The organism is Halomonas sp. SSL-5 (assembly GCF_030708455.1).
Taxonomy (GTDB): domain Bacteria; phylum Pseudomonadota; class Gammaproteobacteria; order Pseudomonadales; family Halomonadaceae; genus Halomonas.
Genome location: NZ_JAUYWF010000001.1, coordinates 226,940 through 282,518, shown reverse-complemented (window position 1 = coordinate 282,518; position 55,579 = coordinate 226,940). Strand labels below are relative to the sequence as shown.

Sequence of the window (55,579 nt, the reverse complement as noted above, 5' to 3'; positions counted from 1 at the left end):
CTCGCCACGCTCGGCGATGGGCGGCGCCAGGGCCAGCGACCATGCCACCAGGCCGCCACGGGCATCACCGGAGAGGGCGAAGCGGGCGGCCTGGGAGACGTTCTCGCCCAGCACCCGCAGCGGCGCGGTCGCCTCCCACAGCTCGGCGTGCTCCAGCGCCTGGCGCGCCGCCACCCCGTAGGGGGCGTGCTCGGGGTTGGCCAGGGCGATGCGCGGTCGGCCCTGCCCCGCCGCATGGGCGTCGATCGCCTCGCGCACCGCGGTCAGCGGTGCCTGCTCTCCCGGCAACTCCCCCTGCCCTCTCGGCTGCAGCCAGGCCAGGCGCCCCACCGCATAGACCACGCCCTCATTCTCGAGGTGGCCTTCCTCGTGCAGCGCCAGCACATAGGCCTGGTCGGCGGAGAGATAGAGCTCGAACGGGGCCCCCTGGGCGATCTGGCGACGAAAATTACCCGAGGAGCCGAAGTTGAGGCGCAGCGCCTGGCCGGTCTCGGCCGTGAAGCGCTCGGCGGCCTCGCTCAGGGCGAACTGCAGGTCCGAGGCGGCGGCCACGGTGGGTGGCTCGTCGGCGATGGCCAGCGGCGACACCATCAGGGCAAGCCCCAGCAGCAGCGTGCGACATCCCGAGCGGGAGAAAAAGAGCATGGCGTGGCTCCGCGAGGCGTGGATGGGCGCATTGTCCGACACCCCGCCGATGCCGACAAGCCGCGCCAGTCAGCTCGTGGCGACGCCGGCGAAGATGGCGCGCAGGTCGGTTTCCTCCTCGCGATGACCGAGGTCGAGCAGCGCCTCGAGGCTCGCCAGGTGACGGACGACGGCGCCTCGAGCGCCGTCGATATCGCCCTCGCCCAGGGCCGCCAGCAGCCGCGGGTGGTCCCCCTCCAGGTAGCAGGAGGACAGCGTCGGCCGCTTGTAGAGGGCGATGACGATGGAAGTGCGCATCACCAGATCGGTGAGCATGGCCCCCAGCACACGATTGGGCGAGAGTGCAGCCAGGCGATGATGAATGGTCAGGGAGTGGGCGATGCGAGCCGGTTCGTCGCCGCGGCCGTGTGCCTCGGCCTCGGCCCGCGCCTCGGCCTCCAGCGCCGTCAACACGCCAGGTTCAACTCCCTGGGCCGCCAGCAGCGCGGCCACCTCGCCCTCCACCAGGCGGCGGGCGGCGAATGTCTCTCGGGTCTCCTCCACACTGGGGGCACGTACCCGGGCGACCTGGTTGGGACGCTGGTCGATGACGTGATCGGCGGCCAGGCGAGTCAGAGCACGACGCACCACCGAGCGGCTGACGCCGAAGATCTCGCCCAGCGCCACTTCAGGCAGACGCGTGCCCGGCGGCAGGCGCTGGCTGAGCACCGCCTGGCGCACCTGCTCGACGATATGGCGGTCGCCGATCCGCTCGCCGGCGCGCACGGCGGCCTCGACCCCTTCCCTGAAGGACTGGCTCATGAATGTCTCGCTGGTGATGATCCTGGCGAAACCTTCGCACTTTTCGGGGCGGATGGCCACATGCAGCGAGCATCCTGTATACAGGATGCTCGCCATCGGAACGCCGCGATATGCCCGCCGTCACTGCCTGGGCAGATGACCGGCATTGACGTCGAGGATCTTCATCGTGTTGGTGCCGCCATGGGCGTTCATCTCGTCACCCCGGGTGAGGATCACGTGGTCGCCGGGCTCGGCGATACCCTTCTCCACCAGCAGGGCCAGGGCGCGGTCGTTGAGCTCCTCCGCGCTCATCTCGCTGGTATCGAAGGGCAGCGAGACCACCCCGCGATAGAGCGCCATGCGCCGCTGGGCGATGGCGCTGTGGGCCAGCCCGACGATGGGCAGCCCCGAACGGATGCGCGAGGCGATCAGCGGCGTGTAGCCGGTGGACGTCATGCAGGCGATGGCCGCCACACCGGAGAGATGGTTGGCGGCGTACATGGCGGAGAGCGCGATGGTCTCGTCGATCTGAGTGAATCCCTCGTGGATGCGATGTCCCGACTCCTGAGCGATCTTCTCGCGCTCGGCGCCCAGGCAGACCCGGTCCATGGCCTCGATGGTCTCCACGGGGAAGTCGCCGGCGGCGGTCTCGGCGGAGAGCATCACCGCGTCGGTGCCGTCGAGCACCGCGTTGGCGACGTCGAACACCTCGGCCCGGGTGGGCAGGGGCGAATCGATCATCGACTCCATCATCTGGGTGGCGGTGATCACCGCCCGGTTGAGCGTGCGGGCGCGCTTGATGATGCGCTTCTGGGTGCCGATCAGCTTCTCGTCGCCGATCTCGACTCCGAGGTCGCCGCGGGCCACCATCACCGCCTCGCAGGACTGGATGATGCCATCGAGGGTCGCCTCGCTGGCCACGGCCTCGGCACGCTCGAGCTTGGCCACCAGGCCGATCTCCTTGCCTGCCTCGCCCAGCAGCTCGCGGGCCTCGGCCATGTCGGCGGCGTTGCGCGGGAAGGAGACCGCCAGGTAGTCGACCCCGATCGCCACGGCGGTGGCCAGGTCCGCGCGGTCCTTGTCGGTGAGTGCCGGCGCCGAGAGGCCGCCGCCCTGCTTGTTGATGCCCTTGTTGTTAGAGAGCTTGCCGCCCACGATAACGGTGGTGTGGATCTCGCGCCCCTCGACGCCGCTGACGTCCAGCACCAGCCGGCCGTCGTCGAGCAGCAGGCGGTCACCGGGGGCGACGTCCTCGATCAGCTGCTTGTAATCGCAGCCCACACGCTCCCGGGTGCCCGCATCGCTTTCCAGCGCCATGTCGAGGATGAAGGCGTCTCCCTCCTCGAGCTCAACGGCACCCTCGGCGAAGCGGGCGATGCGGATCTTGGGGCCCTGCAGGTCGCCCAGGGCGGCGACACTCCTGCCCTGGCGGGCGGCGATCTCGCGCACCCGCTCGAGGCGGCGGCGATGGTCATCGGCCGCGCCGTGGGAGAAGTTGAGGCGCACCACGTCGACGCCGGCGGCGATCATCGCCTCGAGCACCCCCTCGCGGTCGCTGGCGGGGCCCAGGGTGGCGACGATCTTGGTGCGCCGGATGGGGTCGTGGATGGGGGCATGGGGGAGATGGCTCATGGTGTCCTCGGCAGGATCAGGATGGCACGGAAGTCGTTGACGTTGGTACGCGTGGGGCCGGTAACGATCAGCCGCTCCAGCGCCTGGAAGAAAGTGTAGGCATCATTGCGTGACAGAAAGGTGGCCGGGTCAAGCCCCTGCTTTCGGGCACGGGCCCAGTCGGCATCGGCGATCAGGGCCCCGGCGTTGTCCTCGGAGCCGTCGATGCCATCGGTGTCGATGGCCAGGGCGTGGATGCCCGGTGCGCCCTGAAGCGCCTCGAAGAGCCCCAGCAGGTACTCGACGTTGCGCCCGCCGCGGCCATCGCCGCGCACCGTGACGCTGGACTCGCCGCCGGAGAGCAGCAGCAGCGGCCGGCTGAGTCCCGCCTGGCTCGAGAGTGCCAGGTGCGCCTGGGCGCGCCCCAGCTCGCGAGCCTCGCCCTCGAGGTCATCGCCCAGCACACGCACCTCGATACCACTCGTCGCGGCGGCCACGCGGGCGGCCTCCAGGGCATCGGCGGCGCGAGCCAGCACCCGGGCACGGTCGCGGGCGAAGCCGGGATCATCGGGTGCAGGCGCCTGGCCGGCCCCCTCGAGGTGGCGCCGCACCGGGACGGGGATGGCGATGCCGTGACGCTCGAGGATGGCCAGGGCATCCGCCGGGGTGCTGGCGTCGGGCAGGGTCGGGCCGGAGGCGACCAGGGTCGGGTCGTCGCCGGGCACGTCGGAGATCACCCAGGTCAGCACCTGCGCCGGGTGAGCCGCGGCGGCCAGGCGCCCGCCCTTGATCGCCGAGAGGTGGCGGCGCACGGTGTTGATCTCACGGATCGGTGCCCCGCAGCGCAGCAGCTCACGGTTGAGCGCCTGCTTCTCGGCCAGGGTGATGCCGGGGGCCGGCAGGCTCATCAGCGCCGAGCCACCGCCGGAGATCAGCGCGATCACCAGGTCCTCCTCGCCCAGCGGCTCGACCGCCTCGAGCATGCGACGGGCGGCCTCCTCGCTCAGGCCGTCGGGCATGGGATGGGAGGCCTCGAGTACCTCGATCCGCCCGCAGGGCGCCTCGTGAACCTCGATACCGTGCCCGTAGCGGGTCACCACCAGCCCGTCGAGAGGGGCCTCGGGCTGGTGGGCCTGCCAGGCGCGCTCCAAGGTCGCGGCCATGGCGGCGGCGGCCTTGCCGGCACCCACCACCAGGGTGCGGCCGGCGGGCGGCGGGGGCAGTTCGCCGGGCAGCAGGCTGTCGGGGTGCACGGCGCGCACGGCGGTGTCGGCCAGGCCGCGCAGCCAGCTCAGGGCCTCCGGCGCCGACAGCGCGGCGATGGCCTCGGGGGAGGATGGGGACGGCGTGGCGACCATGGGGTTCTCCTCTGCGGCGGATGGCCCCACCGGGGCCATCCAGGAATTCTTGGGTCGTGAACGATCCGGGTTCGGGGATCATAAGCAGCGATCAGGGTTCGGGATCATAAGCAGCGATCCGGATTCGAGGATCATGCACGGTGCCCCGGGTTCGGGGTCCGTGAAAAAGGACCCGGCGACAGGTCGCGCCTGCCACCGGGAAAGGCCGCCGGGGCGGCCGGAAGGCGTGCGACGACCCGACGCCCGCCTTCCGGAGCCTACCGGATTCTGCCGCTCGTCGCCGAACGATGTCTGCCGGCAGGCCCTCGGGGAGCAGTCACCTCCCCTGTCCGCGCCGGCCCAGCACCGGGCCGGCGCCGGAACTCACGCCTGGCCCACCTCGTGGTTGGCCAGGGTCTCCAGGGCACGCAGGATGCCGGCATGGTCCCACTCGCCGCCGCCGTTGGCGGCACAGGCCTGGAACAGCTGCTGGGCGTTGGCGGTACCGGGCAGCGCCAGGTCGAGGCTGCGCGCGCCTTCCAGTGCCAGGTTGAGATCCTTCTGGTGCAGCTTGATCTTGAAGCCGGGATCGAAGGTGCGCTGGATCATGCGCTCGCCGTGCACGTCGAGGATCTTCGACTGGGCCAGCCCGCCGAGCAGCGATTCGCGCACCTTGGCCACGTCGGCGCCCGCCTTCGAGGCGAACAGCAGGCCCTCGGCCACCGCCTCGATGGTCAGGGCGACGACGATCTGGTTCGCCACCTTGCAGGTCTGGCCGGCGCCGTGGCCGCCGATATGGGTGATGGTCTTGCCCATCACCTCGAGGACCGGCCTGGCCCGGGTGAAACCCTCGTCGGTGGCGCCGACCATGATGGTCAGGGCGGCGTTGATGGCACCGCCTTCCCCGCCGGAGACCGGGGCGTCGACATACTCACCGCCGGCCTCATGGATGCGCCGGGCGAAGTCCTGGGTGGGGATCGGCGCGATGGAGCTCATGTCGATCACCAGGGTGCCGGGTTTCAGGCCCTCGATGACCCCATTCTCGCCGAACAGCACCTGCTCGACGTCCGGGGTGTCCGGCACCATGGTGATGATCACCTCGGCCTGCTCGGCGACCGCGCGGGGGCTTGCGAGCTCCTGCATGCCCTTGCTGGCCAGCGTCTCGTCGAGCTTGCCCCGCTTGACGGTGGTGAGCTCGTGGCCGGCGTCCAGCAGGTGGCCCGCCATGGGGCGACCCATGATGCCGAGGCCGATAAATCCGATCTTGCTCATGATCTCTCTCCTTTGTCTGTCTTGTCGTTGCAGTCCTGAGTAGAAGGCCTCTCCGCTCGAGGCTGACCCGTCGGCAGGCCTGCGAGGAGGCGCTGTAAACCCTTCCCTGGGCGCTACCGATGCCATCCCTGGCATAGGACCTCCTCTTCGGCCTGCCCCCGGCGCCTCTCGCTACTTACGGCGCGCTCAGCTCCGGGCGGCGTCCAGCCAGCCCAGGCCCTCCTGGGTGCGGCCGGCGGGCTTGTACTCGGCGCCGATCCAGCCCTGGTAGCCCAGGCGATCCAGGTGGGCGAACAGGAAGGGGTAGTTGATCTCCCCAGTGCCCGGTTCGTGACGCCCCGGGTTGTCGGCGATCTGCACATGGGCGATGCGACCGAGGTGCTTCTCGATGGTCGGCGCCAGGTCCCCCTCCATGATCTGCATGTGATAGATGTCGTACTGCAGCTTGAGGTTGTCGCTTGCCACCTCGTCGAAGATCTGGAGTACCTGCTCGGTGCGGTTGAGGAAGAAGCCCGGGATGTCGCGGGTATTGATCGGCTCGGCGATCAGCAGGATGCCGGCATCCGCGAGCTTGTCGGCGGCGTAGCGCAGGTTCCCGACCAGGGTCTGGCGTGCCTCGGCGTCGCTGACGCCCTCCGGCTTGATCCCGGCCAGGCAGTTGACCTGGGTATTGCCCAGCACGCGGGCGTAGGCGATGGCACGCTCGACCCCCTCGCGGAATTCGGCGACGCGCTCCGGGTGGCAGGCGATGCCGCGTTCGCCCGCGGCCCAGTCGCCCGCGGGCAGGTTGAACAGCACCTGAGTCAGGCCGTTGTCGTCGAGGCGCCGCTTGATCTCGGCGGCCTCGAAGTCGTACGGGAAGAGGTACTCCACGCCCTTGAAGCCGGCTTCTGCGGCGGCCTGGAAGCGGTCGAGGAAGTCCACCTCGGTGAACAGCATGCTGAGGTTGGCGGCAAACTTGGGCATCTTGGTCTCCTTGCTCAATTGGTCAGGGTGTGGGGCGCCGGGGACAAGCCGAAGAGGAGGTCCTATGCCAGGGATGGCATCGGTAGCGCCCATGGATGGGTTCACAGCGCCTCCTCGTAGGCTTGTCGACGGTTCAGCCCCACGCACTCCCGATGAAACTCAGGTCAGGGAAGCGATGGAGGTCGGCGCATCCTGGACGTTCTCGGCCAGGGCCTCGAACTCGTTGACGCCGTCCAGGTCGGTGCCCATGGCGATATTGGTCACCCGCTCGAGGATCACCTCCACCACCACCGGCACGCGATACTCGGCGGCCAGGCGGCGGGCCTCCTCCAGGGCCGGGGCGATGGCGTCGGGCTCGGTGACCCGCAGCGCCTTGCAGCCCAGCCCCTCTACCACCGAGACATGGTCCACGCCGTAGCCGTTGATCTCGGGGCAGTTGATGTTCTCGAAGGCGAGCTGCACGCAGTAGTCCATGTCGAAGCCGCGCTGGGCCTGGCGGATCAGCCCCAGGTAGGAGTTGTTCACCAGCACGTGCACCCAGGGCAGCTTGAACTGGGCGCCGGCGGCCAGTTCCTCGACCATGAACTGGAAATCATAGTCGCCGGAGAGCGCCACCACCTCGGCTTCGGGGTCGGCGCGGCGCACCCCCAGGGCAGCGGGAATGGTCCAGCCCAGCGGGCCGGCCTGACCGCAATTGATCCAGTGGCGCGGCTGGTAGACGTGCAGGAACTGGGCGCCGGCGATCTGCGACAGGCCGATGGTGCTGACATATCGGGTGTTGCGGCCGAAGACCCGGTTCATCTCCTCGTAGACCCGCTGCGGCTTGACCGGCACCTCGTCGAAGTGGGTCTTGCGCAGCAGGGTGTGCTTGCGCTCCTGGCAGGACTCGATCCAGCGGCTGCGCTGGCGCAGCCGCCCCTCGGCCTCGAGCTCGCGGGCCACCTCGAGGAAGAGTTCGAGCGCCGCCCCGGCGTCGGAAACGATACCGAAGTCGGGACCGAAGATGCGTCCGATCTGGGTCGGCTCGATATCCACGTGGACGAAGGTGCGGCCCCGGGTATAGGTCTCGACGTTGCCGGTGTGGCGGTTGGCCCAACGGTTGCCGATGCCCATCACGAAGTCCGACTCCAGCAGGGTGGCATTGCCGTAGCGATGGGAGGTCTGCAACCCCACCATGCCGGCCATCAGCGGGTGATCGTCGGGGATCGTGCCCCAGCCCATCAGGGTCGGGATCACCGGCACCCCGACGAGCTCGGCGAACGCCACCAGGCGATCGCTGGCGTCGGCGTTGATGATGCCGCCGCCAGCGACGATCAGCGGCCGCTCGGCCTGCTGCAGCATGGCGATGGCCTTCTCGGCCTGGGCCCGGGTGGCGGTCGGCCTGTAGACCGACAGCGGCTCGTAGGTCTCCGGGTCGAACTCGATCTCGCTCATCTGCACGTCGATGGGCAGGTCGATCAGCACCGGGCCGGGGCGCGCCGAGCGCATCAGGTGGAAGGCCTGCTGGAAGGCACGCGGCACCTGGGCCGGCTCCAGCACGGTGACGGCCCACTTGGTGACAGGCCCGGCGATCTCGCGGATGTCCACCGCCTGGAAGTCCTCCTGGTGCAGCTTGGCGCGGGGCGCCTGGCCGGTGATGCAGAGGATCGGGATGGAGTCCGCGGAGGCGGAGTAGAGGCCGGTGATCATGTCGGTGCCGGCGGGCCCCGAGGTCCCGATACACACCCCGATGTTGCCGGCTTTGGTGCGAGTGTAGCCCTCGGCCATGTGCGAGGCGCCCTCGACATGGCGGGCCAGGACGTGATCGACCCCACCCACCTTGCGCAGGGCGGCATAGAAGGGGTTGATGGCGGCGCCGGGCACGCCGAAGGCGACCTCGATACCTTCCTTGCGGAGCACGTGAACGGCGGCTTCTGCGGCGGTCATGCGGGCCATGACGGCTTCCTCCTGAGGGATTTATTTTTGTGGAAACATTTTCTGTATACCGAGACTAGGCCCGCCACAACGGAGCGTCAAGACTATGTGGAAAATATTTTCAAATATTCTTGTATCCAAAAAATACCCAAGCCGCTTCAGTGGCTTGGGTACCTGTAGGGAGGCCGTAGACCCTGCGTTACAGGACGACCTGTATCGACAGGGGGTATTCATCGCAGTTGTTCCCCTCGCCGCCGCGATCGACGACCAGGAACTCCCCTTCCCGCTCCAGCACCGACTGGATGGCATGCCAGGTGCCGGCGCGGTAGTTGACCCCCTGGCGCCCGTCGGTGACGAAGGCACGCACCTCGGCAGGATCGATCTCGTCACCCGGTGGCGCCACCACCACCACGAAGCGTTCCTCATGCAGCGGCATGAAGGCCTGGCTGCCCAGTGGATGACGCTCCAGGAAGTCGAGTTCCAGGGGTAGCGTCACCGGCTGGCTGACGAAGAGGCTGATCAGCGTCCGCGCGCCCTCCCCCAGGGTCTCGACCTTGGCCAGGTCATGGTGGCGCCGGGTGCGCCCGGCGTTGATGGGAAACCAGTCGGCGGTGCGGGCGTCGATAACGTCGCCGAAGGGCGCGAAGGCCTCGGCCGTCAGCGGTTCGGCTTTCAGTTCCAGCATGTCGTTCTCCTGACCATTTCTGGCTCTCCTATCGGGGCTTACCCGGCGACAGGCCCCGGAGTGCCGGACCAGATCGGGGGCGCTGTGAATACGTCCCTGTACGCTACCTCGGCCGTCCCTGGTCCTCGGACCCCCTCCAGGCCTGTCCCCGGCGCCCCTCCCGTCAAGCTCTCAGCGCATCGCCGGCCGCAGCGCGGCGTGGCGATTGACGTCCTTGTAGAGCAGGTAGCGGAACGAGCCCGGGCCGCCGGCATAGCAGGCCTGGGGGCAGAAGGCGCGCAGCCACATGAAGTCGCCGGCCTCGACCTCCACCCACTCCTGGTTGAGGTGGTAGACCGCCTTGCCCTCGAGCACGTAGAGGCCATGCTCCATGACGTGGGTCTCGTCGAAGGGGATCACCGCGCCGGGCTGGAAGGTAACGATGTTGACGTGCATGTCGTGGCGCACGTCCTCGGGGTCGACGAAGCGGGTGGTCGCCCAGCGTCCCTCGGTGCCCGGCATCTCGTTGGGGGCGATATCGTTCTCGTTGACCACGAAGGCTTCCGGCACCTCGATGCCCTCGACCCGCTCGTAGGCCTTGCGCACCCAGTGGAAGCGCACCGGGGCGTCGGATTCGTTGCGCAGCTGCCACTTGCTGCCCGGCGGCAGGAAGGCATAGCCGCCGGGCACCATGCGGTGGCGCTCGCCGGCCAGGGTCAGGGTCATCTCGCCCTCCACCACGAAGAGCACCCCCTCGGCCTCGGGGTCGGGCTCGGGACGCTCGCTGCCGCCGCCGGGGGAAACCTCCATGATGTACTGGGAGAAGGTCTCGGCGAAGCCGGAGAGCGGGCGCGCCAGCACCCACAACCGGGTCTTCTCCCAGAACGGCAGGTTGCTGGTGACGATGTCGCGCATCACCCCCCGGGGAATGAAGGCGTAGGCCTCGGTGAACACCGCCCGGTCGGAGAGCAGCTGGGTCTGGGGCGGATGCCCGCCATGCGGGGCATAGTAGGTGCGTTGGTTCATGGTGTGTCCTGAAAAGGCTTGGGCCGAAAGCCGTGCCCGTGGCAGACATCGCTCGAGGCTGATCCGGCGACAGGCCTGTTCGGGGGCGCTGTGAACCCCTCCCTGGGCGCTACCGATGCCATCCCTGGCATAGGACCCCCTCCAGACCTGTCCCCGGCGCCTCTCGCTTCGGGAAGCGGCAGTTCAAAGATGTTCGCCAGAATGCCGCGCATCCGGACGAGTGATATGACTCAGCGCCCCGGCGCCGGATGATGCTCCGCCCAGTGTCGGGCGATATCCACGCGGCGCGCCACCCAGACCCGGTCGTGGGCCTCGATATGGTCGAGGAAGCGCTGCAGGGCGCGGAAGCGGCCGGGGCGCCCCAGCAGGCGGCAGTGCATGCCGATGGAGAGCATCTTCGGCGACTCCTCCCCTTCGGCGTAGAGGACGTCGAAGGCGTCGCGCAGGTAGGTGAAAAAGTGGTCGGCGGTGTTGAAGCCCTGGGGCGCGGCGAAGCGCATGTCGTTGGTGTCCAGGGTGTAGGGCACCACCAGATGATCATGCTCGACACCCTGGCTATCCTTCTCGCGGGTCCAGAACGGCAGGTCGTCGCCGTAGTAGTCGCTGTCGTAGAGGAAGCCGCCCTCGTCGAGCACCAGACGACGGGTGTTGGGGCTGTCGCGGCCGGTGTACCAGCCCAGCGGCTTCTCCCCGTAGAGGCGCTGGAAGATCGCCATCGCCTTCTGCAGGTGCTCGCGCTCGACGTGCTCGGGCACCTCCTGGTAGTGGATCCAGCGATAGCCGTGGCAGGCGATTTCATGGCCCAGCTCCTTGAAGGCGTGGGCCACCTCGGGGTGGCGCTCCAGCGCCATGGCCACGCCGAACACGGTAAGCGGCAGGCCGCGGCGCTCGAACTCTCGCAGGATGCGCCACACCCCCGCCCGCGACCCGTACTCGTAGATCGACTCCATGCTCAGGTGGCGATCCGGGTAACTGGCCGCGCCGATGATCTCGGAGAGGAACTGCTCGGAGCCCTCGTCCCCATGGAGCACGCAGTTCTCGCCGCCCTCCTCGTAGTTGAGCACGAACTGCACGGCGATCCGGGCGTTGCCGGGCCAGTTGGCGTGGGGCGGGGTGCGGCCGTAGCCGATCAGGTCGCGGGGGTAGGAGGAAGCGCTCATGCCATCACCTTGTTGTTACTGGACGGCACGACATTGGGACCAATGCCGAACCTTTTTTGTATACAACAAGAAATGTACTCCTGCCGCTTCGGCGGCGCAAGCCCGCCGCTGCCCCCGGGTGTCAAACGTGGAAGATGCGATGCAGGTCCGGCGTCTCCTGCTCCTCCTCGACAATCGCCAGGGTGGCCTCCACGGCGCGCAGGTGCTCTCCCATCCGCACAGCGGCCTCGTCCCCCCTGCCCTTCGCCAGCAGCGCGATCAGCGCATCGTGGTCATGGGTCTCGCACCCCAGGTGGCCGGGCATCCCGTAGACCGCCAGGATCAGCGAGGAGCGGAAGCAGAGTCGCTCGACGAAGTCGGCCAGGGTGGCATTGCCGGCCAGGCGTGCCAGGCGAGTGTGGAAGTCCGCCGAATGGCGGATCGCCGCGCTGTGATCGTCCTCTCTCAGCGCCTGCTGCTCGCGGGCGGAGAGCTCTCGCAACGCCTCGGCACCCTGCGCATCGATACGCCTTGCCACCTCGGGCATCAGCCCGCACTCGACCATCTGGCGGGCCTCGAAGACCTCCCGGGCTTCCTCGGCGGTGGGCCGGGTGACGCTGGCGCCGCGCCGCGGGGTGAGGGTGACCAGCTGCTCCAGCGCCAGGCGCTGGAGGATCTTGCGGATGCCGGTGCGGCTGACCCCGAACACCTCCGCCAGGGCATCCTCGCGCAGGCGCGCGCCGGGCTTGAGGCGATGCTCGATGATGGCATCGCTGATCGCCCGGTGGATCGCCTCGTGGCGCTCGGCGCCGTCACCGTTCTTGCCGCGGCGGCTGGGGACCTCCTGACGCTGGTTCATGTGGCCTGGCTCCCTGTGGTTGGCTGTCCTCATTGTATACGCGACGCCGGTGAAATCATGCCCCCGACCCGAGACAAGGCCCAAGACAAGAGGACCCGCCACGTGGGCGGGTCAAGGGAGTCATCATGCGGGTGACTCAGGGATCATTCCGACCAGGCGGCAATGGTCTCGCGCTCCTCCTCGGTCATGCCGGTGATATTGCCCAGTGGCATGTAGCCACTGGCCACCACCTCACGAATCTTGTCTCGCTGCTGCAGGATCTGCGCATGGGTATCGTAGGCAAGCCCTGCGGGGGGTGCATTGAAGCCAGGTTGACTAGGTTCGCTGGCATGGCAGGCGGCACAACGGGTCTCGATGATCGGCTGCACCTCGGCCATGCCCACGGACACCGACGCCTGGGCCTGGCCGGCGTTGCCACCGACGCTGGGCATGGCGACCCAGAAGGCCACCGCGATCAGCGCGGTGCCGGCCACCGGGTAGGCGGGCTGGATCCTGCCGGCGTGCATCAAGACGAAGAACTGGCGGATCAGCGCGCCGGCGAAGATGAACAGCGACATGATCACCCAGGCCTGCTCGTGGGAGTAGGCGAAGGAGTAGTGGTTGCTGATCATCAGCAGCACCACCGGCAGGGTGAAGTAGGTGTTGTGTACCGAGCGCTGCTTGCCGCGCTTGCCATCCAGCGGGTTGGGGGCCTCGCCCGCCTTCATGGCCTTCACCATGCGGCGCTGCCCCGGAATGATCCAGAAGAAGACGTTGGCCGACATGGCGGTGGCCATCACTGCGCCGGTGAGCAGGAAGGCCGCGCGGCCGGAAAAGATCTGGGTGCTCAGGTAGGAGACCACCACCATCATCACCGCCACCGCGACGCTGAGCAGGCCGTCGCGGGTCATGTTCGGGCTGATGCGCTTGCACAGCTCGTTGTAGACCACCCAGCCGCCGAGCAGGAACAGCAGCGCCACCACGTTGGCCTGCCAGCCGCTCATGTTGGCGGCCCACGCCCAGCTGGCATTGGGGTTGACCAGGTAGAAGCTGGGGTTGGCCATATAGAGCAGGATGAACAGCGCAAAGCCCGACAGCCAGGTGGTGTAGGCCTTCCAGAACGACCAGTGCAGGTCCTCGGGCAGCTTGGCCGGCGCCGTGGCGTACTTCTGGTTGTGGTAGAAGCCGCCGCCGTGCACCGCCCACATCTCGCCGAACACGCCCTTGTCGCGGTCCTCGGCGGCCTTCGGCGTGCGCAGGCCGTTGTCCAGCATCACGAAGTAGATGGATTCGCCGATCCAGGCAATGGCCGCGATGACGTGCAGCCAGCGCAGCATGAAGTTTCCGAAATCCAGCAGATAGGCTTGCATAGGGGGGCCTCGTCTAGCGTCTTGTTATGGGCATCTCGGCGGGGGCAGCCCCTCAGCTTCCGCGGTAGGTGGAGTAGCCATAGGGCGAGAGCAGCAGCGGCACATGGTAGTGCGCGCCGGCATCGGCCACGCCGAAGCGCAGCGGGATCACGTCCAGGAAACGCGGCTCCTCGGCCTCGACACCCTGGGCACGCAGGTAGTCCCCGGCATGGAAGACCAGTTCGTACTGGCCGGCAGCGAAGGCCTCGCCCTCGAGGATCGGCGCGTCACAGCGCCCGTCGTCGTTGGTCACCACCTCCTTCAGGCGGGTGCGGCTCTCGCCCTCCAGGCGATAGACCTCGATGCGGATGCCCTCTCCCGGGCGACCCTGAGCAGTGTCGAGTACGTGGGTGGTCAGGCGTCCCATGATGGGTGCTCCTCGTGTAGCAGGATGGATGGTCATGAACGAACCGGGTTTCGCTTGTCGGTGCAGGTGCCCGAGGCTACCCTCACTCTGTGAAAACAGTTTTAGACATTTTTGCAGTACATTTCAAAACATTTTTTGTATACATTTATTCGGAGCATTCGCCAGAACTACCCGACCACCCCCTGAAGGAGCATCACCATGAGCGACAGGACCCTGAGCCCACGCCCCAGCCAGCTGGACCAGGCCGCCTTCGTGGCCGCCTACGGCGAGATCTACGAGCACTCCCCCTGGGTCGCCGAGCTGACCTGGGAGAAGGGTCTCACGGCGGCACAGGACACCCCCGAGGGACTCGCCGGGGCGATGGGCGAGGTACTCGCCGCCGCCCCCGCCGAGCGCCAGCTGGAGGTGATCCGCGCCCACCCGGATCTCGCCGGCAAGGCCGCCATCGCCGGGGAGCTCACCGACGACTCTACCCGCGAGCAGGCCGGCGCCGGCCTCGACCAGTGCTCCCCGGAGGAGATGGCCCGCTTCGAGCGGCTCAACGAGGCCTACAAGGCGAAGTTCGGCTTCCCCTTCGTGATGGCGGTCAAGGGCAGCGACCGCTACGCCATCCTCGACGCCTTCGAGACACGCCTGGAGAACAACCCCGCCGAGGAACGCCGCACCGCGGTGGCGCAGATCAACCGCATCGCCCGCTTTCGCCTGGAGGCCAGGGCCGACGCCGGGCAGTGACATCAACAGGGGGGCACACCTGCCCCCCATATCCCATTAGCGGGGCGCCGGATAACCGGCGCCCCGCTTGTCGTCGGTGTCATGAAAGCTGGCGTCGTCGGCCGAGCCGGCGAAACGCCGCCGCCCGGCATCGGGCCGGGCGGCGGCCTCTGTCGAGACCCGGCTGCGGGACCAGACGCGGGGTCAGCGGCAGGCCTGGGGCGTGCCCTCGGTGCCATCCGTGCCGCGGCTGTCCGCCTCGGGGACCGGCTGGGCATCCGGGTCCTGGCCCGCGGCCTCGGCGTCGGCACGGGCGATCTCCTCGCGTTCGCGCCGCTCGTCGGCCAGGGAGCGATGCGGCAGCACCAGGTTGAGCACGAAGGAGGTGATCGCCGCCACCACGATGGGCGCGCCGCCGATGACGTTCTGCAGCATCTCGGGGAACTGCTCGATGGCCGACGGCACCTGGGAGATGCCCAGCGCCAGTGCCAGGGAGAGGCCGACGATGGTGACGTTGCGGGCCGAGAGCTCGTCCTTGATGAGCAGCTGGATGCCGGTCATGGTGATCATCCCGAACACCGTGATGGTGGAACCGCCCAGCACCGGGTAGGGAATGGTGGTCATGATGGCGCTGAACTTGGGACTCAGCCCGGCCAGCAGCATGAACACACCGGCGATGGCCAGCACCGAGCGGCTGATCACCTTGGTCATGGCCACGATGCCCACGTTCTGGCTGAAGGTGGAGGTGGGCAGCGCCGCGAACAGCGCGCTCACCGCGGTGGTCAGGCCGTTGCCGAGCAGGCCGCCGGTGAGCTCGCGGGTCTTCAGCTCGCGATTCATGCCCGCCACGCTGGTGGCGGAGAGATCGCCGATGGTCTGCACCGAGTTGATCACGCAGATCACCACCATGGAGACGATCGCCGCGGAGTGGAACTCCAGCTCGAAGGGCATGAACCGCGGCACCGCCAGCCAGCTCGCCTCGGCCACCGAACTGAAGTCGACCATGCCCATCGGCAATGCCACCGCGTAGCCGACCAGGATACCGACGATGATCGCCGAGAGCCGCACCACGCCGCGGCCGAACTGGGAGGCGCCGAGAACTGCCAGCAGGGTGATGATGCCCACCATCCAGTTGGCGGGGTCACCGAAGCCCTCGGCGTTGACGTTGCCGCTGCCCGCCATGTAGCGGATGGCGATGTCGTAGAGCGAGAGGCCGATCACCAGCACCACGGTGCCCGCCACGATGGGCGGAAAGAGGTGGCGGATATACTGGATGAAGTAGCCGACCACCATCATGGTGATGCCGCCGATCAGCTGGGCACCGAGGATCCCCTCGATGCCGAACTGTCCGCCCACGGCGATCAGGGTCGGCACATAGGCGAAGCCGACGCCGAAGATCGCCGGCAGGCGCGCGCCGAACTTCCAGACGCCATAGAGGTGGAACAGGGTACAGACGCCCGAGGCGAGCACCGCCACCTGGATCAGCAGCAGCTTCTCCTGGGGCGTCGAGCCGACCACACCGGCGATGATGATGGGGGGCGTGATCACGCCGGCGATCATCGCCAGCACGTGCTGCAACGAGATGGGCAGGGCCTTGTAGACCGGCGGCCGCCCGTCGAAATCGAACAGCGAGGTGTTGCGAGTCTTGTTTTTCATGATGGGGCTATCCGGGGGCTGTTATTGTCCGTCGTCCATGGATACCGCATGTCGACATCGATGACCATTAATCTGTCGTCGATTAAATATAAAGTTGTATACATCAATGTCGCCTGACGGCGTTCAGAAGTGCCACTCGAGCTGCAGGGTCGGCGCGTCGGTGTCCACGCCAGGCTTGCCGTGGTTACCGAACTTGTTGCGCCAGTACTCGTAGCCGACACCGGCCCACAACTGGTTCTCCCCGCCCCAGGCCAGCTGGCCCACATCGAGCATCAGCGAGGTGCGCATCAGCTGCTCGGGCTCGGTGTCGATGCCCTGATAGTCCTCGCCCTTCTCGCCGTTGTAGTTGTAGAACCCCTGGAACTTGAGACCCGCGGCGCCGACCTCGAAGGGCACCCCCCAGGCCAGGTTGAGCTGGTAATAGGGGTCGAACTCGACCTCGTTGACGTCGCAGAAGCCCGCCCCGCAGTGGTTCCATTCGTGAGCATAGAAGAGGCTGATGTCGACGAAGCCCTGGGGTACGTCGAACTTGAGCGTCGGCCCCGCCACCAGCAGGCGCTTGCGCGGCGCAAACGCGGTGTTCTTGGTGTTGAGGTCGAAGCCGCCGGTCAGCGCCACCTCCTTGACCGGTCCGAACGCCATCGGCTCACCGGTCAGCTTGCCGAGGTGCAACTGGTGACGGTAGGTCAGGTAGGCCTCGGTGGCGCCGGTATCTCCGCCGCTGGCCGGGTCGGCGCTGTCCGACTGCAGCAGGTCCAGATTGAGGAAATGCTGGCCCAGGGCGTAGCCGCTCACATGGGTGAACTGCAGTACGTGCTTCTCGATATCCTGTGGATTGCCGGGCTCGGTGAACTGGGTGCCGTAGCGGTAGCCGAGGAAGGTGTCGCTCCAGGTTGCCGCCTGGGCGCTGCCGGCGACCAGGCCGCCGAGCAGCAGGACGACGCCAAGGCACCGCTTTGGGGTGGGCTCTCGCATGGAAGAGATCTCCGCTTGTTGTGTTTATTGGATACAAGCGAGCGGACTCGCTGTGTACACAATAGCCCAACAAACCATGTTCGGAAAACCATTCCATTTTCTTTCACTGCTCGACACCTCCGCCGGACGCGGACGCCACCAAGGCAGACGCGTCGAGGGGAAGCGCCCTCTCTTCTAGACTGAAGAAGAGAGAAAGGCGCCTAAGGAGATCCCGCATGTTCCGCAACCGTCACGCCGCGGCCGAAGGGCTCGCCGCGGCCCTTGCCCACCTCAAGGGAGAACACCCATTGGTACTGGCCATCCCCCGCGGCGGGGTACCCATGGGCCGGGTGATCGCCGACGCCCTCGAGGGCGAGCTGGACGTGGTGCTGGTGCGCAAGATCGGCGCCCCCGGCAACCCGGAGTACGCCATCGGCGCGGTGAGCGAGGATGGCAGCGTGCACATGGAGGAGACGGCAAGGGAGTACCGCGACGACTGGATTGCCCGGGAGGTGGAGAGGCAACGGGAGCTGATCGAGGAGCGCCGTCGGCGCTATACGCCGGTGCGCTCTCCGATCGACCCGGCCGGGCGCATCGTGGTGGTGGTGGACGACGGCAGCGCCACCGGGGCGACCATGGCCGCGGCACTGGCCACATTGCGCCAGCGCGGGCCCGCACGCCTGGTCGCCGCGCTGGGGGTTGCGCCCCCTGACACCCTGGCGCGCCTGGAGACGCTGGCCGACGAGGTGGTCTGCGGCGAGGTGCCCGAACGCTTCGGTTCCGTGGGACGGTTCTTCGCCGACTTCGACCAGGTCAGCGATGACCAGGTGGTGGCGCTGCTCGAGGCGGGTCGCGACGGCCGCCCGACCGGGTAGGGCGCCCAACGACAGCGGGCCGCCCCGAGGGGCGGCCCGCTGTCACTACCCGAAAAGGCGTCAGGCTTACTTGGTGCCGACGGCCTTCAGGCTCTCCTCGACCAGCTTCTGACCCTTCTGCAGGTAGTCCTGGTTGAGGGTAGAGAGCGTCTCCACGTCGGCCTTGACGTGGTCACCGAGGTCCTGGGCGGCCTTCTGCTGACCCTCGAAGGCCTGCTTGAAGCCGTCGGCATCGCGCACCGCGATCCAGGTGCGGGCCTGGGCCAGGCTCAGGTCGGTGTAGCGACGCGCGGCGTCGAACTGGGCACCGACAAGCTTCTCGGTGTACTCGAGTGCCAGCGAACCATAGGCGCGGGCGGGCTCGACGAAGAGCCCTTCGAACTGCTCGGTCGCTTTCTGCTGGGTTGCCTTGGTGGTCATGGAACACCTCCGTCTCTGGGGCCGAACAGGACGACATGTCCTGTGTTGCAATGCAACATAGCAGGCACTTTTGTGCATTGCAACATCGAACTTTCCCTGCCGCCCCCTCAGCGATAGGCCCCCTCGAGGTCGGTGATGCGCATCGCCTTTCGCCCCAGCCCGTCGTGCCGGTCGAGCATGCGCTCGATCCAGGCGTGGACCGGGTCGGCATTGGAGACCAGGTCGGCACTGGAGACACAGCGCGCCCACATGAAGCAACCGAAGACGAGGTAGTCGGCCCCCGCCGGGGCGTCGCCATCCAGGTAGTCCGCCTCCTTGAGCCGGCCGCGCAGCGGCTCGAGGCCGGCATCCAGCTGGGTGAGCCCCTTCGCCGGCGAGTGGAACTCCTCCAGGGTGCGGCCGAAGCGCTTCTCGCGGCTCTCGCGGAAGTAGGCCCGGTCGTCGGGGTGGATGGCGTTGAACAGGTCCATGATGATGGTCCGCATGATGGCCGGCGCCAGGGTGCGCTCGGCATAGTGGCGGAAGAAACTCGCTCGCCCCTCGGCCAGGTCGTCGCCCAGCAGCGGCGCCTCGGGGTAGGCCCGATCCAGATAGCGCATGATCTCGTAGCTGTCGGTCACCACGGTCTCGCCGTCCACCAGCACCGGCACCTTGTCATGGTCGGCGAAGGCCAGCGCCGCCTTGTCGGTGAAGCGCCAGGGGCGGGTCTGAACCTCGAGCCCCTTGTGGGCCAGGGCGTAGCGCACGCGCCAGCAGTAGGGCGAGAAACGCAGTCCCTCGTCGACGCCGCACAGGTCATAGAGCACTCGCGTCATGCCATCTCCTCGTTCACGTGATGATCGGTGTGGTACCGATGCAGTCTGGCAGCGATTGCCATGGCCGCCAATAGCGGCCGCCACCTGTCCATTAGTCTAACAATCATCGACGTGCGCCCCCCGCCGACCCGCCGGCACCACGACCTTTCTCCAGGCTCGACAAATGGTTAGGTGCCATGTTGGCTCCCTCAGCGGTCGTCAAAATTTGGTCATACCAATTTCCCAACTATGGAAAGCGCGCCGACCAGGCCTTAAGGTCCCGCTGACCAACACCCCCGGCCGGCGCTGTGCCGGCCGGAAACAACGCTGACTGCTGATCGAGGATACCCGCTCCATGAATGACACCCTCCTTGCACTGCTGGCCTTCGTGCCCCTGGTGCTTGCCGGTGTACTGCTGATCGGTCTGCGCATGGCGGCCAGGACCGCCATGCCGATCGTCTTCGTGGTCACCGCCATCATCGGCCTGTTCGCCTGGGAGATGAGCGCCACCCGCGTGCTGGCCTCCACCCTCCAGGGCCTGATCCTCACGGTATCGATCCTGTGGATCATCTTCGGGGCCATCCTGCTGCTCAACACCCTGAAGCACTCCGGCGGCATCAAGGCCATTCGCAACGGCTTCTCCGGGATCAGCCCGGACCGCCGCGTCCAGGCGATCATCGTCGCCTGGCTGTTCGGCTGCTTCATCGAGGGCGCCTCCGGCTTCGGCACTCCCGCCGCCGTGGCCGCCCCGCTGATGGTCGCCCTGGGCTTCCCGGCGCTGGCCGCCGTGGTGGTGGGCATGATGATCCAGTCCACCCCGGTCTCCTTCGGTGCCGTGGGCACGCCGATCGTGGTGGGCGTCTCCGGCGGCCTGGACCGCATCGGCATCACCGAGACCCTGGAGGCCGGCGGCGCGAGCTGGATGGAGTACTTCCGCCTGATCGCCGGCGAGGTGGCGGTGATCCACGGCATCGTGGGCATCCTGATGCCGCTGATCATGGTGGTGATCATGGTGCGCTTCTTCGGCGCCAACCGCTCCTGGAAGGAGGGCCTCTCCATCGCGCCCTTCGCGATCTTCGCCGGGGTCAGCTTCGTGGTGCCCTACATGCTGGCCGGCGTGCTGCTGGGGCCGGAATTCCCGTCGATGATCGGCGCCATGGTCGGCCTGGCCATCGTCGTGCCCGCCGCCCGCCGCGGCTTCCTGATTCCCAGGGACAGCTGGGACTTCCCCGAGGCCTCTTCCTGGCCCGACCAGTGGATCGGCAAGCTCGAGATCAAGCTGGATGACGTCACCGGCAAGTCGCCGATCTCCACCCTGATGGGCTGGGTCCCCTACGTGCTGCTGGCGGTGATCCTGGTCGCCTCGCGTACCATCGAACCGTTCAAGAACGCGCTGACCTCCTTCGCCTTCGGCTGGAGCGACATCCTCGGCGAGGCGGGCGTCTCAGGCAGCATCCAGCCGCTCTACCTGCCCGGCGGCATCCTGCTGATGGTGGTGCTGCTCACCGCCCTGCTCCATCGCATGCGCCTGGGCGAGCTCAAGGCCGCCTTCGGCGAGTCCACCCGCACCATCTTCGGCGCCGGCTTCGTGCTGATCTTCACCATCCCCATGGTGCGGATCCTGATCAACTCAGGCGTCAACGCCGCCGACCTGGTCTCCATGCCGGTGGCCATGGCGCAGCTGGTGGCCGACAGCGTGGGCGGGGTCTATCCGTTCTTCGCCCCGGCCGTGGGCGCGCTGGGGGCCTTCATCGCCGGCTCCAACACGGTCTCCAACCTGATGCTGTCCGACTTCCAGTTCAACGTCGCCCAGCAGCTCGGCCTCTCCACCGCCTTCATGGTGGCACTGCAGGCCGTGGGTGCCGCGGCGGGCAACATGATCGCCATCCACAACGTGGTTGCGGCCTCGGCCACCGTGGGTCTGCTCGGCCGCGAGGGCGAGACCATCCGCAAGACGATCCTGCCGACGATCTATTACCTCGTCTTTACCGGGATCATCGCGCTGGTCGCCTTCTATGTGCTGGGCATCGGCGACCCGCTGCTCGGCCTCGGCTGACCGACCAGCCCATGTCGCGCAATACCATCGCCCCCGGCCCTGCCGGGGGCGATGCATTTACGCGTCAGGAAAGGCGACTCGTCAGGAAGGGCTGCGTGCCACAAGAGGCAGGAAGTCAGGCTACTCCCACCCCTCCAGGCGCATCGCCGAGCGCTCCAGGCGCTCGTCCTCGGCCTCGATCTCGCGCAGCGCCTCACCGAGGCCGTTGAGGTGCTCCAGCGCCACGCGCTGGGCCAGCTGCGGCTTGCCCTTGACCACGGCGTCGTGAAGCCTGGCGTGCTGGCGATTGATCATCTCCCGGGGCTCCGGGCGGTGGTAGAGGTTCTTCACCGAGGCGAACACCGAGCTGAGCAGCAGGTCGGTGAGGCTCTGCAGGGTGTGCACAAGCACCGGGTTGTGGGAGGCCTGCGAGATCGCCAGATGGAAGGCGTGGTCGAGGCGCGCCAGGCGCTCGACGTCGATGGGGTCGGCGCTCGCCACATAGTCAGCCATCTCCCGGTAGCGTCGGGTGATCAGCACCCGATCGGCCGGATTGCCGCGGCTGGCGGCCAGGCGTGCCGACTCTCCCTCGAGCAGGGCACGCACCTCGAGCAGGTCGAAGAGGGTGCGGGGGTGATCGCGGAAGAGGTGCATCAGCGGGCTCTGCTCCCGCGCGGGCAGCAGCGAGGCCACCGTCGAGCCACGCCCCTGGCGGGTCTCGATGATGCCCTTGCTGCGCAGGATACGCAGCCCCTCGCGCAGCGAGGCGCGCGATACCCCCAGCCGTTCGCACAGCCGCCGTTCCGAGGGCAGCAGCTGCCCGGTGCGGAAGATGCCGTCGAGGATCAGCCGCTCGAGGCGCGCGGCCACCCCTTCCGGGGTGCGCTGTCCGCTGAAGGGTTCATCGGGGGTCGACAACATGGAATCCTCCGGATAGACCAATGTCTGGTCTGACCAGTGCACCACAGGCTGGACAGTACCACCAGCGTTGCCACGATAATGTGACGCTAGAAGTGTGCCGAGAGACGCGCCGCGGACGCGAGAGACGCCATCCCGGCCATTCCGCCCTGACGAGACGCATGGGGAGCCACGATGAACACCCAGTACGACGCCCGACTCGACGGCGAGCCACCCCGCATCGCCCAGGCCGAGGTCCTCGCCGACCTGCGCCAGGCCCTGCCCGGCATGACCCTGCTGCATCGCGAGGAGGACCTGCGCCCCTTCGAGTGCGACGGCCTCTCCGCCTATCGCGCCCTGCCGATGCTGGTGGCGCTGCCCGAGACCCTCGAGCAGGTCGAGACCCTGCTCAAGCGCTGTCATGCCCTGGGCGTGCCGGTGGTGACCCGGGGTGCCGGCACCGGCCTCTCCGGCGGCGCCATGCCGCTTTCCCACGGCGTGCTGCTGGTGCTGTCGCGCTTCAGCCGCATCCTCGAGATCGACCCCGACGCGCGCACCGCCCGGGTCCAGCCCGGGGTGCGCAATCTGGCGATCTCCGAGGCGGCCAGCCCCTACGGGCTCTACTACGCCCCCGACCCCTCCTCCCAGATCGCCTGCTCCATCGGCGGCAACGTGGCGGAAAACGCCGGCGGCGTGCACTGCCTCAAGTACGGCCTCACGGTGCACAACGTCATCAGGGTGGAGGTTCTCACCATCGAGGGCGAGCACATGACCCTGGGCTCCGACGCCCTGGACGCCCCCGGCTTCGACCTGCTGGCGCTGTTCAACGGATCCGAAGGCATGCTCGGGGTGGTCACCGAGATCACCGTCAAGCTGCTGCCCAAGCCCGAGACCGCCAAGGTGCTGATGGCCAGCTTCGATGATATCGAGAAGGCCGGCGACGCCGTGGGGGCCATCATCGCCGCGGGGATCATCCCCGGGGGCCTGGAGATGATGGACAACCTGGCGATCCGTGCCGCCGAGGACTTCATCGGCGCCGGTTACCCGGTGGAGGCCGAGGCGATCCTGCTCTGCGAGCTGGACGGCGTGGAGGCCGACGTCGACGACGACTGCGCCACCGTGCGTCGCGTGCTGGAGCAGGCCGGCGCCACCGATATCCAGCTGGCCCGGGACGAGGCCGAGCGCGCGCTGTTCTGGGCCGGACGCAAGAACGCCTTCCCCGCCGTGGGGCGCATGTCGCCGGACTACTACTGCATGGACGGCACCATTCCCCGCCGCGAGCTGGCCCGGGTGCTCAAGGGCATCGGCGATCTCGGCGAGGAGTATGGCCTGCGCGTCGCCAACGTCTTCCACGCCGGCGACGGCAACATGCACCCGCTGATCCTCTTCGATGCCAACCAGCCCGGTGAATTCGAGCGCGCCGAGGAGCTGGGCAGCCGCATCCTCGAGCTGTGCGTCGAGGTGGGTGGCACCATCACCGGGGAGCACGGCGTGGGCCGCGAGAAGATCCACCAGATGTGCGTGCAGTTCAGCCCGGGCGAGCTTGTCACCTTCCGCGCCGCCAAGGCGGCCTTCGACCCGCACGGGCTGCTCAACCCCGGCAAGAACATTCCCACGCCGGCGCGCTGCTCCGAGTTCCGCCTGACCAAGAGCGCCGGCGACGCTCCCGCCCCCACCCAGGCCTGAGAGCCACGGCCGAGAGACAGGACGACATGGTGACCACTCACGACACCCCTCATCACGACATTCCCGGCCATGATGCCAGCGAGGCGCTGGCCGAGCGCATCCGCCGCGCCGAGGCCGAGGGCACCCCGCTGCGCCTGGTCGGCGGCGACACCAAGGCCTTCTTTGGTCGCAAGGTTCAGGGCCGCACCGGCGAGGCCGAGGCCCTCTCCACCCGCGAGCACCGCGGCATTACCGAGTACGACCCGGTGGAACTGATCGTCTCGGTACGCGCCGGCACTCCGCTGCGCGAGCTCGAGGCGGCGCTGGCCGCCAACGGGCAGATGCTGCCCTGCGAGCCGCCCCACTTCGGCGACGACGCCACGGTGGGCGGCATGATCGCCACCGGCCTCTCCGGCCCGCGACGCCCCTGGGCCGGCAGCGTGCGCGACTTCGTGCTGGGCACCCGCATCATCACCCGCCAGGGCAGCGAGCAGCGCTTCGGCGGCCAGGTGATGAAGAACGTCGCCGGCTACGACCTCTCGCGGCTGATGGTGGGCGCCCAGGGCACCCTGGGGCTGATCACCGAGGTCTCCATGAAGGTGCTGCCGCTGCCCGGCGCCAGCCGCAGCCTGCACCTGGATATGCCGCTGAAGGATGCCCTGGAGAAGCTCGCCGAGTGGGGCCGCCAGCCGCTGCCGATCACCGCCGCCGCCTGGCTCGACGGCGCCCTGCACCTGCGCCTGGAGGGCGGCCCCAGCTCGGTGGCCGCCACCGCCGAGCGCCTGGGCGGCGACGAGCTGCTCGACGGCTTCTGGGAGGCCCTGCGCGAGCAGCGGCTGGACTTCTTCGCCGCCGAGGACCCGCGCGCACTGTGGCGGCTCTCGTTGCCCCACCACACCCCGGTGCTCGAGGTACCCGGCGTGACCGTCGAGACCGACGTGCTCTACGACTGGGCCGGCTGCCAGCGCTGGGTGCGCAGCGACGCCGACGCCGAGGCGATCCGTTCAGTGGCGCGCCAGGCCGGCGGCCACGCCACCTGCTGGCGAGGCGCCGGCGGCAAGGCGGTGGACGAACCCTTCACCCCGCTCGACCCGGTGATCGAGAAGTACCACCGCAACCTAAAGGCCCAGCTGGACCCCCAGGGGATCTTCAACCCCGGCCGGCTCTACGCGGCATTCTGAGACACGGGGAGACGCCACCATGCAGACGCACTTCACCGCCGAAGACCTCCAGAAGCCGCATATCCGCGAGGCAGATCGGGTGCTGCGCACCTGCGTGCACTGCGGTTTCTGCAACGCCACCTGCCCCACCTACCAGCTGCTGGGAGACGAGCGCGACGGCCCCCGCGGGCGCATCTACCTGATCAAGGAGATGCTCGAGGCCCCCGAGGGCAGCGACAAGGTCACCGAGGAGACCCGGCTCCACCTCGACCGCTGCCTCACCTGCCTCAACTGCGAGACCACCTGCCCCTCGGGGGTGGAGTACCACAAGCTGATCAACATCGGTCGCGCCGAGGTCGAGCGCCGGGTGCCACGCAAGCCCGCCGAACGCGCGCTGCGCTATGGCCTGCGCAAGGCGCTGGTGGAGCCGCAGCGCTTCCAGGCGCTGCTCAAGCTGGGCCTCACCTTCAGACCGCTGGTGCCGGGCGTGCTCAGGGACAAGATGCCTCCCGCCCCGGTGGATGCCGGCCAGCGCCCCGAGGGCAGCCGCCACACCCGCCGGATGCTGATCCTGGAGGGCTGCGTGCAGCCGGGCCTCTCGCCCAATACCAACGCCGCCACCGCCCGGGTGCTCGACCGCCTGGGCATCGGCCTGACCCCGGTGGCCGAGGCCGGCTGCTGCGGCGCGCTGGAGTTCCATCTCAACGCCCAGGACGACGGGCGCGCCCGGGCACGGGCCAATATCGACGCCTGGTGGCCGCATATCGAGAAAGACGGTGAGGCCGGGGTGGAAGCCATCGTGCAGACCGCCAGCGGCTGCGGCGCCTTCGTCAAGGAGTACGCCGAGATCCTCGCCCATGACCCCGACTACGCCGACAAGGCCGCCCGGGTGAGCGAGCTGGCGAAGGACCTGGTCGAGGTGCTGCGCGACGAGGCCCTGGACGGCCTCGAGGTGAAACAGGGCCGCCGGCTCGCCTTCCACTGCCCCTGCACCCTGCAGCACGCCCAGAAACTCGGCGGTGCCGTGGAAAGCGTGCTGACCCGGCTCGGCTTCGCGCTGACCCCGGTGGCCGACGCCCACCTCTGCTGCGGCTCGGCGGGCACCTACTCCATCACCCAGCCGGAGCTCTCCAAGCAGCTGCGCGACAACAAGCTCGACAACCTCGAGGCCGGCAACCCCGAGGTGATCGTCACCGCCAACATCGGCTGCCAGACTCACCTCAATGGCGCCAACCGCACCGAGGTGCGCCACTGGATCGAGATCGTGGATGAGGCACTCGCGTAACACCCGCCTCTCACTCGAGCGAGGAGCGTCGGGGGCAAGCCGAAGGGGAGGTCCTACGCCAGGGAAGGCGTCGGTAGCGTACAGGGAAGTATTCACAGCGCCTCCCCGAAGGCTCGCCGCCGAGTCAGCTCCAAGCCTGTTTCCCCCTGCAACAGCTTTACATCACAAAGAGGAAGACCGCTAATGAAGACCAAGCCCGCCCTGACCCTGACCGACGTCAACGCCATCCTCGATGCCGCCCAGCAGGAGGCCGAGGCCAACGGCTGGGGCGTGACCATCGCCGTGGCCGACGACGGCGGCCACCTGCTCGGCCTGCGCCGCCTGGACGGCGCACCGCCCTTCAGCGCCGAGGTGGCCGCTCAGAAGGCCCGCAACGCCGCCATCGGCCGCCGCGAGACCCAGGCCTTCGAGGAGATGATCAACGGCGGCCGTACCGCCTTCGTCACCGCGCCCATGCAGTCGCTGCTGGCCGGCGGCGTACCGGTACTGGTGGACGGCGAGGTCGCCGGCACCGTCGGCATCTCCGGCGTCAAGCCCGACCAGGACGTGCAGATCGCCCGCGCCGGCGTGGCCGCCATCGCCTGAGGCCATGGCCACGAGTCATCGCCTCCGCGCAGGCGCTGCAGTAAGCTAAGGGCCCCCGCCACACGGGGGCCCTTGCGTTGGAGAAGAGGATAAGGATGTCACCACTTGCCTTCCTGGCGCCACTCGGCGCCGTGCTGATCTGGTCGGGCAACATGACCATCAACCAGCTCACCGTCGGCGCCATCGCGCCCAGCAGCATCGCCTTCCTGCGTTGGGTGCTGGCGCTCGCCGTACTCACCCCCTTCCTGGCCCCGGCGGCCTGGAAACATCGGGCGACGATCCGCCGCGAGTGGCCGAAGCTCGCCACCCTGGGCCTGCTCGGCATGGGGCTGTGGCAGGGGCTCGCCTACATGGCCGCCGAGACCACCAGCGCCACCAATATGGGCATCCTGGCCGCCATGGTGCCGCTGCTCACCGTGCTGCTCAGCGCCCTGATCCTGCGCGAGCCGCCGAGCCTCGGCGGGGTGGCCGGCGGGGTCCTGGCGCTGGTGGGCGTCGGCGTACTGCTGGGGCGCGGCAACCCGCTCGCGCTGCTGGAACTGACGGTGGCCAGGGGCGATGCCCTGATGCTGGTGGCCGCCACCTGCTACGCCCTCTACGGCGTGATGCTCAAGCGCTGGCCCATCGGCCTGCCGCCCTGGGTGCTGCTCTACGCCCAGGTGATCTTCGCGGTGCTCTTCCTGCTGCCGCCCTACCTCATGGGCCCCATGACCCCGGTCGACGCGAGCAACATCGGCCTGATCCTCTACGCCGGCATCCCCGCCTCCATCATCACCACCTTCCTGTGGATGCTGGCGATCCGCCAGATCGGCGCCAGCCAGGCGAGCATCTTCATCAACCTGATGCCGCTGTTCAGCGCCATCATCGCCATGTTCGCCCTGGGCGAGCACATCGCGCTGTTCCACTTCCTGGGCGGCGCGCTGATACTGGCCGGCGTGATCATGGCCCAGACCCTGACCCGGCCGCTGGCCAGCCCCCGAGCCAGCCGTGACGCCGACGGCCCGTGCTAGACTCTTCGCTCAGCTCCCCGATCAGAAGGATGCACCATGTCCCTCGACGACCTGCACCTCACGCTTCGCAACCTGGCGCTCGACGACTACCCCCAGCTCGAGTCGCTGATGGATGCCGTCTACCACGACATCGGCGGCGCCTGGTCGCGGCACACCATCGAGAAGCTGATCGAGTCCTTCCCCGACGGTCAGGTAGTCATCGAGGATGACGGTCGCCTGGTGGGCATCGCCCTGACCGTGCGGGTCGACTACGACGAGTTCACCAACCCGCACAAGTACGACGACCTGATCGGCAAGCGCGAGGTGATCCTCGACGCCCCCGAGGGCGACGCCATGTACGGGCTGGATGTGCTGATCCACCCCGACTACCGCGGCTACCGCCTGGGGCGGCGCCTCTACGACGCGCGCAAGGAACTGTGCCGCTCGCTCAACCTGCGCGCGATCCTGGCCGGCGGGCGCATCCCCCAGTATCACCAGCACGCCGATGAGCTCACCCCCACCCAGTACATCGACCGGGTGGCGCGCAAGGAGATCCACGACCCCATTCTCTCCTTCCAGCTGGCCAACGACTTCCAGGTCAAGCGCCTGCTGCGCGACTACCTCCCCGAGGACGAGAAATCCCAGGGCTACGCCACCCTGCTGGAGTGGAACAACTTCCTCTTCGAGCCCGCCGAGCTGGTCCTCGACACCCGCAAGACCCAGGTCCGCGTCGGCGCCGTGCAGTGGCAGATGCGCGAGTTCGACTCGGTGGAGGCGGTGCTGCAGCAGGTGGAGTACTTCGTCGACGCCCTCTCCGACTACAAGAGCGACTTCGCGGTCTTCCCGGAGCTCTTCAACGCGCCGCTGATGGGGCTGCAGGACCGCGCCGCCCAGCAGGACCAGATGGCCGCCATCCGCTTCCTGGCCAGCTTTACCGAGCGCTTCAAGACCGAGCTCTCGCGCATGGCGGTCTCCTGCAACATCAACATCATCGCCGGCTCCATGATCGAGGTGGGCGAGGACGACCGCCTCTACAACGTCGCCTACCTGTGCCACCGCGATGGCACCCTGGAGCGCCAGGCCAAGCTGCATATCACCCCCCAGGAGCGCCGCGACTGGGTGATCGAGGGCGGCGACGACCTCCAGGTGTTCGACACCGACGCCGGGCGCATCGGCATCCTGATCTGCTACGACGTGGAGTTCCCGGAGCTGCCGCGGCTGCTCGCCGACCAGGAGATGGACATCCTCTTCGTGCCCTTCTGGACCGACACCAAGAACGGCTACCTGCGGGTACGCCACTGCGCCCAGGCCCGGGCCATCGAGAACGAGTGCTACGTGGTGCTGTGCGGCAGCGTCGGCAACGTGCCCTCCATCGAGAACATGGAGATCCAGTACGCCCAGTCGTCGGTGTTCTCGCCCTCGGACTTCGCCTTCCCCCACGACGCCGTGCTCTCCGAGACCACTCCCAATACCGAGATGATCATGTTCTCGGACCTCGACCTGACGCGGCTGACCATGGTGCGCAACGAGGGCTCGGTGACCAATCTCAAGGATCGCCGCAAGGACCTCTTCGACCTGCGCTGGCGCGACTGGTCGTGGAAGTCCGGGGGCCGGCCATCCGGGGCCGACCTCGACGAGAACTGAAGAGGCGCCTGAGCGATGCTGGACCGCCTGCGCCGCTGGCGCGAGCAGCGCTTCGCGGCGCGCCACCCCTTCCCCGAGGCGGCCTGGGGCGAGGCCCGCGGGCGCGTGGCGCTGCTCGCCGCCCTGGCCGAGGAAGAGGCCGAGCGCCTGGGCCGGCGCGCCTGGCGCTTCCTGCACGCCAAGCGGGTCACCCTGCACCCCGAGCTCGCCGAGGCCACCCCCTTCGACCTGCCGGCCCGGCTGGCGCTGGCCGCCCAGGCCTGCCTGCTCACCCTGGGCTGGTCCGACGCGGAGCACCGCGAGGCCTTCGCCAACGTCCACGAGGTGCTGGTGATGCCCGACGCCTTCCAGCGCCGGGTGGAGGAGATGGACGAGTTCGGCGTGATGCACGAGTACGACGACGAGCGCGCCGGCGAGACCTCCCACCAGGGGCCGGTGGTGGTGGCCTTCCCCGACCTGATGGAGAGCGGCGACTTCTCGGGGTTCAATGTGCTGATCCACGAGTTCGCCCACAAGCTCGACATGGGCAACTCGCTGGATGTCGATGGCTTCCCGCCGCTGCCCGCCGAGATCGACCCACGCGAGTGGCACCGGGCGTTCATGGCGGTGTGGGACGATCTCCAGGCGCGGCTGGCGCGCGGCGAGGCCACCCCCATCGACGACTACGCTGCCACCCACCCCGGCGAGTGCTTCGCGGTGTGCTGCGAGGCCTTCTTCAGCGCCCCCGACCTGTTGCATGATGCCTACCCGGCGCTCTTCGAGGTGCTCGGCCGCTACTTCCGACAGGCGCCGCTGGCCCGCCTGCCGGCCGAGTGCCAGGCGCGGCCCCTGCCGGCCCACCCCGAGCGCCACTGACCCACCGCCCGTCACCCAGGAGGCGCCGATGATCGACCCGCGCAGCGACACCGTCAACCGCCACAGCGCCGCCATGCGCGACGCCATCGAGCGGGTGCTCGAGGCACTCATCGACTGCCTGGCGCAGCCACGGGCATGAGGGCGTCGTGCCGCCTTCCCGCCGCGCTGTGGCTGCCGCTGTTGGTGGTCCTGGCGCTGCTCCTGCTGGCGCTGGGCTGGCAGTGGCTGGCCCGGGAGGGGGTGCTGACCCTGGAGGCGCTGCGGGCGCTGGCCGCCTCGGCCCCCGGCTGGCGCGACGCGCCCTGGACGATCCTGGTGGTGATGGCGGTCTACGCCGGGGCCTCGCTGGTGATGTTCCCGCTGAGCCTGCTGGTGGGCGCGACCGGGCTGCTGTTCGGCCCCTGGTGGGGCTTCGGCTACGCCCTGGCCGGCACTCTGGGCGCCTCGCTGGTCACCTGGTGGGTGGGCCGGCGCATCGGCCGCGAGGCGCTGCTGCGCCATGGTGGCAAGCGCCTCAGGGGGCTCTCGCGCTACCTCTCCGGGCGCGGCATCCGCACCATGACCGTGGTCAACCTGCTGCCGCTGGCCCCCTTCACCCTCACCAACATGATGGCCGGCGCCTTTCGCCTGCGCCTCAAGGACTATCTGGTGGGCTCGGCGCTGGGGATCGCCCCCGGGCTCGCCGGGGTCACGCTGCTGGGCAGCCAGCTGGGGGAGCTGGCCACCGCCGAGAGCCGCGGCGAGCTCGCCTGGGGGGCCGGTGGCCTGCTGCTGGCGGTGCTGCTGCTGGTGGCGCTCAAGCGCTGGGCCGACCGTCGCCGGCGGCGCTGATCACTTCGCCGGCCCGCCGGGCCACCAGTCCGGACGCTCCTCCTCCCAGGTGGCGTGGACCAGTTTGCCGAGCACCCGACCTCGGTGGCGGAGCATCTGCCACTCCGCCCCCAGGCGATGGCGCACCCGCTCCCAGCCCCCCTCCTCGGCATGGGTGAAGGGGCCACCGGCGGCGATGGCACGCCGGTAGACCTCGAGGCAGCGCTCGGCACAGCGCGCCTCGTCGAAGGCCGCCGCGGTTCGCTGCGCCCCCTCTGCCAGGGGGGAGCGCGCCGCGGGGTCGACCAGCGTCACGAGGGCGGCGGCCATGGCCGCGGCGTCATCGCCCTCCAGCAGGCGACCGTTCTCGCCATCACGCACCACCTCACGCACCCCGGGGGCATCCAGGGCCACCACCGGCAGCCCGGTGGCCATGGCCTCGGCCACCACCATGCCCTGGGTCTCGCTGTGGGAGGCGAAGGCGAAGAGGTCCATGGCGTGGTAGGCATCGATCAGTGCCTGGCCCTGCAGGCGCCCGGTGAAGTGCACCCGCGCGTCGACGCCGGCCTCCTCGAAGCACGCCTCCATGGCCGGGCGCGCCTCCCCCTCCCCCACCACCAGGCAGTGGAGGCGCTCGTCGCGCTCCAGCGCCAGGCCCACGGCGCGCGCGAGGAAGTCGAGGTTCTTCTCGAAGGCCAGCCGCCCCAGGTGACCGACCACGCAGGCCGCCTCGGGAATCCCCAGCCGCTCGCGCCAGGCCCGGCCGTCGCCCGTCGCGAAGCGGCGCGTGTCCACGCCGCTCGGCACCACGCTGATCGACGCGTTGGCCCCGCGCTCGATCAGCAGCCGGTGGATACTCTCGCTGGGCGCGATCACCTCGTCACACAGCCGGGTGTACTCGGTGGCCAGGGCCACGGCGAAGCGCTGCATGCGCGGCGAGTCGCCGGGCACGTAGTGGGTGTAGTGCTCATAGAGGGTGTGGTGGGTGAACACCAGCGGCAGGCCGTAGGTCTCGGCGGTGCGCGCGGCGGTGTCGCCGAGCAGGAAGGGGTGATGCGAGTGCACGATGTCCGGGTCGAAGGCCTCCACCGCCTCGTGGAGCTGACCGGGGATCGGCACCGGCAGCGAGAAGTCGCTGCCGTTGAAATGCTGCATGGCCACTACCCGCACCACGTCCTGTTCATCATCGGCTTGGCCGTCCAGGCGCGGCGCCACCACCAGCACCCGATGGCCGAGCTCGCGCAGGCGGACCGTCAGTCGCTGCACCGACTCGCTGACGCCGCCAACGATCGGCAGGAAGGTGTTGGTAAACATGATGACGTTCACGAGGAGAGGCTCCGCTGCACGGGGGTAGGTAATTTGAACACACTCCGCCCGCCCGGCGGTTCGGATATTTCTGACCGTATGGATGTCGCGGTCGATGGCCTGGCCACCGCCTCAACAGTACCGGCAGCAATGCGACGACGACAAATTCTAGCTTATGGAGAGTACCCGTTGGCGCAACCGATCCCGAGATGGGAGATCGGCTGCGCCACGCTCACTTGTCAATCATCGTCGTCATCGACCTGGTGCCCGATAACGCCACCCACCACGGCACCGCCAACGGTACCAGCCGTGCTGCCTCCCGTCAGTACCGAGCCGCCGACGGCCCCGACACCCGCACCGAGGGCAGTGTTCCTGTCCTGGGTCGACATGCCAGAGCACGCCGCCAGGCCCAGCATCAGAGAGACGGCCAATGCACCAAGCGTCAAGCCTTGCATCCTGTTCATGATCTACCTCCATAAGTCCCCGTCGCAAGCCGCGACATCGTGGCTGAAAGCCAAGTGATACAACGCCCTGTGCACTACCATCCGTGACCAGAAGACTCTGCTTTGTGGCTGAAGTTCCCCTCTTATAAATTAGCCCCCTAACAGGATCCGCTTGCCTGACTCGCGGTCTCGAGGGAACAACAGCGAGCGCATCCTGGGTATTCGTCCCCGGCGTCCTGATCCGGCGCGACTGGCCAGGCGTCCACAGACGCGGCGGCTGTCAGGGGCTAGAGTAGGAGCATTCCCGGCACCGAGAAGAGGAGAAAGCTACATGGCACAGCGCATCGCAGTGATCCCCGGCGACGGCATCGGCAAGGAGGTGATGCCCGAGGGCGTGCGCGCCCTGAAGGCCGCCGCCGAGCGCTTCGGCATCGAGATCGAGCTCACCCCCTTCGACTTCGCCAGCTGCGACTACTACGCCGAGCACGGCCAGATGCTGCCCGACGACTGGTTCGACCAACTCAAGGGCTTCGACGCCCTCTTCTACGGCGCCGTGGGCTGGCCCGAGACCGTGCCCGACCACGTCTCGCTGTGGGGCTCGCTGCTGCAGTTCCGCCGCCGCTTCGACCAGTACGTCAACCTGCGCCCCTGCCGGCTGCTGCCCGGCATCAGGAGCCCCCTGGCCGACCGCAGGCCCGGCGACATCGACTTCTACGTGGTGCGCGAGAACACCGAGGGCGAGTACTCCAGTGTCGGCGGGAAGATGTTCGAGGGCACCGAGCGCGAGGTGGTGATCCAGGAGACGGTGATGACCCGCCACGGCACCGACCGGGTGCTGAAGTTCGCCTATGAGCTGGCCCGATCACGCCCGAGGAAGAAGCTCACCTCGGCCACCAAGTCCAACGGCATCGCCATCACCATGCCCTGGTGGGACGAGCGCGTGAAGGCGATGGGGGCGAACTACCCGGAGGTGTCGGTGGACCAGTTCCATATCGACATCCTCACCGCCAACTTCGTGATGCACCCGGACTGGTTCGATGTGGTGGTGGCCAGCAACCTGTTCGGCGACATCCTCTCCGACCTGGGCCCGGCCTGCACCGGCACCATCGGCGTGGCGCCCTCGGCCAACATCAACCCGGAGGGCACCTTCCCGAGCCTGTTCGAGCCGGTGCACGGCAGCGCCCCGGACATCGCGGGCAAGGGCATCGCCAACCCCATCGGCCAGATCTGGTCGGCGGCGATGATGCTCGAGCACCTGGGCCATCAGGAGGCAGCGGACGCCATCGTCGCCGCCTTCGAGGCGGTGCTCGCCGAGGGCGACAGCAACGTGCTGACGCCGGATGTGGGCGGCACCGGCACCACCGAGGGCCTGGGACTGGCCATCGCCGCGCGCATCACGGGTTAGGGTTTGGAACGCAGCCAGGCGGAAGCCGAAGCGAGCGGTCCAGCGGTGCGTGGCATTGGTCTCATGCCAGCCGCCAGCAGCCGGCCAGGATGCGCACCCGGTCCGCCGCCAGGTTGTCGCGCAGGTTGCGCCCCATCTCGGCGAAGCGCTCGCCGAAGATCAGCCCCGGCCCGGGCAGTGCCGGGCCGCCGGGGGCCGCCGCGGTGGCCTCGCGACGGCTGTGCTTCTGTCGCCAGGCCAGGGCCGTCTCGGTCGCGTCCTCGAGTGCCTCGATCACGAATCCCGCCTCGGCCAGACGTGTCTCGAGTGCTTCCCGTGTCTGCAGGTGGCTCGCCGCCGGCGTGCTGGCCCAGGGCACCGGCAGTGCCAGGGGCTCGGGGTTGTCGCCGGCGACCACCTCGTGGAGCAGCACCCGCCCGCCGGGCACCAGCAACCGGCGCCACTCCGCCAGCACCGCCGCCACCTCGGGCATGTTCATCAGCGCGTGCTGGCACCACACCGCATCGAAGGCACGACCGGGCAGCGGCGAGTACGCCGCATCCGCACACAGGAAATGGGTGTGGTCGGCCATGCCGGTGGCGCGACTGAGCCACTCGGCCGCCGCGACGAAGGCCGCGGTGATGTCCACTCCCACCGCCTCGCAGCCGAACTCGTCGGCCAGCAGACGGCTGGCGCCGCCGGTGCCGCAGCCCACGTCCAGCACCCGCTCACCGGGCGTGAGCCTGCCCAACACCGCCAGGTGGCGGCTGGCCCGACGCCCGCCCAGATGCAGCTGGTCGATCCCGGCGACCTCGTCGAGACTCAGGTGCTCGGGATCATGCCCCGCCGCGCGGAAGGCGGCCGCCAGGCGCACCACCAGCGGCTCGCCGCCGGCGCGTGCCGGGGCATCGTAGTGGCCCTCCAGGGGCGAAGGTGGCAAAACGGGGGCGGCGGGCATGGCGGGCTCCTGGCAGACTGGATAAGGGCAGGCGTGGACGGGTCATGGCGGTCAGCGGTGCCCAGCATAGCGCCGCCCCACCGGCCGCCCCATAGGCCAAAGGTCCCGCTGGCGGCGACTTTCACCCTGGCACCGACACTTTCACGCGGTCGACGTGCCCCTTGCCCGCCGTCGCCGCCTGGCGGAAGGTAGCCGTATGACCCACCGTCGAGGATCTGACCCATGAGCCCGTCGCGCCCCCCATCGGCATCCCGCGAGCCGCTGGCGACCTGGATCCAGCGCTGCCTGGATGGCGAGACCATCGCCCCCTTCACCCTGCCCGGGGGACGCGCCGTGCCGCATGGGGAGGGGCTGCTGGAGCTGGTGCCCGAACGCCCCGCCGCCGAGGCCCGCGCCTGCGTGCTCTCGGTGGGCATCCACGGCAACGAGACCGCGCCCATCGAGCTGCTGCAGGCCTGTCTCGAGCGTCTCTCCGAGGGCAAGGCGGCACTGGGGGCGCCGGTCCTGCTGATCCTGGGCAGCCCCGACGCAATCCGCCATGAGGTGCGCTTCGTCACCACCAACCTCAACCGGCTGTTTCGTCGTGACCCGGCCGAGCGAGGCAGGGAAGCGACACGTGCCCGGGAGCTGATGGCCGCAATCGATACCTTCTTTACGCGCAATGCCGACCGCCCGCGCCTGCATTACGACCTGCATACCGCCATCCGCGGCAGTCGCTATCCACACTTTGCGGTCAGCCCATGGAGCGAAGCCACCACCGTGGAGGCCGACCAGTGGCGCTGGCTGGCCGCGGCGGGGATCCAGGCGGTGCTGCACCAGCACTGCCACAGCTGGACCTTCTCCCATTTCAGCAAGTACTACCATGGTGCCCAGGCCTTTACCCTGGAGCTGGGCCACGCCCTGCCCTTCGGCCACAATGACCTGGCCCCGCTGGCGCCCATGGGGCGGATGCTCGAGGCGCTGCTAACGGGCCGGCGCCCGGCCGAAGCCGACCCGGCGCACCTGGTGTTCTTCCGCGTCGAGCACGAGCTGATTCGCCACAGCGTGGACTTCCGCCTGGCCTTCGCCGAGGACACCCCCAACTTCACCGAGTTCGCCCCGGGCACCCTGCTCGCCGAGGATGGCGAGCAGGGCGAGACCCGCGTCGCCGAAGTGCCGCTGGCGGTGGTCTTCCCCAACGCCGCGGTCGAGGTCGGTGCCCGGGCGGCGCTGCTGGTGGTGCCGAGCCCGCCACCGGCATGATGCTTCCCCCCTCCCTCGATACAACAATAATCATCAGGAGACTCCCCATGCCCCATGCCATCCACACCCCGTACAGGGGTAGACTACCCCGTTGGCTACGGTCCCCTTCCGGAAATCCTCCGGCCTGTTAGAATCCCCCCTTTTTTCATTCCCGACCCTCGATGCGGCGGACCGCCCACGAGCTGGAGCCCGACCCATGGCTGAAACCCCGATTCCGCTGGAAGTGCGCCACATCACCAAGCGCTTCGGCGATACCGAAGTCCTCAAGGGGCTGTCGCTCGAGGCCCACAAGGGTGACGTGATCACACTGATCGGCGCCTCCGGCTCCGGCAAGAGCACCTTCCTGCGCTGCATGAACCTGCTAGAACAGCCCGACGAGGGCGAAGTGATCGTCCACGGCGAGGCGATCCGCTTCAAGGAGACGAAGCACGGCCGCGAACCGGCCGACTGGAAGCAGGTGGTGCGCATGCGCGCGCGGCTCTCCATGGTCTTCCAGAACTTCAACCTCTGGGCGCACATGACCCTGCTGGAGAACATCATCGAGGCACCGGTGCATGTGCTCGGCAAGCCGAAGAAGGAGGCCATCGAGCACGCCCGGGCGCTGCTCGAACGCGTGGGCCTCACCGAGCGCGCCGACGCCTACCCGGCCCAGATGTCCGGCGGCCAGCAGCAGCGCGGCGCCATCGCCCGGGCGCTGGCCATGGACCCCGAGGTGATGCTGTTCGACGAGCCCACCTCGGCGCTGGACCCCGAACTGGTCGGCGACGTGCTCAAGGTCATGCGCGACCTCGCCGAGGAGGGCCGCACCATGATCCTGGTGACCCACGAGATGGCCTTCGCCCGCGACGTCTCCAGCCAGGTGATCTACCTGCATCAGGGCGTGATCGAGGAGTCCGGCCCGCCCGAGGCGGTGTTCGGCAACCCGCGCTCGGAGCGGCTCCGGCAGTTCCTGGCCCCCAAGCACTGAGCCGGCCCACGAGGAGAGTCCCATGATCGATCTTCACGGTTACGGCCCACGTCTCGCCGAGGGCGCGCTGGTCACCGTCGAACTGGCGGCGCTGTCGCTGGTCCTGGCCATCGTGCTGGGCCTGATCACCGCCAGCGCCAAGATGTCACGCAGCCGCATGGCCCACGCCACCGGCACTCTCTACACCACCATCATCCGCGGCGTGCCCGACCTGGTGCTGATGATGCTGCTGTTCTTCGGCGGCCAGATCGGCATCAACGCGATCACCGATCAGCTCTACGCGCGCTTCGGCTGGGATGTCTTCATCAACATCAACGAGTTCGTGGCGGGGGTGATCACCATCGGGCTGATCTTCGGCGCCTACATGGGCGAGACCTTCCGCGGCGCCTTCCTGGCCGTGGACAGCGGACAGATCGAGGCCGGCCGCGCCTACGGCATGGGCCCCTGGCTGGTGTTCCGGCGCATCCGCTTCCCGCAGATGATGCGCCACGCCATTCCCGGGCTCTCGAACAACTGGATGGTGCTGCTCAAGACCACCGCCCTGGTCTCGGTGATCGGCCTCTCCGACATGGTGCGCGTGGCCGCCGAGGCCTCCAAGGCGACCCGCGAACCCTTCACCTTCATGATCATCGTCGCGGCGGTCTACCTGCTGATCGCCAGCGTCTCCGAGTGGGCCTTCGCCCGCCTGCAGAAGCGCTATGACGTCGGCTTCGGGGAGGTCAAGTGATGGAGGCCCTGACAAGCCGTCTCGAGGCACTGCTGGCCGACAACAGCATCTTCACCCTGCAGACCCTCGGCTACTACGGCGAGGGGCTGGTCACCACCGTGCAACTGGTGTTCCTGTCGCTGGTGATCGGCCTGGTGATGGCGGTGCCGCTGGCCATCGGCCGCGGCTCGCGGCATCGCTGGATCAGCCTGCCGATCTTCCTCTACTGCTACGTGTTCCGCGGCACGCCGCTGCTGGTCCAGCTCTACCTGATCTACTACGGCGTGGTGTTCGTCGAGGGCATCCAGGACACCTGGCTGTGGGTGATCCTGGAGAAACCCTTCGTGCCGGCGCTGATCGCCTTCACCCTCAACACCGCGGCCTACACCACGGAGATCTTCCGCGGCGCCATCAAGGCCACGGCTCGCGGCGAGATCGAGGCGGCGCGGGCCTACGGGATGTCCCATGGCCTGATGCTGCGGCGGATCGTGCTGCCCAGCGCCTTCCGCCGCGCCCTGCCCGCCTACGGCAACGAGGTGATCTTCATGCTTCACGCCAGTGCCATAGCAAGCGTGGTCACCATCATGGACCTCACCGGGGCGGCACGCTTCGTCTATGCGCGCTTCTATGCGCCCTTCGACGCCTTCCTGTTCGTGGCGGCCATCTACCTCTGCCTGACCTTTGCCATCCTCTACTTCTTCCGCTGGCTGGAGCGTCGCCTGCTCGCCCACCTCAAGCCGGCGGGCGGCTGAGCCAAGCGTCAAACAACCGTTGGGAACCAGCGTTTACCTACACGCCGGTTCCCCCTTCCGACCCACCCGGTGATCCGCTATGGTTGGCCTGTCATCACCCACAAGGTGATTCCACCAACAACACGGGAAACCAACCCATGCAGCTACACAAGATCCTCAGCATCGGCGTGTTCGGCGCCGCCCTGGTCGCCGGCAGCGCCAGCGCCGAGGTCCGCGACATCCGCATCGGCGTCGACGTGCCCTACGAGCCCATGGAGTACCGCACGCCGGACGGCGAACTCACCGGCTTCGACATCGACCTGGGCAACGCCCTGTGTGCCGAGATCGGCATCGATTGCGAGTGGGTCGTGCAGGGCTGGGACGGCATCATCCCCGGCCTGATGGCACGCAAGTACGACGCCATCATGTCCTCGATGACCATCAACGAGCAGCGCCGTGAGCAGGTACTGTTCTCCGAGCCCTACATCACCCCGCCGTCGGCCTGGTTCGCTCCCGGCGACGCCGAGATCGGCACCCCCTCCGAGGAGACCCTCGAGGGCCTGACCATCGGCGTGCAGCGCGGCACCCTGCAGGACAACTATGTCACCGACCTGTATGGCGACGTGGCCGACGTCAACCGCTACGCCACCGCCGACGACATGGTGCTGGACATGGATTCCGGCCGCCTCGACGCGGTATTCCTCGACTTCCCGATCGGCAAGTCCACCCTGCTCGACAGCGACGCCGGCGACTACAAGGTGGTGGGCAAGAAGATCACCGAGCCCAAGGAGTACTTCGGCGAAGGCTTCGGCATCGCCTTCCGCAAGCGTGACGAGGCACTGGCCGAGACCTTCAACGAGGCCCTGGCCGAACTGAAGGCCAACGGTACCTACGACGAGATCCACGCCCGGTACTTCGGCGAAGAATGAACCGATGGGGTCGGCGCTGGCCGCCGCCCCGCCGCAAGACCGCAACAGGCCGGCTCCGATGAGCCGGCCTGTTGCGTCTGCTGTCCTGCCCCCCTGTCACAGTGCTGCCGTTCACTGCCCTGCTGTCCACTATTTGCTGGTCACGACTCGCCGGTCACCGCGCCGGTCGGCGCAGCACCCACCGCACCAGCAGCGGTCCGATCATCTCGAATACCAGGGTGGAGCCCACCACCGCGGACAGCAGCAGCGGCCCGTGCTCGGGAAAGCGCTCGGCGGCCAGTAGCGCCATGCCCATCGCCACCCCCGCCTGGGGCGTCAGGGCCAGGCCGATATCGCGAGGCAGGTCGGCCTGGCGCACTCGCGCCAGGCGCACACCCAGCAAGCCCCCCAGATAGCGTCCCGCCAGACGCAGGAGGATATAGGCCAGGGTCAGCCACAGGGCGTCAGCCACATGGCGCAGGTCGACGCTGGCGCCCGAGAGCACGAAGAAGAACACCAGGAAGGGCCACTCGATATGCTCGACCTCGTTGAACGAGCGGGTATGGTGGCGCGACAGGTTGGCCACCAGCGCCCCGGCCACCATGGCGGCCAGCAGCGCCGAGACCTCGAGCCAGCTGGAGAGCCCGGCCAGCAGCAGGATCAGGGCGATCGCCTCCACCTGGGTCGGCTCCCCGGGGCGCAGCCGACCGGTCAGCCAGGCCGCCGGCAAGCCGATCGCCGCGCCCAGCAGCAGCGCCCCGCCCAGCTCCCATCCGGCCATGGCCAGGGCGGCCTGACCATCCCCGGAGAGCCACCAGCCGAGCAGCGTCATGGCCAGGCCGAAGGCGAGGATGCCCCAGGCATCGTCGATGGCCACGATGCCCAGCAGCAGCCTGGCCCGCAGCCGCGTATCGCCACTCTCGCGCACGCTCTCGCTGACCGCCGCCGGGTCGGTGGCCACCGAGATGGCGGCCAGTGATACCGCCACCGCCAGCGGGAACCCCAGCGCCAGGAGCCCCACCCCCAGCAGCAGTGCGCCCACCATGATCACCGACAGTGACAGGATCAGGATCAACGGGCCCGTGCTGCGCATCCGCTCGACGGTGAGTTCACCGCCCAGCAAGAAGGCCACCATCACCAGCGCCAGCTGGATCAACGGCTCGCCCAGGCCATCCAGCGGCGCCGGCTCGGCCTGGCCCAGCACCAGTTGCTGAACCACCGCCACCCCCAGGCCGACCAGCACCAGCAGCGAGATCCGCGGCAGACGAGTGCGTCTGGCCACCACGTCGGCCAGGATGCTCACGGAGAGGATCACCCCCAGGAACACCAGGGCGGAGGCGGCGGGGGTCAGGTGCAGCGGGAAGGGGAAGCCGGATTCACTCATGGGGCACGCCTCAGTTCAACCACAGCCCCAGCCCCAGTAGCGCCAGCGTGGTCAGCAGCACGCTCACGTTGAGGCCCATCAGCGCCTCCAGGCGGGCACGCTCCTCCAGCACTCCGGGCAGGCGCCAGGCCACCCAAAGCGCCCCGGGGAGTGCCAGCCAGGCGAGCCCGGCCGACGCAGGCAAGCCACCGAACAGCACCCCCATGCCGACCAGCGCCTGGCCGCCAAGCAGCAGAGCGGCCACCAGCCGGGCGGCGCGTCGCCGACCCAGCAGGATCGGCAGATGACGCCGGCCGACGCGTCGATCCGCCTCGCAGTCGGGAAACTGGTTGAGCAACAGCAGCTCGCTGACCAGCAGCCCCGCCACCGCCGCCACGATGAGTGCCGCCGCGTCGGGCCAGCCGCCCAGCGCGACCAGGCTGCCCAGGATCACCAAGGGGCCGAAGCCCAGCCCCGGCGCCAGCAGGCACAGCCATGGCGAGCGAGTGATCCAGCGGGTATAGGCGACGATCAGCGCCAGCCCCGGCACGCCCACGGCGAGCATCGGCCAGCCCCGTGCCCACAGGAAGTAGCCACCGATCGCCACCACCCCGGTCAGGGCCGCGAGCCCCGCGGCCAGCACCGCGGGCGCCGCCCCGGGGGAGGCAGGGAGCGCACCGCTGCCGCCCGAGAAGGGGGTACGCAGGGTCATCTCGTCGAGCCCGGAGCGAAAGTCCTCGTATTCGTTGAGCAGGTTGACCGCCGCATGCGCCAGCAGGCCACCAACCAGCACCAGCATCACCTCCCGCGGGGCGATGGCGATCGGCTGACGAGCCGCCAGCAGGATGCCCAGCAGCACACAGAGCGGCGCCAGGATCAGGAAGCCGGGGCGGGTCGCCCGCAGCACGGCGGGCGCCAGGGCAGTATCACAGGCTCTGGGAGGGTGTTGCATGTCGGTTCCTCATGCGTAAGGCGAGCCATTCATGGTCGCCGACGGAAGCCCCCGATCTGCTCAGGCAGCGTCTTACCACATACAAATTGATTTCTGTCATAACAAATCATCAACATGGAACCATACTGAAGAGGCATATCACCACCTTACTCTCTGGTTCAGGAGATCACATGGCACGTCACGACAAGGGCGCCACTCCCTGGCTGGTCCTGGGATTGCCCGTCGCGCTGGGGCTGGCCTGGGTCACCCAGGGAACCGGTGCGATCCAGGATGACCCGGAGCGCAACATCTCGATCCCCGATGAGCTGACCATGCCGCTGCAGGTCCAGGCCGCCTACAACGCGGAGCAGATCTTCTTCCGCTACCGCTGGCCCGCCGAGCGGGCCCATGTCTACCACGACATGCTGCGCTACACGGAGGGCGAGTGGGTCCGCCACGGCAACTCCCGGCCGGGCCCCGATCCCGACGGCACCTACGAGGACCGGGTCGCCATGCTGGTGGACGACGGTGGGGTCCCCGACTTCGGCCGCTATGGCGGCTACATCACCGTGGGTGACCGGATGCGCTTCTTCAGCGATTCGGCCAGCCCGGCCGAGGTCGCCGAGCACCCCCACCTCGGGGAGCAGCTGGGGCAAAGCGACGTGCGCAAGTACCTGCCCGCCACCCGCAGCGACCAGAACGACTGGCGCAGCGTGGCGGATGCCGACGTCCTCGCCGCCCAGCGTGAGGCCGGCTATTTCCTCGACCTCTGGCACTGGCGGGCGGGACGCTCCAACCCCATCGGCGCCTCGGACGACCAGTGGATCGGCGAATATCGCAACAGCGATGCGGGCTCGGGGCCCTATACCACCAACTGGGATGGCGACAATGGCCAACCACGCTGGATGCTCGACCCCGAGCAGACGGGCCAGCGCGCCCTGCGCTGGGAGGACGTGACCTCCGGCGAGGTCGACTTCGACGGCATCTACTACCTGTCGGAAGACAACCGGGTCGACTTCGACCCCGACCATGACTGGCAGGAGGGCGATGTCATCCCTCGCCGCCTGCTGCGCCAGCCCGAGGGCTCGCGGGGCAGCATCGCCGTGCACGGCCAGGCACGCTGGGAGGACGGTTACTGGGACGTGACCCTGGTGCGCGACCTGGACACCGGCAACCCGCTGGACGACAAGATCCTCGCCGAGCAAGGGCTCTACGACATCGGCATCGCCGTCTACCGCAACGCCACCGGCAGCCGCTGGCACTATGTCTCGCACCCCTACTCGCTGGGGCTGGGACGGGATGCCGACCTCCAGGCCGCCAGCTTCTCGGGGAGTTCGCCCGAGTGGAGCGATGACTGGTTCGACATGACCCTCTTCTACCCCGGGCAGGTGGACTGGCCGCTGTTGATCAGCCGCGCCCATGCCGGGGCGGGGGACATCGCCGAGGGCACACCGGTACGTGCACGCCACAGCGAGAAGCAGTTGGCGCTCTACGGCGTGGAGATGGAGTTCAACGACGTCATCACCTGGCGCTGGTGGATGACCCTGCTGGCCGGGTTGATCGCCATGCTCGGGGTGACCCTTGCCCTGCTTCCCGGCTTCCGTACCACTCGTGAAGGAGACCGCTCATGACCGGCATGCACCATATGCTCGTCCACTTCCCGCTGGGCTTCTGGGCACTCGCCACCCTGATGATCCTGGTCGGCGCCCTGCTGCCCGGTCGGATGGCCGACCTCAGTCGCGCCGCGCTGCTGCCGGTGCTGGTCCTCAGCCTGCTCGGCGCCCTGGCCGCCATCGTCACGGGGTTCCTGGTCTGGCCACTGGCGGCCAGCACCCACAGCCCCCTGGCCCGCAACCACATCCTGATGGCGCTCTGGTCGCTGGGTATCTTCACCATGCTGACCGTGCTGGTCTGGCGGGCCGGCAGTGCGGCCTTCGACGGCGCACGGCGCTGGGTACTGGTGCTCCTCGCGCTGATCGGCGGGCTGTTCTTCGCCGCCGCCGGCACCCTGGGTGGCCATCTCGTCGGTGCCCCGACGCTGTTCTCCGATGTGCTCGGCCTGATGGGTTGGGAGGTCTACACCACCTTCTACAGCCCCTTCTGGGTCAGCGTCGTGATGGTGCTGATCGGGGTCGCCTGTGCCGTGGTGGGACTCAAGGGGCGCCGCACGGCAACCTGACCCCCCGCCGCTGCCATGCCCTGCACCAACGAAGAAGGCCCCGCATTTGCGGGGCCTTCCTCACGGCGGCGGGTGCGCCGGGCCTACTCGAAGCTGAAACGCGGTGCCGGGGCGTCCGGCAGCAGGGCCGCACAGGCGCGCACCCGCTCCAGCAGTTCCTCGTGGGAGGGCGCCAGCAGGTTGACGTGGGCCAGCTTGCGCCCGGCGCGCTCGCTCTTGTCGTAGCGGTGCAGGTGGGCGTCCGGCAGGGCCAGGATCTCGGCCGGCTCGCCCTCGCGGCCGATCACGTTGACCATGCAGGTCGGCATGCGCGCCGAGGTATCGCCCAGCGGCAGCCCCTGGATGGCACGCAGGTGGTTCTCGAACTGGCTGGTCACCGCGCCGTCGATGGACCAGTGGCCGGAGTTGTGCACCCGGGGCGCCATCTCGTTGGCCAGCAGGCTGCCGTCGGCACACTGGAACAACTCCAGGGTCAGCACGCCCACGTAGTCGAGCTCGTCGAGCAGCGCGCGGATGTAGCCGTCGGCGGTCTGCTGGACGCTCTCGCCCAGATCCGGCATGGGTGCGATGGAGTAGCGCAGGATGCCGTCCTCGTGCTGGTTCTCGGCCATGGGGTAGAAGGCCACCTCCCCGTTGCGCCCGCGCACGGCGATGATCGAGACCTCGCGCACGAAGTCGACGAAGGCCTCCACGATCAGCCGCGGGTGGTTGATGGTACGCCACGCCTCATGGGCCTCGGCGGGGTCGCGGATCACCGCCTGGCCCTTGCCGTCGTAACCCTCGGTAACCGACTTGGCCACCACCGGGCAGCCAAGCTCCTGGGCCGCGGCCTCCAGTTCGTCGGCGTGCTCCACCAGGCGGTAGGCCGGGGTGGGGATGCCCAGGCGGTCGAACAGCGCCTTCTCCTCGGCGCGGTTCTGGCAGACGCGGATCGCCTCGCTCGAAGGGTAGACCGGCCTGACCTCCTCGATCGCCTGGACCAGCGAGACCGGCAGGTGCTCGAACTCGTAGGTGACGAGGTCCACCTTCTCGAGGAAGGCCTCGAGGTGCTTGCGGTCGGTGTCGATCATCACGTCCCCGATGCCGGCGCTGGGGTGGCCGGTGGTGTCGAGGAAGGTGAAGCGGTTGGCCAGCGGGTAGCCCGCCAGGGCCAGCATGCGGCCGAGCTGGCCGGCACCCAGGACGCCGATGTTCATGGTTTTTTCCATGTCCTTCTCCTCACTCTTCTCTCTATCAGGGCTTGGGCTATCAGGGCTTGGGCTATCAGGGCTGGGGCCGGGGATCGGGATTGTCGAGCACCGTCTGCGTCTGCTCGGCGCGGAAGGCCTCCACCGCGGCGCGCACCGTCGCGTCCTGCAGGCCGACGATCTGCGCGGCCAGCAGCCCCGCGTTGGTGGCGCCGGCCTTGCCGATGGCGAGCGTGCCCACGGCGATGCCACCAGGCATCTGGACGATGGAGAGCAGCGAGTCCAGGCCCTTGAGCGCCTTGGACTCCACCGGCACCCCGAGCACCGGCAGCGCGGTCTGGGAGGCCACCATGCCCGGCAGGTGGGCGGCCCCGCCGGCGCCGGCGACGATCACCGAAAGGCCCCGCTCGGCCGCCCCCTTGGCGTAGTCGAAGAGCAGGTCCGGGGTGCGATGGGCGGAGACCACCCGGGTCTCGCAGGGCACGCCCAGGCGTTCGAGCATCGCCACGGCGTGTTCCATCACCGGCCAGTCGGACTTCGACCCCATGATCACGCCGACCTTCGGCGCCTGTGTATCGGACTGCATGGCCTGCTCCTCGGCGACTGCCTCTGATGCGGAAAGCGGTAACGCGTGCGTGAAGGAAAGCCGGACATTCTAGCGCCGCGGGCCTGCAGCGTCATCTTGACCAGGCGGACAGCCACTCCTCCGGGCCAGACTGTCGCCGCCCGACGACAGCCGGTTTCATGCTAGATGCGCCATTGCCTGCTAAGGTCGTGGTGAATGGGCAGCAAGGACAAGCCCATCTGGAAGCCACCAAGGAGACTGACAATGAAGCGTTCCCTGATTTTCACCGCGGTACTCACCGGCTCACTGCTGCTCGTCGGCTGCGACTCCGACAGCGAGGAGGCCACCCAGCAGGAAGAGACCACCGAGCAGGAGGTCCAGCAGACCGCCGACCAGGCCGGCGAAGCCATGGACGAGGCCGCCGCCGAGACCGAGCAGGCCATGGACGAGGCCGCCGCCGAGACCGAACAGGCCCTGGATGAGGCCGCCGCCGAGACCGAACAGGCCCTGGATGAGGCCGCCGCCGAATCCGAGCAGGCCACCGAGGAGGCGGGTGAAGCGCTGGACGCCGCGGGTGATGAAGCCGCCCAGGAGGCCAGCGAGGCAGCCGAGACCGCCGAAGCCGCGGGTGACGAGGCCGCCGAGGAGACCGCCAGCGCCCTGGATGCCGCCCGCGACGCCACCGCCGATGCCGTGGACTCCGCCCGCGAGGCCACCGCCGACGCCGTGGACGCCGCCCGCGAGAAGACCAACGAACTGGTCGAGAGCGCCCAGGAGATGGCCTCTGGCACCGACGAGGCCGCGGATGCCTCCGCAGAGGCCGAAGTCGAGGCCGAGGCCTCTACCCAGTAAGCCTCGCTCCGCGATCACGCCACGAAGGCCCGCCCGGTTACCCGGGCGGGCCTTCGTGTATCAGGCCGACTCGACCCGCCGGCTCGCCATCCAGTTGGCGACGATCACCGCCAGCATCACCGCGGCGCCGACGGCCTCCACCATCAGGCTGGGATAGAACACCGCCACGATGGCCGGCAGCAGCAGCACCCGCAGCGGCCAGCCCATGCGGGTGAACAGGTACCCCTCCAGCGCCGCGGCGAAGGCCGCCAGGGCCAGGAAGCCGGTCACCGCGGTCCAGATCAGCAGCGGCCAGGGCCCACCCATGATGATCTCCGGGTTGTAGACCATGAACAGCGGGATCAGGTAGAGCCCCTTGGCGAACTTCCAGGCCTGGAAGCCCGTCTCCATCGGCTTGGCCCCGGCGATGGCCGCCCCGGCGAAGCCGGCCAGGGCGATGGGTGGCGTGACGTTGGAGTCCTGGGAGTACCAGAACACCACCAGGTGGGCGATCAGCAGCGGCACGCCGAACTCGGCGGTGAGCGCCGGCCCCACCAGCACGATCAGCACGATGTAGCTGGCGGTCACCGGCAGGCCCATGCCCAGCACCAGGCTGGCCAGCAGCACCATGATCAGCGCCAGCAGCAGGTTGCCGCCGGAGAAGGCCAGCATCATGGAGGAGAACTTCAGCCCCAGCCCGGTCAGCCCCACCACGCCGACGATGATGCCGGCCACCGCGCAGGCCATGGAGACCGCCACGGCATTGCGCGCGCCCAGCTCCAGTCCGCCGAGCAGCTTCACCAGGCCGCTGCGACCGGCGGTGACCAGCCGCTCGCCGGTCACCGGCTCACCCTGTTTCGGCGCCACGAGGAAGAACCACACCAGGAAGCGCAGCACCGCCACGGCAAGCATGGTGAGGATGGCGAAGTAGCCCACCCGCATCGGCGACATGTTCATCACCAGCAGCCACACCAGCACCGCCAGCGGCAGCAGGAAGTGCCAGCCGTAGCGCATCACGTCGCGCATCTGGGGCAGCTCGCTCTTCGCCATCCCCTGCATGCCCTGCTTGAGGGCAATGATATGCACGAAGAGATAGACGGTGCCGAAGTACATGATCGCCGGCAGGATGCTGACCTTGACCACTTCCAGGTAGGGCATCCGGGTGTACTCGGCGATCAGGAAGGCGCCGGCCCCCATCAGCGGCGGCATGATCTGCCCGCCGGTGGAGGCCGCCGCCTCGATGCCGCCGGCCTGGTGGGGCTTGTAGCCCAGGCGCTTCATCAGCGGAATGGTGAAGGCCCCGGTAGTCACCACGTTGGCGATGGCACTGCCGGAGATCGAGCCCATGCCGGCCGAGGCGATCACCGCGGCCTTGGCCGGCCCGCCGCGTTGGCGGCCGGTGGCGGCATAGGCCAGGTCGATGAAGAACCTGCCGGCGCCGGTGATCTCGAGGAAGGCACCGAACAGCACGAAGATGAAGATATAGGTGGCCGCCACGCCCATGGGCAGGCCGAAGATGCCCTCCTGCCCCAGGTAGAGCTGGCCCACCAGGCGGTCCAGGCTGTAGCCACGATGCTCCAGAATGCCGGGCAGCCACTGCCCCAGCCAGGGCAGGTCCCCGCGCGGGCCGGCGAAGGCATAGAGGAGAGCGACCACCCCGATAACCGTCATGCCCAGGCCCACGGCGCGGCGCGCCGCCTCCAGCACGGTCACCACGGCGATGCAGCCGACCACGATGTCGGTCTGGCTCCAGAAGCCGGCGCGGTTGATGATCTCGTCGAGATAGAGCACCAGGTAGCCGCCGGTCACCAGGGCCCCGGCGAAGAAGGTGGCGTCGAGCAGCCATCCGATGATTCCGCGCGGCCGCCGCGGGCCGAACACCGGGAACATCAGGAAGGCCAGCATCATGATCAGCATCAGGTGGATGCTGCGCTGGTAGAACAGCCCCAGCGGCTCGATGCCGGCGGAGTAGAGCTGGAACAGCGACAGGCCCACCGCCACCAGGGTGATCAGCCACAGCACCGGCCGGGCATGGTTCGCCTGGCTGCCGGGGACGATGGGGGAATTGCCCGATTCACTCATGAGTCAGTCCAGGTGAAGGTTCATTCAGGAGAAGAGAGGCGCACGGTGACCGGCTGGTCTGCCGCCAACCGGCTCAGGCTGATGCGCTCGTCGTCCACCACCAGGCGGTGGTCGACGGCAGGACCACCCACCCGCAGCCGATAGGCATTGCCCGGCACCGGCTCGTCGAGCTCCTCGATCCAGTAGCCACCCTCGCCGTCCGAGACCTGGCGGCCGCGACCGGGGATATGGTCGAGCCCCGCGGCGAAGTCCGGCAGGTGGCTGCGCTCCAGCACCATGCGCCCCTGCCGGTGGCGATAGCAGTCGAGCACCGGGAACCCCTCCACCGAGTGGTTCCACTCCAGGCACCAGCCCGCGCCCTCGGGCATGGGCAGAGCCACCAGGGTCTCGCCTCGCTTGTCGATCACCACCAGGCGGGCCTCGTCCTGGCCCGCCGCCGGGCCGGCCAGGACGAGGCCCGCACACAGCAGCAGGGCGGGCAGTCGGGCCCGCCCTGCTGTCAGGCGCACGTCACGCATCGTTCAGGGACGCTGGTGGTCCTGGACCTCGGCCCCGATCTCCTCGTAGTAGCGCAGGGCGCCGGGATGGAAGGCGATCGGCGTGGAGTTGACGCTGAACTCCACGGTGGTGTCGTTGGCCGCCGGGTGCACCTCGATCAGCTCGTCGGTGCGCTCGAAGAGCATCTTGGTGATCTGGTAGGCGAGCTCCTCGTCCATCTCGCTGCTCACCGCCAGCACGTTGGGGATGCCGATCGTCTGCACGCCCTCTTCCATGCCCTCGTAGAGGCCGGCGCGCAGCTCGTAGGGAGCGAATACCTCTACCGCCTCGCGGGCGTTGGCCGCCTCCTCGTCGCTGAGGCCGATCAGGCGAATGTCGCGGGTGGTCGCCAGGTTCATGATCGAGCTGGTGGGCGGCCCCACGCTCCAGAAGCCGGCGGCGATATCGCCGTCGCGGATGGCATCGGCGGTCTCGTTGAAGTTGAGCCGGCGCGGGTCGAAGTCATCGTAGGTGATGCCATTGGCCTCGAGCAGCGCCCGGGCGTTGAGCTCGGTGCCGCTGCCCGGCGCGCCCACGGAGACGGTCTTGCCCTCGAGGTCGGAAAGCGATTCGATGCCGGAGTCGGCCAGGGTCACGAGCTGCACGGCATTGGGATAGACCGAGGCCAGGGCGCGGATGTTCTCCAGCTGGCGGCCCTCGAAGTCGCCGGTGCCGCTATAGGCCTGATGGACGGTGTCGGCCAGTGCCAGGGCGAGGTCGGAGTCGCCCCGCCACACCAGGCCCATGTTCTCCACCGAGGCGCCGGTGACCTCGGCCACGGCCTCATAGCCCTCGATGTGCTTGCCGATCATCTCGGCCAGGCCACCGCCCAGCGGGTAGTAGGTGCCACCGGTGCCGCCGGTGGCGACGGAGAGCTGCTGCTGGGCGATTGCCAGCGGGGCCGTCGCGATCAGCGAGGCGGCGATGGCATATTTCATGGCTTTCATGGCATTCCTCCGGTCCTGGAACCAGGTTGTCGTATTGTCGTTGTCGACGCCGGGCCGACGTCCAGACCCAAGCTAGCACGCCCGCAGCGTGAGAGCCCAACCCCCTGATTTCTACGTTTTCCGGAAATTTCGGCAATGCCACCATGGTCGCGGCGCAGCTTCAGCTCTCCACCATGGCCTTCACCTGCTCGACGATATGCGCCCCGATGGGAAGCGCCGAGGTGGCGGCAGGCGACGGGGCGTTGCCCACATTGAGGGTGCGCCGGGTGTTCACGAACAGGAAGTCGTCCACCAGCTTGCCATCCCGCGACACCGCCTGGGCGCGCACCCCGGCCGGGTAAGGCTCGAGGTCCGCAAGGGTCAGGCTCGGGCAGTACTTGCGCACCAGCTCCAGATAGCCGCGCCGGTGCAGGGAGTTCTTCATCTCCATGAGCCCCGGACGCAGGTTGCGCCCCAGCACCCTGAGGATGCCGGGGTTGGTCAACATCCCGGCCATGTCGGCCAGCGACACGTCGCGCCGCCGATACCCCTCGCGCTTGAAGGCCAGTACCGCGTTGGGGCCGACCGTCACGTTGCCATCGATCATCCGGGTCAGATGCACGCCCAGGAACGGCATGGAGGGGTCGGGGATCGGGTAGATCAGGTGATTGACGATGCGATTGTGACGGTCCGGGAGGCGGTAGTACTCGCCGCGGAAGGGGCAGATGGTGAACCCCGGATCGTGGCCCAGCATGCGCACCACGCGATCGGCCATCAGCCCCGAACAGGTCACCAGGTAGCGCCCGGTAAACTCGCCGGCACCGCTGGTCACCACCACCTCCTGACGGCGCTCCTCGAGGGCGCTGACCTCGGCGCCGTAGCGGATCTCGCCGCCCAGCCGCTCGAACTCGGCGGCCATGGCGCGGGTCACCGCGGCGTAGTCGACGATACCGCTGGAGGGCACGAAGATGGCGCCGAGCCCGGTGATATTGGGCTCGCGCTCGGCCAGGGCTGCGGCGGAGAGCCACTCGCGCGTGAGGCCGTTGGCGGCGGTGCGCTCCCACAGCGCCTCCATGCGCTGCATCTCGAGTTCGCTGGTCGCCACCAGCAGCTTGCCGCAGGTGTCGTAGGCGATGCCCTGCTCGTCGCAGAACGCCTTGGTGGCCCGGTTGCCCTCCAGGCAGAAGCGCGCCTTGAGACTACCCGGGGTGTAGTAGACCCCGGCGTGGATCACCCCGCTGTTGTGGCCGGTCTGGTGGCGGGCCGGGCCGGCCTCCTTCTCCAGCAGCAGCATCCTGCTGTCGGGGTAGGCCTGCTTGAGCTGCATGGCGGTGGACATCCCCAGGATGCCGCCGCCGATGATGATGAAATCGTGCATGTCGTTTTCCACGGCGCAGGTCACGAGCGATGCCTTCACAGTGCCACGAAAGCAGCATGCAATCGACACTGGCAAAAACGTCGGCCAGCCGCCATAGTGTGCTTGTCGCAACCGCCCAATGGAGCATCATGAGCACGGCACGACAGTCCCGATCCGCGGAACTTCTGGACCCCCCGCGAAGCAGCCCTGACCTCGACGTCAGGGACCTGGAACAACGTACACGCCTCATGCGCATCGTGACCCGGCTGATCGCCGTGTCAGAGCTAGGCAGCCGCGAGATCGCTCGCCGCGCGGGTCTGCCGATGCAGAAGATCAGCGACCTCCTCGCGGGGAAGCTGGAGCATCTCACCATCGATGAGCTGCGCATCGTGCATCGCACCATCGAGCAGCAGGGGGCCACTCACTAGGCCGCCCGGCCGCGGAATCCCGGTAACGCCCCACCGAACAGCGAACGCCCTGCCCCTCCGGCAGGGCGTTTTTTTTGTCCTGCCGGCTCGTCGAGAAAATTCTGGATATTCATCAACTTGCACAACATTACGCCAACATTAAGAGTTTGCTAAAGAAGTCTTGATCGACATCAAGGCCATATACATTGGTCGCAGGTAGCCTTCCGGTATCAACCCTTGTCCCTCGGGCGGAGACTCCGCCCCACCCAGGCCACCGGAGGCGCCATGGACCCCATTCGCCGCACCCTGCTCGGCCAGCTGGCCCGCCTCAGCGCGGGCGCCGCCCTGATACCGCTATCCAGCGTCGCCAGTGCCGGCATCAACCAGCAGCCACCCCGCCGAGAAGGCGACCCCAGCAAGCGCTACGGCATGCTCATCGACCTGCGCCAGTGCATCGGCTGCCAGGCCTGCACCGTGTCGTGCCATATCGAGAACGCCGCCCCGCTGGGCAGCTTCCGCACCACCGTCTCCCAGTACGAGGTAGAGCACCAGGAGACCGGCGAGGTCGCCACCTTCATGCTGCCGCGCCTGTGCAACCACTGCGAGAACCCGCCCTGCGTGCCGGTCTGCCCGGTGGAGGCCACCTTCCAGCGCCAGGACGGCATCGTGGTGGTCGACAGCGACCGCTGCGTGGGCTGCGCCTACTGCGTCAACGCCTGCCCCTACGACGCCCGCTTCATCAACGAGCGCACCCAGACCGCCGACAAGTGCACCTTCTGCGCCCACCGCCTGGAAGCCGGCCTGCTGCCGGCCTGCGTGGAGAGCTGCGTGGGCGGTGCGCGGATCATCGGCGACATGCGCGACCCGGAGAGCCAGATCAGCCGCATGATCGCCGAGCACCGCGATGAGCTGATGGTGCTGCAGCCCGAGAAGAACACCCTGCCCCAGGTCTTCTACCTCGGCATGGACGAGCGCTTCGTCACTCGCCCCGACGCCGAGCCGGTCGCCCTGGAAGTCCTCGATCCCCACGGCCAGGAGATGGGCTATGAATTCCGCCATTGAGCTGCTCGCCCCGCGCTACGACATCGCCTGGTACCCCTGGGCGGTGCAGTACTTCTTCATGATCGCGCTCTCCTACGCCACCCTGTGGCTGGCCGCCCCGGCGCTGGTGTTCGGCAGGAAAGCCTGGCTGCCCACCGCACGCCTGGCGCTGCTCGCCTGCCTGACCACCACCCTGGTGGCACCGGTGGCCCTGCTCGCCGACCTGCACCAGCCGCTGCGCTTCTGGCACTTCTACGCCTACGCCAACGGCCACTCCTGGATGTCCGTCGGCAGCCTGGTGCTGCCCCTCTACGTGGTCGGTGTGATCGTGCTGGCCTGGCTCGCCTGGCGCCCGGCGCTGCAGGCCCATCGCCAGGCCCCCGGCATCGCCGGTTTCGTGGCCCGCTGGCTCTCCTTCGGCTCCGCCCCCACCCCGCGCGCGCTGGTGGTGCTGGTGGGGGTGGGCACCCTCGCCCTCTCCACCGGCATCATGCTCTACACCGGCGCCGAGGTGGCCATCGTCAAGGCCCGCCCGCTGTGGCACACCGTGTGGCTGCCGCCGATGTTCGTGGCCACCGGCTTCATCGCCGCCACCGGCCTGATCCTGGTGCTCAACCGCGTGGCCGGTGAGCGCAGCACCACGGTCAGCAGGCAGATGCTCAAGGTGATGCTGGGGGCCTGCCTGGTCGCCGGCCTGGTCGCCGGCAGCTGGTTCCTCGACGGCATCAACGCCCACGTCGGCTCGGTGGCCGCCGCCATGGAATCCGTGCGCGACAGCGCCGAGTGGCGCAGCACCGCCCTGTGGGGTGGCCTCACCGGCCTGGTCCTGTTCGGCGCCGTGCTCACCCTGCTCACTCGCCCCGCCTCACGCCGCCCGGCACTCTACGCCTGGGCCTGGGTGCTCGGCCTGGTGGCCCTGCACGTCGGCTGGATGTTCCGCTGGGTGGTGCTGATGGACGTGCAGACCGTGGCCCGCCACAGCGCCGGCTTCCACCACTACGGCATCCCCGCCGGCTCGTCCGGCATCCTCGGCATCGTCGGTACCTTCGGCCTGTGGCTCGCCGCCCTCCTGCTGATCGACCTCTTCGTGCCGTGGCGCCAGGCCGCCCAGGGCGGCAGCGCCGCCGATCTGCCACCCACACCCCCCGCCCCTGCATCCCCCGACGCCCAGCGCGCTGCGGAAACCACAGAAGGAGCCCCCAGCCATGGCTAAGTCCCCGGTCGATTCCTCACGCCGCCGCTTCATGAAGGGTGCCGTCGCCGCCGGCGGCGCCGCCACCTTCGCCGCCGGCTACTCCGACCCGCTGGTCAAGATGGCCAAGGGCGTCACCGGCAGCGCCGGCGAGACGCCCGCGCACCGCATCCACGGCAACTCCCTGGCGCCGGAGTACCGCGTCGACCCCGAGAGCGGCGAGCTGACCCTCAACCCCGACCAGCGCGTGGCCTTCACCGTGTGCTACGGCTGCACCACCAAGTGCGGCGTGCGGGTGCGCGTCGATAACGCCACCGACCAGGTGCTGCGCGTCTCCGGCAACCCCTACAACCCGCTCTCCGCCGACGAGCACCTGCCCATGCGCACCCCGGTGGTCGAGGCCCTGCGCGGGCTGAGCGCCTATGGCGACCAGGGCCAGCAGAACCGCTCCACCGCCTGCGCCCGCGGCAACGCCATGATGGCGCAGATCGACAGCCCCTTCCGCGTCACCCACTGCCTCAAGCGGGTCGGCGGGCGCGGCAGCCGCGAATGGAAGAAGGTGCCTTTCGAGCAGGTCATCGAGGAGATCTGCGAGGGGGGCGACCTGTTCGGCGAGGGCCATGTGGACGGCCTGCGCGCCATCCATGACCACGACACCCTGATCGACCCCGAGAACCCCGAGTACGGCCCGAAGGCCAACCAGCTGATGGTGATGGAGGCCACCGACTACGGCCGTTCGGCGCTGCTCAAGCGCTTCACCATGAACGCCTTCGCCACCCGCAACTACGGCCACCACGGCTCCTACTGCGGCCTGGCCTATCGCATGGGCGCAGGCGCGGTGATGGACGACCTGGCCAAGAATGCCCATACCAAGCCGGACATCCAGAACGCCCGCTTCATCCTCTACGTGGGCACCGCCCCCAGCCAGGCCGGCAACCCCTTCAAGCGCCAGGGGCGGCTGATCGCCCAGGCGCGCGCAGAAGGCACCCTGGAGTACGTGGTGGTGGATCCGGGCCTCAACGCCTCGGCTTCCC

At 68.6% G+C, this 55,579-nt stretch carries 53 protein-coding genes (2 of these 53 cut by a window edge); 24 read left to right on the top strand and 29 right to left on the bottom strand.

Annotation, left to right across the window (positions count from 1 at the left end):
* The 13 genes from modA to uraH form a co-directional block, all read right to left on the bottom strand.
* On the bottom strand, positions 1-645 hold the 5' portion of the coding sequence (gene modA, locus RAN53_RS01320; protein WP_305795016.1) for a molybdate ABC transporter substrate-binding protein. Its footprint begins 189 nt before the window's first position; only the first 645 of its 834 coding nucleotides appear in the window; its start codon is at positions 643-645; its stop codon lies off the left edge, out of view.
* 69 nt (positions 646-714) lie between these two features.
* Positions 715-1,446, bottom strand: coding sequence for a GntR family transcriptional regulator (locus RAN53_RS01315; protein WP_305795015.1), 732 nt, complete (start codon positions 1,444-1,446; stop codon positions 715-717).
* Positions 1,447-1,566: 120 nt separating this feature from the next.
* On the bottom strand, positions 1,567-3,057 hold the full coding sequence (gene pyk / locus RAN53_RS01310) for a pyruvate kinase (protein ID WP_305795014.1): 1,491 nt from the start codon (positions 3,055-3,057) through the stop codon (positions 1,567-1,569).
* Entirely contained in the window at positions 3,054-4,394 is a 1,341-nt protein-coding gene (locus RAN53_RS01305; RefSeq protein WP_305795013.1) for a glycerate kinase, read from the bottom strand. Before RAN53_RS01305 ends, pyk begins: the two co-directional genes overlap by 4 nt.
* A 363-nt stretch (positions 4,395-4,757) precedes the next feature.
* The gene (locus tag RAN53_RS01300; protein WP_305795012.1) at positions 4,758-5,645 is read right to left on the bottom strand and encodes a 2-hydroxy-3-oxopropionate reductase; all 888 of its coding nucleotides are present in this window, start codon (positions 5,643-5,645) and stop codon (positions 4,758-4,760) included.
* Positions 5,646-5,831: 186 nt separating this feature from the next.
* Entirely contained in the window at positions 5,832-6,611 is a 780-nt protein-coding gene (gene hyi / locus RAN53_RS01295) for a hydroxypyruvate isomerase (protein ID WP_305795011.1), read from the bottom strand.
* Between the two features lie 159 nt (positions 6,612-6,770).
* Positions 6,771-8,546, bottom strand: a complete 1,776-nt coding sequence (gcl, locus tag RAN53_RS01290; RefSeq protein ID WP_305795010.1) for a glyoxylate carboligase — start codon at positions 8,544-8,546, stop codon at positions 6,771-6,773.
* Between the two features lie 178 nt (positions 8,547-8,724).
* Positions 8,725-9,210 carry an ureidoglycolate lyase gene (locus RAN53_RS01285; RefSeq protein ID WP_305795009.1) on the bottom strand — a complete coding sequence of 162 codons (486 nt, stop codon included), beginning with the start codon at positions 9,208-9,210 and terminating at the stop codon, positions 8,725-8,727.
* A gap of 171 nt (positions 9,211-9,381) precedes the next feature.
* Positions 9,382-10,215 carry a bifunctional allantoicase/(S)-ureidoglycine aminohydrolase gene (locus RAN53_RS01280; RefSeq protein WP_305795007.1) on the bottom strand — a complete coding sequence of 278 codons (834 nt, stop codon included), beginning with the start codon at positions 10,213-10,215 and terminating at the stop codon, positions 9,382-9,384.
* A gap of 230 nt (positions 10,216-10,445) precedes the next feature.
* Positions 10,446-11,375, bottom strand: a complete 930-nt coding sequence (gene puuE, locus RAN53_RS01275; protein ID WP_305795006.1) for an allantoinase PuuE — start codon at positions 11,373-11,375, stop codon at positions 10,446-10,448.
* Between the two features lie 121 nt (positions 11,376-11,496).
* The gene (locus RAN53_RS01270; protein ID WP_305795005.1) at positions 11,497-12,213 is read right to left on the bottom strand and encodes a GntR family transcriptional regulator; all 717 of its coding nucleotides are present in this window, start codon (positions 12,211-12,213) and stop codon (positions 11,497-11,499) included.
* A gap of 143 nt (positions 12,214-12,356) precedes the next feature.
* Positions 12,357-13,562 (bottom strand): urate hydroxylase PuuD, encoded by a 1,206-nt coding sequence (locus RAN53_RS01265; protein ID WP_305795004.1) that lies wholly within the window; start codon positions 13,560-13,562, stop codon positions 12,357-12,359.
* 52 nt (positions 13,563-13,614) lie between these two features.
* On the bottom strand, positions 13,615-13,968 hold the full coding sequence (uraH, locus tag RAN53_RS01260) for a hydroxyisourate hydrolase (RefSeq protein ID WP_023007285.1): 354 nt from the start codon (positions 13,966-13,968) through the stop codon (positions 13,615-13,617).
* A gap of 198 nt (positions 13,969-14,166) precedes the next feature.
* Here uraH and uraD point away from each other — a divergent pair, with 198 nt between their 5' ends.
* Positions 14,167-14,700, top strand: a complete 534-nt coding sequence (gene uraD, locus RAN53_RS01255) for a 2-oxo-4-hydroxy-4-carboxy-5-ureidoimidazoline decarboxylase (protein WP_305795003.1) — start codon at positions 14,167-14,169, stop codon at positions 14,698-14,700.
* Between the two features lie 183 nt (positions 14,701-14,883).
* On the opposite strand, the gene RAN53_RS01250 is transcribed toward uraD, so the two are convergent.
* Positions 14,884-16,335, bottom strand: coding sequence for a uracil-xanthine permease family protein (locus tag RAN53_RS01250; RefSeq protein WP_305795002.1), 1,452 nt, complete (start codon positions 16,333-16,335; stop codon positions 14,884-14,886).
* Between the two features lie 123 nt (positions 16,336-16,458).
* Positions 16,459-17,310, bottom strand: coding sequence for an outer membrane protein OmpK (locus RAN53_RS01245; RefSeq protein WP_305795001.1), 852 nt, complete (start codon positions 17,308-17,310; stop codon positions 16,459-16,461).
* Positions 17,311-17,525: 215 nt separating this feature from the next.
* Here RAN53_RS01245 and RAN53_RS01240 point away from each other — a divergent pair, with 215 nt between their 5' ends.
* Positions 17,526-18,164: a phosphoribosyltransferase gene (locus RAN53_RS01240; RefSeq protein ID WP_305795000.1), complete on the top strand. Its 639-nt coding sequence runs from the start codon at positions 17,526-17,528 to the stop codon at positions 18,162-18,164.
* 66 nt (positions 18,165-18,230) lie between these two features.
* Here the strand turns inward: RAN53_RS01240 and RAN53_RS01235 are convergent, their stop codons facing one another.
* The gene (locus RAN53_RS01235; protein ID WP_305794999.1) at positions 18,231-18,584 is read right to left on the bottom strand and encodes a phasin family protein; all 354 of its coding nucleotides are present in this window, start codon (positions 18,582-18,584) and stop codon (positions 18,231-18,233) included.
* Between the two features lie 107 nt (positions 18,585-18,691).
* Positions 18,692-19,399, bottom strand: coding sequence for a glutathione S-transferase family protein (locus RAN53_RS01230; RefSeq protein ID WP_305794998.1), 708 nt, complete (start codon positions 19,397-19,399; stop codon positions 18,692-18,694).
* Positions 19,400-19,733: 334 nt separating this feature from the next.
* Between RAN53_RS01230 and RAN53_RS01225 the strand changes: the two genes are divergently transcribed.
* Positions 19,734-21,434: an L-lactate permease gene (locus tag RAN53_RS01225; RefSeq protein ID WP_305794997.1), complete on the top strand. Its 1,701-nt coding sequence runs from the start codon at positions 19,734-19,736 to the stop codon at positions 21,432-21,434.
* Positions 21,435-21,554: 120 nt separating this feature from the next.
* Here the strand turns inward: RAN53_RS01225 and glcC are convergent, their stop codons facing one another.
* Positions 21,555-22,334, bottom strand: a complete 780-nt coding sequence (gene glcC, locus RAN53_RS01220; RefSeq protein ID WP_161430805.1) for a transcriptional regulator GlcC — start codon at positions 22,332-22,334, stop codon at positions 21,555-21,557.
* 171 nt (positions 22,335-22,505) lie between these two features.
* Between glcC and glcD the strand changes: the two genes are divergently transcribed.
* From glcD to RAN53_RS01180, 8 genes are all read left to right on the top strand, one after another.
* Positions 22,506-23,996 (top strand): glycolate oxidase subunit GlcD, encoded by a 1,491-nt coding sequence (gene glcD / locus RAN53_RS01215; RefSeq protein ID WP_305794996.1) that lies wholly within the window; start codon positions 22,506-22,508, stop codon positions 23,994-23,996.
* A 26-nt stretch (positions 23,997-24,022) separates the two neighbouring features.
* Complete coding sequence (gene glcE / locus RAN53_RS01210; RefSeq protein ID WP_305794995.1) at positions 24,023-25,156, top strand: glycolate oxidase subunit GlcE; 1,134 nt, start codon at positions 24,023-24,025, stop codon at positions 25,154-25,156.
* 19 nt (positions 25,157-25,175) lie between these two features.
* The gene (gene glcF / locus RAN53_RS01205) at positions 25,176-26,420 is read left to right on the top strand and encodes a glycolate oxidase subunit GlcF (protein ID WP_305794994.1); all 1,245 of its coding nucleotides are present in this window, start codon (positions 25,176-25,178) and stop codon (positions 26,418-26,420) included.
* Between the two features lie 183 nt (positions 26,421-26,603).
* Positions 26,604-27,005, top strand: a complete 402-nt coding sequence (locus RAN53_RS01200; RefSeq protein WP_305794993.1) for a GlcG/HbpS family heme-binding protein — start codon at positions 26,604-26,606, stop codon at positions 27,003-27,005.
* Between the two features lie 95 nt (positions 27,006-27,100).
* On the top strand, positions 27,101-28,015 hold the full coding sequence (locus RAN53_RS01195; RefSeq protein WP_305794992.1) for a DMT family transporter: 915 nt from the start codon (positions 27,101-27,103) through the stop codon (positions 28,013-28,015).
* Positions 28,016-28,051: 36 nt separating this feature from the next.
* Positions 28,052-29,638 (top strand): bifunctional GNAT family N-acetyltransferase/carbon-nitrogen hydrolase family protein, encoded by a 1,587-nt coding sequence (locus tag RAN53_RS01190; protein WP_305794991.1) that lies wholly within the window; start codon positions 28,052-28,054, stop codon positions 29,636-29,638.
* Between the two features lie 15 nt (positions 29,639-29,653).
* Positions 29,654-30,493: a zinc-dependent peptidase gene (locus RAN53_RS01185; protein WP_305794990.1), complete on the top strand. Its 840-nt coding sequence runs from the start codon at positions 29,654-29,656 to the stop codon at positions 30,491-30,493.
* A 135-nt stretch (positions 30,494-30,628) separates the two neighbouring features.
* Positions 30,629-31,324: a TVP38/TMEM64 family protein gene (locus RAN53_RS01180; protein ID WP_305794989.1), complete on the top strand. Its 696-nt coding sequence runs from the start codon at positions 30,629-30,631 to the stop codon at positions 31,322-31,324.
* Here RAN53_RS01180 and RAN53_RS01175 read toward each other — a convergent pair whose 3' ends face one another.
* Together RAN53_RS01175 and RAN53_RS01170 are read right to left on the bottom strand one after the other, a co-directional pair.
* Positions 31,325-32,629 carry a glycosyltransferase gene (locus tag RAN53_RS01175; protein WP_305794988.1) on the bottom strand — a complete coding sequence of 435 codons (1,305 nt, stop codon included), beginning with the start codon at positions 32,627-32,629 and terminating at the stop codon, positions 31,325-31,327. It abuts the gene before it with no gap.
* 218 nt (positions 32,630-32,847) lie between these two features.
* Positions 32,848-33,072 carry a glycine zipper 2TM domain-containing protein gene (locus RAN53_RS01170; RefSeq protein WP_305794987.1) on the bottom strand — a complete coding sequence of 75 codons (225 nt, stop codon included), beginning with the start codon at positions 33,070-33,072 and terminating at the stop codon, positions 32,848-32,850.
* A 310-nt stretch (positions 33,073-33,382) separates the two neighbouring features.
* Here RAN53_RS01170 and RAN53_RS01165 point away from each other — a divergent pair, with 310 nt between their 5' ends.
* Positions 33,383-34,456 carry a tartrate dehydrogenase gene (locus RAN53_RS01165; protein WP_305794986.1) on the top strand — a complete coding sequence of 358 codons (1,074 nt, stop codon included), beginning with the start codon at positions 33,383-33,385 and terminating at the stop codon, positions 34,454-34,456.
* Positions 34,457-34,517: 61 nt separating this feature from the next.
* On the opposite strand, the gene RAN53_RS01160 is transcribed toward RAN53_RS01165, so the two are convergent.
* On the bottom strand, positions 34,518-35,393 hold the full coding sequence (locus RAN53_RS01160; protein ID WP_305794985.1) for a class I SAM-dependent methyltransferase: 876 nt from the start codon (positions 35,391-35,393) through the stop codon (positions 34,518-34,520).
* 222 nt (positions 35,394-35,615) lie between these two features.
* On the opposite strand from RAN53_RS01160, the gene RAN53_RS01155 reads away from it, so the two are divergent.
* The 5 genes from RAN53_RS01155 (at position 35,616) to RAN53_RS01135 (ending at position 39,968) form a co-directional block, all read left to right on the top strand.
* Complete coding sequence (locus RAN53_RS01155; protein WP_305794984.1) at positions 35,616-36,635, top strand: succinylglutamate desuccinylase; 1,020 nt, start codon at positions 35,616-35,618, stop codon at positions 36,633-36,635.
* A gap of 196 nt (positions 36,636-36,831) precedes the next feature.
* Complete coding sequence (locus tag RAN53_RS01150; RefSeq protein ID WP_305794983.1) at positions 36,832-37,602, top strand: ABC transporter ATP-binding protein; 771 nt, start codon at positions 36,832-36,834, stop codon at positions 37,600-37,602.
* A gap of 22 nt (positions 37,603-37,624) precedes the next feature.
* A complete protein-coding gene (locus RAN53_RS01145) occupies positions 37,625-38,329 on the top strand; it encodes an ABC transporter permease (protein WP_305794982.1) in 705 nt (234 codons plus the stop codon).
* Positions 38,329-39,060 carry an ABC transporter permease gene (locus RAN53_RS01140; RefSeq protein ID WP_305794981.1) on the top strand — a complete coding sequence of 244 codons (732 nt, stop codon included), beginning with the start codon at positions 38,329-38,331 and terminating at the stop codon, positions 39,058-39,060. Before RAN53_RS01145 ends, RAN53_RS01140 begins: the two co-directional genes overlap by 1 nt.
* 137 nt (positions 39,061-39,197) lie before the next feature.
* Positions 39,198-39,968, top strand: coding sequence for a transporter substrate-binding domain-containing protein (locus RAN53_RS01135; RefSeq protein WP_305794980.1), 771 nt, complete (start codon positions 39,198-39,200; stop codon positions 39,966-39,968).
* 154 nt (positions 39,969-40,122) lie between these two features.
* Here RAN53_RS01135 and RAN53_RS01130 read toward each other — a convergent pair whose 3' ends face one another.
* Together RAN53_RS01130 and RAN53_RS01125 are read right to left on the bottom strand one after the other, a co-directional pair.
* Complete coding sequence (locus tag RAN53_RS01130) at positions 40,123-41,331, bottom strand: cation:proton antiporter (RefSeq protein ID WP_305794979.1); 1,209 nt, start codon at positions 41,329-41,331, stop codon at positions 40,123-40,125.
* Between the two features lie 10 nt (positions 41,332-41,341).
* Positions 41,342-42,262: a prenyltransferase gene (locus tag RAN53_RS01125; RefSeq protein ID WP_305794978.1), complete on the bottom strand. Its 921-nt coding sequence runs from the start codon at positions 42,260-42,262 to the stop codon at positions 41,342-41,344.
* Between the two features lie 170 nt (positions 42,263-42,432).
* On the opposite strand from RAN53_RS01125, the gene RAN53_RS01120 reads away from it, so the two are divergent.
* Together RAN53_RS01120 and RAN53_RS01115 are read left to right on the top strand one after the other, a co-directional pair.
* The gene (locus RAN53_RS01120; RefSeq protein WP_305794977.1) at positions 42,433-43,872 is read left to right on the top strand and encodes an ethylbenzene dehydrogenase-related protein; all 1,440 of its coding nucleotides are present in this window, start codon (positions 42,433-42,435) and stop codon (positions 43,870-43,872) included.
* Positions 43,869-44,420: a hypothetical protein gene (locus RAN53_RS01115; RefSeq protein ID WP_305794976.1), complete on the top strand. Its 552-nt coding sequence runs from the start codon at positions 43,869-43,871 to the stop codon at positions 44,418-44,420. The genes RAN53_RS01120 and RAN53_RS01115 overlap by 4 nt, the downstream gene beginning before the upstream one ends.
* Before the next feature lie 83 nt (positions 44,421-44,503).
* Here RAN53_RS01115 and RAN53_RS01110 read toward each other — a convergent pair whose 3' ends face one another.
* Positions 44,504-45,616, bottom strand: a complete 1,113-nt coding sequence (locus tag RAN53_RS01110; RefSeq protein ID WP_305795126.1) for a 5-(carboxyamino)imidazole ribonucleotide synthase — start codon at positions 45,614-45,616, stop codon at positions 44,504-44,506.
* A gap of 67 nt (positions 45,617-45,683) precedes the next feature.
* Positions 45,684-46,193: a 5-(carboxyamino)imidazole ribonucleotide mutase gene (gene purE, locus RAN53_RS01105; protein WP_305794975.1), complete on the bottom strand. Its 510-nt coding sequence runs from the start codon at positions 46,191-46,193 to the stop codon at positions 45,684-45,686.
* A gap of 243 nt (positions 46,194-46,436) precedes the next feature.
* On the opposite strand from purE, the gene RAN53_RS01100 reads away from it, so the two are divergent.
* Positions 46,437-47,024, top strand: coding sequence for a hypothetical protein (locus RAN53_RS01100; RefSeq protein ID WP_305794974.1), 588 nt, complete (start codon positions 46,437-46,439; stop codon positions 47,022-47,024).
* A 60-nt stretch (positions 47,025-47,084) separates the two neighbouring features.
* Here the strand turns inward: RAN53_RS01100 and RAN53_RS01095 are convergent, their stop codons facing one another.
* The 4 genes from RAN53_RS01095 to lhgO form a co-directional block, all read right to left on the bottom strand.
* On the bottom strand, positions 47,085-49,085 hold the full coding sequence (locus RAN53_RS01095; protein WP_305794973.1) for a TRAP transporter permease: 2,001 nt from the start codon (positions 49,083-49,085) through the stop codon (positions 47,085-47,087).
* A 20-nt stretch (positions 49,086-49,105) separates the two neighbouring features.
* Positions 49,106-49,603 carry a DUF1850 domain-containing protein gene (locus tag RAN53_RS01090; RefSeq protein WP_305794972.1) on the bottom strand — a complete coding sequence of 166 codons (498 nt, stop codon included), beginning with the start codon at positions 49,601-49,603 and terminating at the stop codon, positions 49,106-49,108.
* Positions 49,604-49,606: 3 nt separating this feature from the next.
* Positions 49,607-50,569: a TAXI family TRAP transporter solute-binding subunit gene (locus RAN53_RS01085; RefSeq protein ID WP_305794971.1), complete on the bottom strand. Its 963-nt coding sequence runs from the start codon at positions 50,567-50,569 to the stop codon at positions 49,607-49,609.
* A gap of 160 nt (positions 50,570-50,729) precedes the next feature.
* Positions 50,730-51,926 carry an L-2-hydroxyglutarate oxidase gene (gene lhgO, locus RAN53_RS01080; RefSeq protein ID WP_305794970.1) on the bottom strand — a complete coding sequence of 399 codons (1,197 nt, stop codon included), beginning with the start codon at positions 51,924-51,926 and terminating at the stop codon, positions 50,730-50,732.
* A 29-nt stretch (positions 51,927-51,955) separates the two neighbouring features.
* On the opposite strand from lhgO, the gene RAN53_RS01075 reads away from it, so the two are divergent.
* The 4 genes from RAN53_RS01075 to RAN53_RS01060 form a co-directional block, all read left to right on the top strand.
* Complete coding sequence (locus RAN53_RS01075) at positions 51,956-52,333, top strand: XRE family transcriptional regulator (RefSeq protein WP_321169810.1); 378 nt, start codon at positions 51,956-51,958, stop codon at positions 52,331-52,333.
* Positions 52,334-52,597: 264 nt separating this feature from the next.
* The gene (dsrO, locus tag RAN53_RS01070) at positions 52,598-53,374 is read left to right on the top strand and encodes a sulfate reduction electron transfer complex DsrMKJOP subunit DsrO (protein WP_232911358.1); all 777 of its coding nucleotides are present in this window, start codon (positions 52,598-52,600) and stop codon (positions 53,372-53,374) included.
* Complete coding sequence (nrfD, locus tag RAN53_RS01065; protein ID WP_305794969.1) at positions 53,358-54,566, top strand: NrfD/PsrC family molybdoenzyme membrane anchor subunit; 1,209 nt, start codon at positions 53,358-53,360, stop codon at positions 54,564-54,566. Before dsrO ends, nrfD begins: the two co-directional genes overlap by 17 nt.
* Positions 54,559-55,579, top strand: partial view of a molybdopterin-dependent oxidoreductase gene (locus RAN53_RS01060; protein WP_305794968.1) — the start only. It continues 2,081 nt past the right edge of the window; only the first 1,021 of its 3,102 coding nucleotides appear in the window; its start codon is at positions 54,559-54,561; the stop codon falls past the right edge of the window. The genes nrfD and RAN53_RS01060 overlap by 8 nt, the downstream gene beginning before the upstream one ends.

Excerpts from the sequence above, each read along its gene's own strand:
- RAN53_RS01315 (WP_305795015.1), bottom strand. The coding sequence starts at position 1,446 with ATGAGCCAGTCCTTCAGGGAAGGGGTCGAGGCCGCCGTGCGCGCCGGC.
- pyk (WP_305795014.1), bottom strand. The coding sequence starts at position 3,057 with ATGAGCCATCTCCCCCATGCCCCCATCCACGACCCCATCCGGCGCACC.
- RAN53_RS01305 (WP_305795013.1), bottom strand. The coding sequence starts at position 4,394 with ATGGTCGCCACGCCGTCCCCATCCTCCCCCGAGGCCATCGCCGCGCTG.
- RAN53_RS01300 (WP_305795012.1), bottom strand. The coding sequence starts at position 5,645 with ATGAGCAAGATCGGATTTATCGGCCTCGGCATCATGGGTCGCCCCATG.
- hyi (WP_305795011.1), bottom strand. The coding sequence starts at position 6,611 with ATGCCCAAGTTTGCCGCCAACCTCAGCATGCTGTTCACCGAGGTGGAC.
- gcl (WP_305795010.1), bottom strand. The coding sequence starts at position 8,546 with ATGGCCCGCATGACCGCCGCAGAAGCCGCCGTTCACGTGCTCCGCAAG.
- RAN53_RS01285 (WP_305795009.1), bottom strand. The coding sequence starts at position 9,210 with ATGCTGGAACTGAAAGCCGAACCGCTGACGGCCGAGGCCTTCGCGCCC.
- RAN53_RS01280 (WP_305795007.1), bottom strand. The coding sequence starts at position 10,215 with ATGAACCAACGCACCTACTATGCCCCGCATGGCGGGCATCCGCCCCAG.
- puuE (WP_305795006.1), bottom strand. The coding sequence starts at position 11,375 with ATGAGCGCTTCCTCCTACCCCCGCGACCTGATCGGCTACGGCCGCACC.
- RAN53_RS01270 (WP_305795005.1), bottom strand. The coding sequence starts at position 12,213 with ATGAACCAGCGTCAGGAGGTCCCCAGCCGCCGCGGCAAGAACGGTGAC.
- RAN53_RS01265 (WP_305795004.1), bottom strand. The coding sequence starts at position 13,562 with ATGCAAGCCTATCTGCTGGATTTCGGAAACTTCATGCTGCGCTGGCTG.
- uraH (WP_023007285.1), bottom strand. The coding sequence starts at position 13,968 with ATGGGACGCCTGACCACCCACGTACTCGACACTGCTCAGGGTCGCCCG.
- uraD (WP_305795003.1), top strand. The coding sequence starts at position 14,167 with ATGAGCGACAGGACCCTGAGCCCACGCCCCAGCCAGCTGGACCAGGCC.
- RAN53_RS01250 (WP_305795002.1), bottom strand. The coding sequence starts at position 16,335 with ATGAAAAACAAGACTCGCAACACCTCGCTGTTCGATTTCGACGGGCGG.
- RAN53_RS01245 (WP_305795001.1), bottom strand. The coding sequence starts at position 17,310 with ATGCGAGAGCCCACCCCAAAGCGGTGCCTTGGCGTCGTCCTGCTGCTC.
- RAN53_RS01240 (WP_305795000.1), top strand. The coding sequence starts at position 17,526 with ATGTTCCGCAACCGTCACGCCGCGGCCGAAGGGCTCGCCGCGGCCCTT.
- RAN53_RS01235 (WP_305794999.1), bottom strand. The coding sequence starts at position 18,584 with ATGACCACCAAGGCAACCCAGCAGAAAGCGACCGAGCAGTTCGAAGGG.
- RAN53_RS01230 (WP_305794998.1), bottom strand. The coding sequence starts at position 19,399 with ATGACGCGAGTGCTCTATGACCTGTGCGGCGTCGACGAGGGACTGCGT.
- RAN53_RS01225 (WP_305794997.1), top strand. The coding sequence starts at position 19,734 with ATGAATGACACCCTCCTTGCACTGCTGGCCTTCGTGCCCCTGGTGCTT.
- glcC (WP_161430805.1), bottom strand. The coding sequence starts at position 22,334 with ATGTTGTCGACCCCCGATGAACCCTTCAGCGGACAGCGCACCCCGGAA.
- glcD (WP_305794996.1), top strand. The coding sequence starts at position 22,506 with ATGAACACCCAGTACGACGCCCGACTCGACGGCGAGCCACCCCGCATC.
- glcE (WP_305794995.1), top strand. The coding sequence starts at position 24,023 with ATGGTGACCACTCACGACACCCCTCATCACGACATTCCCGGCCATGAT.
- glcF (WP_305794994.1), top strand. The coding sequence starts at position 25,176 with ATGCAGACGCACTTCACCGCCGAAGACCTCCAGAAGCCGCATATCCGC.
- RAN53_RS01200 (WP_305794993.1), top strand. The coding sequence starts at position 26,604 with ATGAAGACCAAGCCCGCCCTGACCCTGACCGACGTCAACGCCATCCTC.
- RAN53_RS01195 (WP_305794992.1), top strand. The coding sequence starts at position 27,101 with ATGTCACCACTTGCCTTCCTGGCGCCACTCGGCGCCGTGCTGATCTGG.
- RAN53_RS01190 (WP_305794991.1), top strand. The coding sequence starts at position 28,052 with ATGTCCCTCGACGACCTGCACCTCACGCTTCGCAACCTGGCGCTCGAC.
- RAN53_RS01185 (WP_305794990.1), top strand. The coding sequence starts at position 29,654 with ATGCTGGACCGCCTGCGCCGCTGGCGCGAGCAGCGCTTCGCGGCGCGC.
- RAN53_RS01180 (WP_305794989.1), top strand. The coding sequence starts at position 30,629 with ATGAGGGCGTCGTGCCGCCTTCCCGCCGCGCTGTGGCTGCCGCTGTTG.
- RAN53_RS01170 (WP_305794987.1), bottom strand. The coding sequence starts at position 33,072 with ATGAACAGGATGCAAGGCTTGACGCTTGGTGCATTGGCCGTCTCTCTG.
- RAN53_RS01165 (WP_305794986.1), top strand. The coding sequence starts at position 33,383 with ATGGCACAGCGCATCGCAGTGATCCCCGGCGACGGCATCGGCAAGGAG.
- RAN53_RS01160 (WP_305794985.1), bottom strand. The coding sequence starts at position 35,393 with ATGCCCGCCGCCCCCGTTTTGCCACCTTCGCCCCTGGAGGGCCACTAC.
- RAN53_RS01155 (WP_305794984.1), top strand. The coding sequence starts at position 35,616 with ATGAGCCCGTCGCGCCCCCCATCGGCATCCCGCGAGCCGCTGGCGACC.
- RAN53_RS01150 (WP_305794983.1), top strand. The coding sequence starts at position 36,832 with ATGGCTGAAACCCCGATTCCGCTGGAAGTGCGCCACATCACCAAGCGC.
- RAN53_RS01145 (WP_305794982.1), top strand. The coding sequence starts at position 37,625 with ATGATCGATCTTCACGGTTACGGCCCACGTCTCGCCGAGGGCGCGCTG.
- RAN53_RS01140 (WP_305794981.1), top strand. The coding sequence starts at position 38,329 with ATGGAGGCCCTGACAAGCCGTCTCGAGGCACTGCTGGCCGACAACAGC.
- RAN53_RS01135 (WP_305794980.1), top strand. The coding sequence starts at position 39,198 with ATGCAGCTACACAAGATCCTCAGCATCGGCGTGTTCGGCGCCGCCCTG.
- RAN53_RS01130 (WP_305794979.1), bottom strand. The coding sequence starts at position 41,331 with ATGAGTGAATCCGGCTTCCCCTTCCCGCTGCACCTGACCCCCGCCGCC.
- RAN53_RS01125 (WP_305794978.1), bottom strand. The coding sequence starts at position 42,262 with ATGCAACACCCTCCCAGAGCCTGTGATACTGCCCTGGCGCCCGCCGTG.
- RAN53_RS01120 (WP_305794977.1), top strand. The coding sequence starts at position 42,433 with ATGGCACGTCACGACAAGGGCGCCACTCCCTGGCTGGTCCTGGGATTG.
- RAN53_RS01115 (WP_305794976.1), top strand. The coding sequence starts at position 43,869 with ATGACCGGCATGCACCATATGCTCGTCCACTTCCCGCTGGGCTTCTGG.
- RAN53_RS01110 (WP_305795126.1), bottom strand. The coding sequence starts at position 45,616 with ATGAACATCGGCGTCCTGGGTGCCGGCCAGCTCGGCCGCATGCTGGCC.
- purE (WP_305794975.1), bottom strand. The coding sequence starts at position 46,193 with ATGCAGTCCGATACACAGGCGCCGAAGGTCGGCGTGATCATGGGGTCG.
- RAN53_RS01100 (WP_305794974.1), top strand. The coding sequence starts at position 46,437 with ATGAAGCGTTCCCTGATTTTCACCGCGGTACTCACCGGCTCACTGCTG.
- RAN53_RS01095 (WP_305794973.1), bottom strand. The coding sequence starts at position 49,085 with ATGAGTGAATCGGGCAATTCCCCCATCGTCCCCGGCAGCCAGGCGAAC.
- RAN53_RS01090 (WP_305794972.1), bottom strand. The coding sequence starts at position 49,603 with ATGCGTGACGTGCGCCTGACAGCAGGGCGGGCCCGACTGCCCGCCCTG.
- RAN53_RS01085 (WP_305794971.1), bottom strand. The coding sequence starts at position 50,569 with ATGAAAGCCATGAAATATGCCATCGCCGCCTCGCTGATCGCGACGGCC.
- lhgO (WP_305794970.1), bottom strand. The coding sequence starts at position 51,926 with ATGCACGATTTCATCATCATCGGCGGCGGCATCCTGGGGATGTCCACC.
- RAN53_RS01075 (WP_321169810.1), top strand. The coding sequence starts at position 51,956 with ATGCCTTCACAGTGCCACGAAAGCAGCATGCAATCGACACTGGCAAAA.
- dsrO (WP_232911358.1), top strand. The coding sequence starts at position 52,598 with ATGGACCCCATTCGCCGCACCCTGCTCGGCCAGCTGGCCCGCCTCAGC.
- nrfD (WP_305794969.1), top strand. The coding sequence starts at position 53,358 with ATGAATTCCGCCATTGAGCTGCTCGCCCCGCGCTACGACATCGCCTGG.